Raw genomic sequence first — 57,671 nt, 5'->3', positions numbered from 1 at the left:
CAGGGCACTGCGGCACCGGGACCATGAAGACGGGCGCAGGTGTAACAATCGGGACGGTCACGGAACGAACCTTCGGAAACTCCTCCATCGACGCGGAGCTCGTCTCAGCTCCGGCGGTCGCCGGCCGAATTTTCATTGGCTCGGCGACTAGCGCGGAAAGCTTGGCCGTGAAGCAGGTGCGTCCCTTCGGCGCCGGAGACCAGGGGACGGTATGCATCAGTGGATCGGTGACCGGAGAAAAGTGCGGAGGCTCTGTTACCGCAATTACGCAGACTCGGTCCTACGGCGGGCAGGTGGTCTGCTGCATCACGGAGATAAATAACACCTTTTCAATGGCGACCGGTGGTGATAGTGGTGCCCCTTCGTATATAAAGATGTCGGGCGGAGTACCCATTGGCGGAATACACGTCGCAGCACAGACTGGGTCCAATATCAGGTACGAGATGCAAATTCAGCATATTATTTCCAAGTACCCGATGTCTGTGCAGACAGGCTGACGGTTGCAGTGTTATTCTGCAGCAATGACAGGACCATGGCGTCAAATCGGTATGTCGACTGTCGCCGTGTTGCTGGGCCTCGGTGCGATCGGTCTGACCAGCGTGAGCGGGTGCACAGGGTGCGATAGCTCAGCCCCGGCCGCCCGGCTGACGGTGCAGACTAAAGGTTCAGGCGCTACTCCCATGGCTGAAGTCAAAGCGTGTGTCGGGGATCGGTGCGGTAGTACGGCGTACACCACCGACGCAAGTGTTGTCGTACTAATCTCCGCCACGCCGGACGAGATGGACACTGCGCAATCCAAGGGCGTAGTCGTTTCCCTGGTTGACAAATCGGGACGAACGGTGAAATCAGAGAGTTTCCCAAGAATCGAGAGCCACAGATCCTCGCTCGAGGCGCCTGGAGGGTGCAAGAAGCCCGTCTGGGAGGCGTCAGTCTCGATGAGCAGTACCTAGATCCGGGTGGCCACGCTTGCTGCCTTGATCAGCGCGGCGGCAATTGCTGACCAGGGCAGGTCGTCAAGACTCGCGCGAATCGCGTCTCGGTCGGCGCGGCTGACCGATAAGCCGTAGCGGGTTTTCACCCCGACCTGATGCGCCATGTATGAGCATCGCGCCGAGAACAGGGGCGGCAGCCATCGCCTGGCATTCTGGTCTGACTTGGCCCGGTTCACCGATCCGTGGTGGCGGTGAGGTTTAGCGATCGTGGGCCAGGTAGCGGCGCTGCCGCTCTGTCAAGCGGTTCGCGCCACTGACCCAGGCGTCCCCCAGTGCCACGCGATGATCGATGGGAACCTCGCCGGCAGCCGTCGCGGGTACCCGCCTTGAACACGACCTGGGTCATCGACCAGGCAAGAATCCCGTTACGAGTTATCCGCAGCACTCGGTCCAAACGGGAGGGACGGACGCCGGTCAGGCGCTGACCGCCGAGTTCGGTGACCCGGCCTACGCCAGGGTGGACGCCCCGGCCACCAAGGAGCAGAAGGCCAAGCTGGCCAAGCTTTCTCCCGAGGACGTCACCGCAGACACCCTGGCCGGGGAGAAGATCATCGACCGGCTGGTGCGGGCGCCGGGCAACGACGCCCCGATCGGTGGGCTGAAGGTGACCACCGAGAGTTCGTGGTTCGCGGCCAGGCCGTCGGGCACCGAAGACGTCTACAAGATCTACGCCGAGTCGTTCCGTGGCCCCGAGCATCTTGCCCAGGTGCAGGACGCCGCTCGCCAGGTGGTCTCGGCGGCGCTGGAGTAACCCGGTACGGGCTTCTGTACCCGCGCAGCGACCGGGGGCGGGGTTTTATCGGCGGCCAGGTTTCGGTGGCTGTTGGCCGGTGCGACGCTGCGCGAGGGCCGCTCGGACCTGCGCGATCACCTCGTCGGGTCGCTCGATGATGTCCTGCCAGGTGAACCGCAGAATCAGCCAGCCCGCGAGCACCAGAGCGTTCTGCCGTGTCCTGTCGTGCTGGAACGCGGCCGGAGTGTCGTGGGTGCTGCGTCCGTCGATCTCCACAGCCACCCGCTCCCTGCGGAAAGCCAGATCCAGATAGAACAGGCCGATCGGGGTAAGCACCGGGTGGTTCGCTGTCCACCCGGTGATCCTGGCCCTGCGGAACAGCACGTGGGTGCGGCGCTCGGCCGCCGACCACGGCTCCGCCCGGGAATCCAGCAGTAGCCGGCGCCGCGAGTTGTTTCCCGGCCGGTTCGGGTGGGCCCGCAGCGCGGCATTCAGATCGGCGAGGCTGGCGGCCCGGGTCCGCAGCACCATGTCGATGCCGTCGCCGCCGACCTCGTCCACCAGATCCAGTGCGGTGAGCGCAGGGTGGCTGAGCCAGGCAAACCCGTTCCAGTAGCGCCAGTCTCGGTCGATCCGGCGTTCTGTGCCGCTCAGCAACGGCGTGCTCGCCGCGCCGAGGCCGGCAACGGTGAGGCCGCGGGCCGGGTAACTCGACCAGTACGACAGCGCGGCAGCCGCCGCCCCCAGCACCGTTGCGTCGACCCGGTAACGGCAGACCGCCGCGGCGAGCGTCGTCAGATCGCCAGCTGCCGCCGCCGGTACATAGATACCGGGTAGTACCCGGACGAGCTCACCCGAACGCGCCGCCCGCTGGGCCGCAGGGGCCAGGGTGGGCTGCTTGCGAACCGCGATCATGGGACAACGGCGGGTCAAGTTCCGGGTGCATGCAGGCATGCTGGCCCGACCGGGACCGCACCATCCAGGGCGAATCCGGGATTGTGGATCGAATATCGAGGTGTGGACAACCATGGTGGTCAGCTGGGTGGTGTAGGGGCTGGGTGTCGGCAATCCGGGTCGCGTGCGGTTCTCGGGCCGCAAAACAGGGTTGAACCTGCCACCCGACCCGGATTGACGACATCGTGGCCGTGCAACCGCCCCGGCTGCCGGTCCGTCCAAGCGGCATGACTACCTGGACTCGTCGCCTCGCCGCCGGCATCGCCGGCACCGCGGCCGCGTTGGCGCTACCGCTGGTGAGCACCGCGAACGTGGCGCACGCCTGCGCCTGCGGCGGCTACATCCCGGCGGAGAACGGCACCGCGACGGTCACCGAGGAGAAGGCGCTGGTGCGGTTCGCCGACGACGGCACCGAAGACATCTACCTTGCACTCACCCTCGACTCCGACGTCAGCACCGGCGCGCTGCTGTTCCCGGTGCCGGACAAGAACGCCACCGTCAGGGCCGGCCCGAAGGAGCTGTTCGCACAGCTGGAGTTGGCTTCCCGGTCCTCGAGCGGCGACACCACCGGAGCACCGCAGGCTGCCGGCGAAGGTGTTGACCACGCCGCTCCGGTCGAGGTCAACAGCCGGCAGAACATCGGACCGCTCGACGTCGCCACGCTCACCACCACCGAGTCCGGCTCGCTGCAGAAGTGGTTGACCAGCAACGGTTTTGCCACCAAGCCGGCGCTGATCGAGCAGACCCAGGTGTATCTGGACGAGGGCTGGAGCTTCATGGCGGTGCGGCTGCGCCCCGAGGCGGACACCGGAAGCGGATTGACCGGCGAACTGGATCCGCTGCACGTGCGCTTCAAGACCGATGAGCCGGTGTACCCGATGCGGTTGTCCGAACGGGCCACCCAGACCCAGCAGGTCACCCTCTACACCCTCACCACCGGCCCGACCACCCTGCGCGGACCGAGTCTGCCGCAGACATGGCAGGGCTATCTCCAAGGCTCAGCGGGTTACGCGGTGCGCGAGGTCGCGGAGGGCCCCACCACTTATCTCTCCAAGTGGAGCGGATACCTGGAGCCGTCCGCCATCACCGACGACTTCCACTTCGCCGCGGCCGAGCCGGCCCCGGCGACGACCGGCGCGAGCACAACGCCGCCGACGGATCACCTGGGGGAACGCGCCGGCGCCTCGGCCCGGTCGAACGGGCCGTGGCCGTACCTCGGCGGTGCCGGGGTGCTCGGGGTGGCGGTGCTCGTCGCGGTGGGCGTGGCGTCGGCGCGGCGCCGGCAGTCCGCCGCCAGGCGCTGACCAGCTGGGCCGGGCTCATCGAGCGGGAATGTCGGCAATCGGGGTCGGGTGTGGTTCTCGGGCCGCGAAACGGGGCCGAACCTGCCACGCGACCCGGATTCGCGACATCTGCGCGTGGCGCCAGGTGCGCGGGCAGCAACCGTGAGAGCCGTGGCTCAGCCGACCAACGCCAGGTGCGCGGGCAGCAACCGTGAGAGCCGTGGCTCAGCCGACCAACCGCTCCAGCAGCGCCGATGCGTGCGGCGCCAGCTCGGCGTCGGTGTGCGCGCGCTCCTCGACGTAGGCCAGCCGGCCGTCGGCGGTGACGCCGTACAGCCGGGTGGCACCGACCACCGGCACCGCGGTGGGGGTGCGCAGCACGCCGTCGGTGGTCAGCGCCCAGGACGCCGGCGACCGCTGCTGGCCGTAGAAGACCTCAAGCCGGCCCTCGGCGTGCGCCAGCAGCAGCTCGATCGACCCGTCCGGCTGCGGGCGCAGCCAACCCACCTCGCGCGGGCCGGGGGTGGGGCCGTCGGCACCGAGCAGCCAGATCACCGACTCGAAGCGCAGGAACGGCCGCCCGTCGTGGGTGATGGAGATCTGCTGACCGAAGTCGGGCGCGGTGTCGGGGCCGCCCGGCTCGTTGCCGAAGCTGCCCTCGCCGCGCCACACCCCGACCAGCGGGAGCAGCGGCAAACAATCGGGGTGCAGCTCTGGGCCCTGGCGCAGGTTCGCGGTGTCGGCCGGTATCGGCAGCGGCGGGACGTCCGACAGGTTCTTGCCTCTGGTGGAATCGGCCCGCACATCGGCCGCGGCGATCGCCTCGTCACCGCTGGTGCGAGCCGGGCCGGTAGCGCTGTCGCCGCCGGCGGGGCCGGCGGGCTCCGGTGCTGAGGGTGCCGGTGGGGCAGACTCCGGTGGGGAAGGCTCTGATGGTGTCGGATCTGATGGTTCGGTCACCGAGTTCGCCTTTCGCCGACGGCCAGCCGCACGGTGATCCAGCCGAGCACGATCGCGACGGCCAGCGCCGCCAGGACCAGCACGCCGGTGAAGATCACCTCCCACATGCTCGGCAAGGCTACCGGCCGGCGGAGATCAGCCTGCCGATCTGCACGTTGCGAGTCTCGGCGGTGACCACCAGCGTGCTGCCGTCGGCCCGCACCGAACCCGACGCAATGGTGACCGGCAGGTCGGTCAGCGGCACCGAGAAGTTCAGCTGCCGCACGAACTGATCGGCCAGCGACGCGTTCAACCCGCCGGGCAGCTCACCCACCAGGCGCTCTCCGGTCAGCCGCAGGGTGTTGTCGGTGACGGAGGCGCTCACCTCGGCCGTCACCGGCAACGACTGGCCGGCCGCGCTCAGCGTGGTCGACACCCGCACCGCGTTGTCGGCGCCGCTGGTCACCCGCAGCCGCGGTTGGTTGAGCCCCGTGCCGAGCGACTCGCTGGGGATCCGCGCGGTGACGTCGGCCCGGCCGGCCGTCAACTGATCGGCCCGGCCGCCCAGCGCGTCGGACAGCGGCAGGGTCACGTCGTACAGCTCGGCGGCGATGTCGATGCCGGTGAGCCCGTTGCTGCGGAGATCGTTCGCGGTCAGGGTGATGTGCCCGTACTCGCCCTGCACCGCCTGCCACAGGAACGAAAAGCCGTGGATGTCGACGCCGGGGGCCGGCGTGATCGAGGCCCGTTGGGCGATGGCCTCACCGGTCTTGGACTCGGCGATGGCCCGGCCGGCGAAGTCGGCGCCGACCAGCAGCACCGCAAGGATGAACAACGCGATCAGTAGCTTGCGCACCGCACCAGTGTGCCTGCCGCGGAAACGTCATTCGGTCAATTGCGGCAACGCCCAGCGCGGCCCTGGGCGGGCGGTGGCGCCTGCTGCCCAGCTGTGGCGTCGGCGGCCCAGCGGGCGATGCGATCGATGAGTGCGGCTGAGGTGCCGGCCTCGGCATGACGCATCCGCGGCTCCACCCACAGCTCGGCGCGGCCGCCCGCCGCGGTGGCCAGCAGCCGCCCGTCGTCCGGGGTGAAGTAGTCGTCGGCGTCGCCCTGCACCAGCAGCACCGGCACCGCGATGCTGCCGATCACCTCGAGCGGCGACGGCGGCACCTGTCGCCACGGCCCGCTCAACCGCAGCCCGATCCAGCGGGCGGCGAGCGGGCCGAGCGGGTGCTCAAGAATCCAATGCACCCGCCGCATCGCGGGTGACTGCCGGATGAACCAGCGGGACGGCGGCGACACCGCGACCACCGCGTCCGGCCGGTGCTCACCCAGCACCGCCTGGATCAACGCGACCGCTCCGCCCATCGAAAAGCCAACGAGCACAACGGGATCGGCGCTGCGGGATCGGGCCAGCGCGACGGCCGCATCGGTGTCGAGTGGCTCGTCCCGGCCGACGCTGGAGCGTCCGCCCGACCCGCCGTGGCCGCGGAAGTCGACGGCCAGCACCGAGCCGTGCCTGGCGAAGCCGTCGATCACCCTGCGGGTGGCCGGCTGCTCGATGGAGTGCGCCATGCCGTGCGAGACCACCAGCGTGAGTCCCGGCGGGCCGGGCACCCACACCCCGGCGAGGTCGACGTCGTCGCTGGTGGTGAGGTGTACCGGCGTGCCGGGCAGCAGACCGCTGTCCCGGCGCGGTGGTCGGCCCCAGCGCCCGGCCAGCGGCCGGCGCAACGCGGCGGTCAGCGTGGACAATGCGGGCACCCGGCGATTGTGCACCCGGCGATATGCGCGGTCCGGCCCAGGGCCGCCAGCCGCGGTTCGCACCCGGGGCGCGGGGGCCGGGCCGGCGTCGCGGCCGCCCGGCGATGCAGCCGTGATCGATAGGATCGTGGTCAGCCGGCCCGGCCGGTCCAGCCTGCTGGGCCGCGCGGTTCGCCGGGAAGGCAGGAGAGGTGGTGGCGCCGTGGATCTGCTGTTGCTGACCAGCGCCACCGACCCGACGGCCGTGCTCCCCGCGGTCGACCTGCTGCCCATCGCGGTGCGCACCGGCGCGTTCGAGGCCTCGGCGTTGGTGACGTCGGGCCCTTACGACCTGGTGCTGGTGGACGCCCGCAACAACCTCGCCGCTGCCCGCTCGCTGTGCCGGCTGCTCGGCGCCGACGGGTTGGCGGTGCCGGTGCTCGCGGTGGTCACCGAGGGCGGCATGGTCGCGATCGGCCCGGAGTGGGGGGTCGCCGACGTGGTGCTGGCCGACGCCGGCCCGGCCGAGGTGAACGCCCGGCTGCGGCTGTTGGCGGCGCGCAGCGCGGCCCCCGGCAACGCCGGGATGACCAGCCTCGGCGACCTCACCATCGACGAGGACACCTACACGGCCCGGCTGCGCGGGCGGGTGCTTGAGTTGACCTACAAGGAGTTCGAGCTGCTGAAGTTCCTGGCGCAGCACCCCGGCCGGGTGTTCACCCGCGAGCAGTTGGTGACCGAGGTGTGGGGCTACGACTTCTTCGGCGGTACCCGCACCGTCGACGTGCACGTGCGGCGGCTGCGCGCCAAGCTCGGCGCCGAGTACGAGTCGCTGATCGGCACCGTGCGCAACGTCGGTTACAAGATGGTGCCGCCGCCGCGCTCGCGGGAGCCGGCCGAGCGCGACCCGGCCGGGGCGCACCAGCGACCGGAGCGCATTGTCTGGCCCGAGCAGACTCCTTCCGGCGCAACGCATCCGGCATGAGCAGCAGCCCGCGAGCCGCCGCCGGACAGCCACGCTGGCACCGACCCGACACCGCAGAACAGCAGGCGATCGCCTCGCTGGTGCGGGCCGCCGCCCAGCAGGACGGGGTGCCGGCGTTCGGCGGGCACGTGCTGGAAAACCTTGCGGCCGTTGACGTTCTGACTCTCCATGACGCCGGGGACGCCGATGGTGGGACCGCCGGGGACGCCGGGGCTAGGGACGCCGATTCCGGAGACGTTGAGGCGGGGAACCGCCGCGTCGCCGGCGAAGGCGGTCGGCTGGTCGGTGCGGTGGCCGCTCCTGCCGGCGATCCGGCAGAGTTGGTGGTACACCCCGACTTTCGCCGCCGGGGCCACGGCGGCGCATTGCTGCGTGCCGGCATCGACAGGGCCGGAAAGGTCTGGGCGCACGGCGATCTGCCCGCTGCCAGGAGCTTGGCCGCCGCGCAGGGCCTGCATCCGGTGCGCACGTTGCTGCAGCTGGGCCGCGAGCTGCCGCTGCCGCCGGAGCTGGCCAGGGCGCAGTGGCCGGACGGGGTCGCGGTGCGTACCTTCCAGCCCGGCGTCGACGACGAGCATTTCCTCGCCGTGAACGGCAGGGCGTTCGCCTGGCATCCGGAACAGGGCCGGCTGGACGCGGCCGGGCTCGCCACCGAGATGGCGCAGGACTGGTTCGACCCTGCCGGCTTCTTCCTCGCCGTTGCTTCCGACACCGGCGCCGGCCCCGATGGGAAGTCCGGTCCGGACGGGAAGGCCGGCCCGAGTGGGACGGCCTGGTCGGGTGGGACGGCCGGCTCGGGCGGCAGGGTGCTCGGCTTCCACTGGACCAAGCTGCACCGCGAACCGGAGTCAGAGCCGGTCGGCGAGGTGTACGTGCTCGGCGTCGACCCGCAGTCGACGGTGCGTGGCCTCGGTACCCCGCTGACCGTCACCGGGCTGGTGCATCTGGCCAGGCGCGGCGCGCAGCGGGCGATCCTGTACGTCGAGGGCGACAACGCGCCGGCCCTGCGGCTGTACCGCAAGCTCGGTTTCGACACCGTCGGCACCGACGTGGTCTACGCCCCTGACGCCGGAGCCGCTCCCGGATTGTCCGGTTGACCGCGCTGTCCAGTTGATCGCGATGGCCGGTTGACCCGCTTCTTGTTCGAACAAATTGTTGGCGCAACGTTAGGCCGGGAGTAGAGTTCGGGCCAGGACGTTCGCTGCCACGATCGCGCATCCCCGCAGGCCCGGACCGGTGAGTGACACGTCAGGACTGTGTCGCAGCCGACAGTCGCCGGGCGGCATGGTTCACCTCTCGTTCACCTGCGTGGGTCCAACCGGCCACCCAGGGCACCTACCGTCCGACATCGGGCTGCGTGATGCGGCCCGGCCGCCGCGGGATCCGCGCGGTCATCGCAGAACCCATGGAGGAACCAGCGTGAAGATCACGCGAATGGGCGGCCTGGTGGCCGTAACCGCCGCTGCAGCTTTGGTTTTGACCGCCTGTGGCTCGGACGACAACTCGGGCTCCGGCAGCACCTCAAGTGCGACCAGCCAGACCGACTCCGGCACCACTGGTGGCGACGCAGGGGCGTCCAGCCCGGCCACCGCGGGTGGCGCCGATGCCAGCGCCAGCGATTCCGGTGCCGCCGGTGCGTCGGGTTCCGCCGACAGCTCGGCCGCCGGCGGTGCCGCCGGTTCCAGTGACGCCGGCTCGTCCGCCGCGGGTGGTGCCGGCTCGTCCGCCGCGGGTGGTGCCGACTCGTCCGGCGCCGGCTCGTCGGCCGCGCCCGGTGGCGCCGCTGCCAGCTTCGACGCCGCCGGCTTCACCTGTGAGTCCAGCGCCGCGCTGCGCTCGTCGGGCTCCACCGCGCAGGGCAAGGCCATCGGCGCCTGGATCGACGCCTACAACACCAAGTGCGGCTCCAAGATCAACCCGTACGGTGGCGGCGGCTCCGGCAAGGGCGTCAGCGACTTCATCGCCAACCAGACCGACTTCGGCGGCTCCGACTCGGCGCTGAAGGAAGACGAGATGGCCGAGGCCAAGACGAAGCGTTGCCAGGGCAACGACGCCATCGACCTGCCGATGGTGACCGGCCCGATCGCGGTGGCGTTCAACGTCGACGGCGTCGACAAGCTGACCCTCACCCCCGCGGTGCTCTCCGGCATCTTCGGCGGCGAGATCAAGAAGTGGAACGACCCGAAGATCGCCGAGGTCAACTCCGGCGTCAACCTGCCGGACGCGCTGATCAAGACGGTGCACCGCTCGGAGGACTCCGGTACCACCGACAACTTCACCAAGTACCTGGCCGCCGCCGGCAAGTGGGACTTCGAGGGGGGGCAAGGCCTGGACCGCTCCCGGCGGCCAGGGCGCCCAGGGCTCCGACGGTGTGCAGAAGGCATTGGGCTCCACTGCCAACTCCATCGGCTACGTCGAGTGGGGCTACGCCACCGCCGGCAACCTGAAGATGGCCGCCATCGACAACGGCGGCGGGCCGGTCGAGCTGACCGGTGAGTCCGCCGGCAAGGCCGTCGCCGCCGCCGATATCGTCGGCAAGGGCAAGGATCTGAGCCTGAAGCTGGACTACGCCACCAAGGAGCCGGGTGCCTACCCGATCCTGCTGGTGACCTACGAGATCGTCTGCTCCGCCGGTAACGGGGACAAGGCCGCCGCGCTGAAGAGCTTCCTCGGCTACGCCGCCACCGACGGCCAGGCCGAGTTGGAGAAGCTGGGCGCCGCCCCGCTGCCGGCCGAGATCCAGACCAAGGTGGTCGAAGTCGTCAAGGGCCTGAGCTGACACCACCGCAGTCTCAGCAACACAGCAAGACCAGCAACAACAGCAAGACAGCAACAACAAGCAACACAGCATGGCAAGCAGTAGATGCAGTACCGAGTAGCACGCATGGCCGGCCGCGGGTGGCGAGGCAATCGCCGTCCCGCGGCCGGTGCGCATCCGTCGCTGCCCCGGCGGGACCGAGACCGGTCCCGCCGGGGGTGGTGATCGTCGTCATGGGCTGGTCGAATAGGCCCGGTGACGGCAGGCGCAACATGCCGGTTCGGTCGGCCGGCGGAAAGATGGACCGATGACCTTCAGTGAGGGGACATGCCCAGTTCACCTGGCGGAAGCCCGATGACCTCCGCGTCCGCCCCCGGCGACCGCGACAACAACGACGGCGGCGACGGCACCGCGCCGCACCGACCCGATACCGGCGACCAACTGCACAAGGCCGCCTCCGAGCACGCCACCGACGCCACCGACGCGATGGCCTCGCGGCTGGCCGCGAACGCGAGGTCGGACGGTGCGCACTCCGCTCCGGACGCCGGTGCTGCCGACACCCGGACGCCCGACTCCACTGCGCCCCGCGCCGTCCCCGATGACGAAGAGATCTTCGCCGAGGCGGCGGCGGGCGGACCGATGGGACCCGTCCCTCCCCAGCCCAAGCGCTCGTCCGGCGCGTCGGGGCCGAGCGAGTCGGAGATCTCCGGCAGCGCGGTCCGGCTCGGCGACCGCATCTTCAAGGGCCTCGCAGCCGGCGCCGGCGGTCTGCTGCTGGTGGTGATGGCGGCCATCGCGGTGTTCCTGATCTGGAAGGCGTGGCCGGCGATCAAGCCGGGCGGCGAGAACGTCGGCAACCTGTTCACCACGCAAGCCTGGCGCCCGCAAAGCGATCCGCCGATGTTCGGCATCGCGGCGCTGCTGTTCGGCACCGTGGTGTCGTCGGTGATCGCCATGCTGGTCGGGGTGCCGATCGCGATCGGCATCGCGCTGTTCATCTCGCACTACGCCCCGCGCCGGGTCGCCACCGTGCTCGGCGCCATCGTCGATCTGCTGGCCGCGGTGCCGTCGCTGGTGTTCGGCATGTGGGGCCTTTACTTCCTGGTGCCGAAGACCCAGGGCTTCCAATCCTGGCTCAACCAGTACTTCGGCTGGACGTACCTGTTCGGCTATCCGGACGCCACCCAGGCCAGCGACTTCGGGCAGAGCCTGCTGATCGCCGGCATCGTGCTTGCGGTGATGATCCTGCCGGTGGTGTCGGCCGTCTGCCGCGAGGTGTTCCTGCAGACCCCGCGGGAAACCATCGACGCGGCCTGGGCGCTGGGCGCCACCAAGTGGGAGACCATTCGCACAGCGGTGCTGCCGTTCGGCCGGGCCGGGATGATCTCGGCCGCGATGCTCGGCCTCGGCCGGGCGCTCGGCGAGACCATCGCGGTGGCGCTGGTGCTCTCCTCCGGCTTCGCCATCTCCTGGCACCTACTGGAGCCGGGCGGCGACACCTTCGCCTCGACCATCGCGCTCAAGTTCGGTGAGGCGTCGTCCAGCCCGCTCGGCATCCCGGCGCTGATCGCCGCCGGTCTGTTCCTGTTCGTCATCACCTTGATCGTCAACTCGATCGCGCGGGCCGTGATCGCCAAGAAGAAGGACTTCGTGGCGTGAGCACCAACCTTCAAACCGCCCCCAAGGCCAAGCCGTCGGCGATGCGTTCGCAACTGGTCGGTGCCAGGCTGCCCAAGTTCGCGGTGCCGCTCACCGCGATCGTCGGGATCGCGCTGGCCATCGGCTTCAAGTACCTGCTGAGTTGGTCGGGCTGGTCCACGACGGTGGTGGCGGCCGCGGTGCTGTTCGTCATCGTGCTGACCGGCTGGTCGTTCTCGGTCGAAGGCCGGCGCCGGGCCAAGGACCGGCTGGCCTCGACGCTGATCTACGCCTGCTTCGTGGCGGCGGTGGTGCCACTGGTGCTGATCCTGGTGTACATCGTGCAGCGCGGCTGGCCGGCGTTGTCCGCCAACTTCTTCAGCCACTCGATGGCCGGCGTCGGGCCCGACCAGCCCGGCGGCGGCATCTACCACGCGTTGGTCGGCACCCTCGAGCAGGTGGCGCTGGCTGCGGTGATCGCCCTGCCGGTCGGCATCTTCACCGCCATCTACCTCGTCGAGTACGGCAAGGGCGCGTTCGCCAGGGCCGTCACGTTCTTCGTCGACGTGATGACGGGTGTTCCGTCCATCGTCGCCGGCCTGTTCGTCTACACCTTCCTGCTGCTCGGCACCGGCGCCCGCCCGTTCGGGTTCGCCGGTTCGCTGGCGCTGGCGATCCTGATGATTCCGGTGGCGGTGCGCAGCTCGGAGGAGATGCTCAGGCTGGTCCCGCGCGACCTGCGCGACGCCAGCCTTGCGCTCGGCGTGCCGAAGTGGCGCACCATCACCAAAATCGTGCTGCCGACGGCGATGTCGGGTCTGATCACTTCGGCGCTGCTGGCCATCGCCCGCGTCGCCGGCGAGACCGCCCCGCTGATCCTGCTGGTCGGCTACGCGGACCGGATCAACTTCAATCCGTTCTCCGGCGACCAGGGCACGCTGCCGATGATGGTGTGGGACCAGCTCGGCAAGCGCACCGGCAACTCCGGTGAGTTCACCGACGGCCGGGCCTGGGGCGCGGCGCTCACCCTTGTGCTGTTGGTGTTGCTGCTCAACGTCATCGCCCGACTGCTGGCCCGGCTGGCCCAGCCCAAGCGCGGCTGACCGGATCGGTCCGGATGGAACCGCCGGCGGCACCGCCCGCCGCAGCCGCCGGCGGAATCGCCCGCCAGGTCCCGTTGTTGCTCCCGACGAGAACTACATAGCTTTTTCAACCATACGAAGGAAACCCCAGTGGCCAAACGCATCGACGTCGACGACCTGAACGTCTACTACGGCGACTTCCTGGCGGTGGAGGGCGCGTCCATCAAGATCGCCCCGCTCACCGTCACCGCCTTCATCGGACCCAGCGGCTGCGGCAAGTCCACCTTCCTGCGCACCCTGAACCGGATGCACGAGGTGATCCCCGGCGGCCGGGTCACCGGCAAGGTGATGCTGGACGGTGAAGACCTGTACGGCCCCGGCATCGACCCGGTGAACGTGCGCCGCACCGTCGGGATGGTGTTCCAGAAGGCGAACCCGTTCCCCACCATGTCGATCTACGACAACGTGATCGCCGGCTACAAGATCGCCGGCAGCCGCAAGGGCAAGAAGGAACTCGACGACATTGTCGAGCGCTCGCTGCGCGGCGCCAACCTCTGGGAGGAGGTCAAGAACCGGCTGGGCAAGCCCGGCGCCGGGCTGTCCGGTGGTCAGCAGCAGCGGTTGTGCATCGCCAGGGCCATCGCCGTCGAGCCCGAGGTGCTGCTGATGGACGAGCCGTGCTCGGCCCTCGACCCGATCTCCACCCTGGCGATCGAAGACCTGATCAGCGAGTTGAAGACCCGCTACACCATCGTCATCGTCACCCACAACATGCAGCAGGCGGCGCGGGTCAGCGACCGCACCGCGTTCTTCAACCTCGCCGGGGTCGGCCAGCCGGGCAAGCTCATCGAGTACGACGAGACCAGCAAGATCTTCTCGAACCCGTCGCAGAAGGCCACCGAGGACTACATTTCCGGTCGGTTCGGCTGAGCCAGCTCAGCGCTGAAAAATCTGATACGTCCTGCGCGGCAACAAGACTCGGCCGCCCACTTCCTGTGTCGGGGGAGTGGGCGGCCGTAGGTTACCGGCAGCATTGGCACCTGACGCAACTGGCAACTGACGCAACTGACGTTGACGCAGCCGCCGGCGGGAGGGGCGGGAGGCTCCGGTTTACTCGGGCGGGCTGAGCAGCACCGTGGTGTCGCCGCCGACGTTCTCGCCGGTGACCAGGAAGGTGACCCGGCGGGCGACGGCGACGGCGTGGTCGGCGTAGCGCTCGTAGAAGCGGCCGAGCAGCGCAAGGTCGACGGCCGCGGGGACGCCGTGCGACCAGCTCGGGCTCATCAGCGCGGCGAACATCTGGCCGTGCAGGTCGTCCATCAGGTCGTCCTCGGCGTTCATGCCACCGGCGATGTCGAGGTCGCGGGTGCGCAGCACCTCGGCGGCCCGGCCGGAAAGGTGCAGCGCCACCGAACTCATCCGCTCGAAGATCGGCTTGATCTCCGCCGGCACAACGGTTCTCGGGTGCCGGCGCCTTGCGGCCTTGGCGACGTGGATGGCCAGGGTGCCCATCCGCTGCAGGTCGGCGACGATCCAGATGGCGGCGACCACCGCGCGCAGATCCGAAGCCACCGGAGATTGCAGCGCCAGCAGCTCAAGGGCGGAAGTCTCGGCTGAGGCTCGCATCTCGTCCAACTGCACGTCCATGCCGATCACCTGCTCGGCAAGGGTGAGGTCGGCGTTGAACAACGCGGTGGAGGCATCACGCATGGCGGTCGACGCGACATCGCACATGCGGGCGCCATGGTCGCCGAGATCGGCGAGCTGGATCTGGTAGGCCTGACGCATGGCACCAGCCTAGGCGGTCGTCACCCGTGCGGCCGAGTCGCCGGATGAACGCGCCGTGAACACCGTATGGACCGCGCGCCAAGCTTCCAGTTCAGCGCCGGTTTCGGAACCTGGTCCGGGTGGTCGACAGGTGGTGTCCGCCCGCGTGCGGCGTCGTTTGCTAAGCGCAGTCGGTGGTTTCGGCGGCGTTCACCGAGGCGATGTCCGAGCTCTTGATGGTGACGGTGCTGCTCGGCTTCGAGCTGGTGGTGGCCTTCGCTGCGCCGGTGGAGCCGGTCCCGCTGGTCGACGATTCCGCAGCCGAGGTGGCCGAGGTCGCCGCGGCGCTGCGCGGCGCCGTGGTCTGCAGCCGGGACGGCAGGGTCTGGCCGGGCCGCACCCGCTCGATGGTGCCGTCCCACCCGCTGCCCACCAGCAACCGCACCTCGTCGCCGAGGTCCTGGCGCTGTTTCAGGGTGGCCTGGGGCACGGCCGCCGCCACCGCCGCCGCCTGCGCGCGGTGCCCGGGGCCGTAGAGCACCTGCACCGACGACTGGGTGGCGTTGTCGTCCCTGACCAGCGCCGAGTCGGGCACGTCGAACCCGGACGATGCCAACTGATCGCGGACCTCGCCGGCGATCCCACCGGTGCCGGCCACGTTGTAGACCTTCAGATTGATCGACGCCAGATCGCCGACAACCGTTTGCGGCGCGGCGCTCGACGTGGTGGTGGAGGCCGCCGAGCTGCGGGACGCCGATGCCGAGCTGGACGCCGGTGCCGAGCTGGTGGCGGCCGTCGACCCGGTGCCGCCGGCCGAACCGGCGGGTGCGGTACTGCTGGGCGCTGCCGGGCCGCCGGTTTGGCCCGGCAGCGGGGTGTCGTTGCGCAGCGCCTCCCAGACCGCGCTCGCGGTCTTGTCGGCGATCCGGTATTCCTCGGGGTTGTTCGGGTCGGGACGCGTCGGCAGCGTGTAGAAGGTGATCTTGCCGGGCGTCAGGTCGCCGAGTTGCTTGCGCAGTTGCACCAGGGTGTCGATGTTGACGTTGGCGGTGTTGGTCGACTTGGCGAATGCCGTCAAGAAGTTGTTGAGCTTGCCGGGGTCGGTGAGCGTTCCGGCGCTGGTGGCCTTGCGCAGCATGGTGGACAGCACCACCTGCTGCCGCCGGATCCGACCGATGTCGCCGCTGGGGTCGCCGATCACCTTGCGGGCCCGCACCAGGCTCAGCGCCTGCTCGCCGCTGATCGGGATGTTGGGGCCGGACTCCTTGACGATCCACTGCAGTTCGCGGTCGTTGATCGGCTTGCAGATGTTGACGTTGATGCCGTCAAGGGCGTTCACCATCGTCTTGAAGCCTTCGAAATCGATGGAGATGACCCTGTCGATGTTCAGCCCGGTCAGCTTCTGCACGAAGGCGGTGGTGCAGGTCGGGCCGCCGACCGAGTAGGCGTTGGTGATCTTGCCGGTGGCGCCCTTGCTGACGCGTTCCCACTCGTCGCTGAGCTTGCCGGTGCCGGCGTCCCACAGTCGGCAATCGACCCTCTGCACCCTGAGATCGCGGGGGATGCTGACGATGGTCACCCGCTGCCGGTCGCCGGAGATGTGCGCGATCATCAGGGTGTCCGACTGTGCGGAGTCGCTGGTGCCCGAGCCGGTGTTGCCGGCGTTGCCGTTGGCGCCGGAACGGGTGTCCGACCCCATCAGCAGAATGTTCTCCGGCGGGTACATCTTGGGGGCCTCACCGGCGGCCGGAACCGGATTGTTGTTGTCGTTGCTGCCGGTTCGCGTCGGGTTGGTGGGGTTCACCGGGGCGGAGACGTCGGCGTCGTCCGGCAGCGGCACCGAGTGGTTGTCGATCTCGGCCTGGGCGCTGCGCTTGATGTTCCAGTAGACGCCGCTCACCACCAGCACCATCACCGCGACCAGCGCGACCACCGACCGCACGGTGGCGACCCAGCCGCGGTGCCCGCCGGTGCCGCCGCGCGCCGGTGGCCTGCGCGGTGGGGGTGGCGGTGATTCGGTGCCATTGGATGATGCGCTGCCGCCGGACGCTGCGGCGTCGCTGGACGCTGCGGTGCCGGCGGACGCTGCGGTGCTGTCGGACGCTGCGGTGCTGCCGGGCGCTGCCGCGTCATTGGATGCTGCGGTGCCGGCGGACGCTGCCGCCGGTGTTGCCGTTGCCCCCGCCGCGGCGGCCCCTGCCGTTGCCGTTGCTGCTGCGTTCCCGCCCAGCGCTGCGGCGGCTGCCGGACGCGGTTCCTGGTCGGAGTCAGCCCGGTCGGCGGTTCCGGCCGGTCCCGACTGCGCCCGGTCCGATTCCGGCGTGCCGGACGAGTCGGAGGTGGGCTCCGAAGTGTCGGCGGTGGACGGGGCGGCGGCACCACGTTCGGCGGCCGGCGTTGCGGCGAGCAGCGTGGTGGGCGCGTCATCGGCGCCGGGGGCGGTGGGCTCGCGGTCGGCCGCCTCGTCCCGGGGGGCCGCCGGGGTGCTGTGCGAAAACTTGGTGTCGGCCGTCGGCCAGCCCACGTCGCGGTTCAGCGACTGCAGGATGGTGGCGACGTCTTCGGTGTCGATGCGCGGCAGCTCGCGGGTGAGATCGTCGGCGCCGTCGTACGGGGCCGCGGTCACCCAGTGCGGGGCGGACGCGTCGAAGGCCGGGCCGGCCGGCGTCGCGGCGCGGGTGGCGGCGTCGCCGAGCGGGTGGCCGGCAGCCGGTGCGTCGTACCGACCGAGCTGCGGCTGCTGGTTCCGGCTGTCGGCCAGCGCGGTGGCCCAGGCGACGGCGGCGTCCTCGGTGGCGGCGGCTCGGCGGCGCTGCTCGTCCGCACTGTCACCCGAACCCGGGGTGACTCCGGACGTCGCGGTGTCGCCCGGCTCGGTGTCGCTCGGTTCCGCAGTGTCACTAGGTACCGCAGTGTCACTAGGTACCGCGGTGTCACTCGGCCCGGCGGTGTCACTCGGCCCGGCGGCAGGTTCGCCGGAGGCGGCCGGATCGTGTTCGGGCCGGTCGGCATCGCCCGACTCGGCGTTGTCCGGTGAGGCATTGCCCGCCTGCAGGGCGGCGATCAGCTCGCGGGCCGGGATGCGGGTGTCGGGCTGCGGCTCGTCGTCCTGGCGTGGCCCACCGGCGAATCCCGGAACCACCCCGACGTCCTCGCTGGGCTGTTGTTGCCCGGCGGCCTGGCCGCGGCGGCGCCGGCGGCCGGAGCCTTCGTCGTCGTTACCGAGCCTGGCCAGCAGATCGTCGACCCTGGTGGCGTCCAGCCGGCGCCGGTTCCAGCGGCCTGGCCGTTCCCACGGTGCGGAGCCCTCCGCGTCCCGGCCGGTGCCGGTCCGGTCGCGGCCGTCGCGTGCGTCGCCGGACGACTGGCTCACGCGGTCTCCTCATCGCTCACCGTGCCCGGCCTTCGGACACGGAAAAACTGCCGGCGGCCGGGAGCCCGCTGGCGACGCTCCCGATGGTACGAGGCGCCGTTGTGGACCGCGCCCGGACAATGCGGCCCGCCGACCACGGCCCCCTGGCCCACCGCCGACACCGGCAGGAGGGGTCTGCCCGTACCGGCGTTACCGCACACACAGGGCTGGCAGCCATGCCGTCATCCCCGACGCAGACGCCTCCGCTGTGACCAAGACGCGCAAGGTGGTCAGATCGTTGCTTGTGATTCGGCCACCGCGATGAACGCGGACCAACGTCGGCAGCAGGAATGCCCCCTCGGCACCGGTCGGGTCGGCCCGCAGACCCTCCCAAGCCGGCTGGAATTCTACCGTGGTGCTGGCCTGCGCACAGGACTGCTGAGTGTCCCGCTGGGCCGGATCAACTGTTTGCAGCAGTACCTTTCGCTGCTCGGCCGGGTCGCCTCCCGCGGTGGCGTTGACCTGCTCGACGGACGCCGTGATGGCCTGCGTCACCGTCGGCGGCACGGCGGCAGCGGCGCCGGACACGTGGATGGCGCCACGGCTGCCCGGCGCCGAGCCCGGAGCGGAACCCGCTGCCGGCGAGCCGGATCCCGCTGCCGGCGAGCCGGATCCCGCTGCCGACGAGCCGGAGACCACGGCCGATCGTGATTCCTGCGGTGCCGCGCCGGTGGTGCACGCCGTCAGGCCGATCAGCAGCACGGCACCGGCCAACCCGGCGCCCAACCCGCGCGCGGCGGCGGGCGCGACCATCCGAGTGGTGCGCCGGGGGTAAGGCATCTCTCAGCCCCCGCTGGTGCCGATCTCCGCGCCTTCCGGGACGGCCAACTCGTCCGGGTCGGTCAACCAGCCGTGCGGCAGCGCCACCTTCGACTGCGGCGAGCCGGCCCGGCCGCGCGGCCCTTCGGCGTCGGTGGGGTAGGGCTGGGTGAGGTCGAGCTGGTCGATCATCCGGTCAAGATCGTCCAGCGAGTCGACCATGCCGAGGTCGAGCCGAGCGGTGGACCCGACGACGAAACCCCGCAGGTACCAAGAGATGTGCTTGCGCAGATCGCGGATGCCGCGGGCCGGGCCCAACTCCTCGCAGAGCAGCTCGGCGTGCCGGCGCATGATGGCCGCGACCTCGCGCAGCGTCGGCGGGGTGGGGGAGGGCCGGCCGTCGAAGGCGGCGGCCAGTTCGGCGAACAGCCACGGCCGGCCCTGGCAGCCGCGGCCGACCACCACGCCGTCACATCCGGTGCGCGCCATCATGTTCAGCGCGTCCTGCGCGGAGAAGATGTCGCCGTTGCCGAGCACCGGCACGCTGGTGACGGTCTCCTTGAGTCGCGCGATGGCCGACCAGTCGGCGGTTCCGGAGTAGTGCTGCAGCGCGGTGCGGCCGTGCAGCGCCACTGCCGCGGCACCGCAGCCCTCGGCGATGCGGCCGGCGTCCAGGTAGGTGATGTGCTCGGGATCGATGCCGATCCGCATCTTCACGGTGACCGGGATGTTCGCCGGCGCGGCAGCGGTAACCGCTTGCGAGACAATGGATTCGAAGAGCTTGCGCTTGTAGGGCAGGGCGCTGCCGCCGCCGCGGCGGGTCACCTTCGGCACCGGGCAGCCGAAGTTCAGGTCGATGTGGTCGGCCAGATCGTCCTCGACGATCAACTCGACGCTGCGCCGCACCACGTCGGGGTCGACGCCGTACAGCTGCAGCGAGCGCGGCGACTCCTGTGGCCCGAACCGCACCATGTCCATGGTCTTCGGGTTCCGCTCCACCAGCGCCATGGTGGTGACCATCTCGCAGACGTACAGCCCGGCACCGAACTCGCGGCACAGCTTGCGGAAGCTGCGGTTGGTGATGCCGGCCATCGGCGCCAGCTCCACCGGCGGCCAGACCTGGTACCGGCCGATCGTCATCGGATCGGCGACGGCGCCGGCCGGGCGGTCGGTGCCCACCCGGACCGTGCCGCCGGCGCCGGCTGCGGCAGTACCCCCAGCGGCAGTGCCCCCGGGGGCGGCGTCACCCACGGGTGCGGCCGGCGCGGCCGGGGCAGGCAGGGTGGAGGTCATGATCTCCAGTATCCCGCCGCCGCCGGGTGCCGCGGACCACGCCGTGGCCAGGGTCGGCGGCCTGCGGCGCGGGGGATAGCGTGCATCAGGCCGGTGGCCGGACGGAACGTCGTTGGCGTGCTGCCGCCGGCCCGCAGCGGACGGAAGGTGTTCAAGGGTGAATCTCAGATGAAGGCGCTGATCAAGCGTGGGCCCGAGCCCGGGCTGGAGCTCGCCGACGTTCCGGAGCCGGCCGTTGGCGCCGGCGACGTGCTGGTTCGGGTGGCCGCCACCGGCATCTGCGGCACCGATCTGCACATCAAGGCCTGGGACGACTGGGCGGCCGGCGCGGTGCGCGCGCCGCTGGTGGTGGGGCACGAGTTCGCCGGCGAGGTGGTGCAGGTGGGCTCCGCCGTCACCGAGGTGAAGGTGGGCGACACGGTGTCCGGCGAGGGACACCTGGTGTGCGGCCGCTGCCGCAACTGCCGGGCCGGGCGCCGACACCTGTGCCAGCACACCCGCGGCATCGGCGTGCAGGTGGACGGCGCGTTCGCCGAGTACGTGGCGTTGCCGGCCAGCAACGCCTGGGTGCACAAGCAACAGCTCGATCCAGCGGTGGCGGCCATCTTCGACCCGTTCGGCAACGCCGTGCACACCGCGCTGAGCTTCCCGTGCCTCGGCGAGGACGTGCTGGTGACCGGTGCCGGACCGATCGGCATCATGGCCGCGATGGTGGCCCGGCATGCCGGCGCCAGGCACGTGGCGATCACCGACCTGTCCGAGCGGCGGCTGGAGCTGGCCCGCGGCCTCGGCGTCTCCAAGGCGGTGCGCGCCGAACCCGGTGCGGTGCGCCGGCTTTTCGACGAGCTGGAGATGACAGAGGGCTTCGACGTCGGCCTTGAGATGAGCGGCAGCGGCGCCGCCCTGCGCGAGATGCTGGACGCCATGACGCACGGCGGCCGGGTCGCCATGCTGGGTTTGCCGAGCGCCGAGATCAGCATCGACGTGGCCCAGGTTGTGCTGAAAATGCTGACCCTGAAAGGGATTTACGGCAGGGAGATGTTCGAGACCTGGTACGCGATGAGCGTGCTGCTGCGCCAGGGCCTCGACATCTCCGGGGTGATCACCGACCGGATCCCCTACACCGACTACGAGCACGCCTTTGCCGTCGCCGCGCACGGCGATTCCGGCAAGGTCGTGATGACCTGGCAATAGGAAAGGGCTGACGTGGACAGCGCATTGAACACCCGGTTGACCGCCGAACTGCAGACGCTGCGGGACGAGGGCCTGTACAAGGTGGAGGAGCCGCTGACCTCGCCGCAGGCCGGCCGCATCACCGTCGACGACCCCGACGTGCCCGCCGGCCGCGAGGTGATCAACCTGTGCGCCAACAACTATCTGGGCCTGGCCGACCATCCCGCGATGGTCGATGCTGCGTCGAAAGCGTTGCAGCGCTGGGGTTTCGGTATGGCATCGGTGCGATTCATCTGCGGCACCACCGATCTGCACACCGAGCTCGAGGGACGGCTGGCCGAGTTTCTCGGCCGGCCGGCGGCAATCCTGTACGGCTCCTGCTTCGACGCCAACGCCGGGCTGTTCGAGACCCTGCTGGGCCAGCAGGACGCGATCATCTCCGACGAGCTGAACCACGCATCGATCATCGACGGCGTCCGGCTCTGCAAGGCGCAGCGGTTGCGCTACCGCAACCGCGACATGGCCGACCTGCGCGCCCAGCTGGAGGCCGCCAAGGGCGCCCGCACCACGATGATCGCCACCGACGGCGTCTTCTCGATGGACGGCTACCTGGCCCCGCTCGACGAGATCTGCGCGCTCGCCGAGGAGTACGGCGCGCTGGTGATGGTGGACGACTCGCACGCCGTCGGCTTCGTCGGCGAGCACGGCGCCGGCACCCCGGAACTGTTCGGGGTGCGGGACCGGGTGGACATCGTCACCGGAACGCTGGGCAAGGCGCTGGGCGGGGCTTCCGGTGGCTACACCGCGGCCAGCGGTCCGATCGTCGAGATGCTGCGGCAGCGCTCGCGGCCCTACCTGTTCTCGAACTCGGTGGCACCGCCGATCGTCGCGGCGGCGGTGGCCGCGCTCGACCTGCTCGGCGAATCGGCCGAGCTGCTGGCCCGGCTGCGCGACAACACCGCGTTCTTCCGCGCTGAGATGACGGCCCGCGGCTTCGACATCCCGGAGTCCGACCACCCGATCGTCCCGGTGATGATCGGTGACGCGGCGCAGGCCGCCGCCATGGCCGACCGGCTGCTGGCGGACGGCATCTACGTGCGGGCGTTCTCGTTCCCGGTGGTGCCGCGCGGCAAGGCCCGTATCCGCACCCAGATGTCCGCGGCGCACACCAGGGACGACCTGCAGGCCGCGATCGCCGCCTTCGAGCGCGCCCGCGGCTGACGCGCCGGCCGGGCGCTGACACGGGCGGCGCTGACACCGGATGCGCGGATCGCCGCTGCGTCGCCCGGACGGAGGCGCCGGCGCTCGGCGCGATCAACGGAGCGCGCGGCAGCGCGGGCGCCGTCATCCCACAGATTGAATTTTCCGGGCGAACGGGGCAACAAGGGTCGCGGGACACCTGATGTTCACCTTGGGGTCTTGTGCTGGCCCCTGAGCCGTTTCAGACTGACTCGGCGATCAGACCTGACACATCCGTGAGATTTCCCCGTGAGAAAGCAGTGTGTCCATGCGAGTTCGGCTCCCCGGTCGGCGAACTGCCGCCGCGCTCACCACCGTGGCGTTGGCGGGTGCCACCGTCTTCGCGGTCCCCGGCACCGCGTCTGCTGTCGACGTCGGCAGTCCCGTCGTCATCAACGAGGTGTACGGCGGCGGGGGTAACTCCGGTTCGCAGCTCAAGCAGGACTTCGTCGAGCTGTACAACTCCTCGTCCGCGCCGGTCGACCTGTCCGGCTGGAGCCTGCAGTACGCGTCCACCAGCGGCACCAGCTGGCAGCGCACCAACCTCACCGGCAGCGTCCCGGCCAAGAGCTACTACCTGATCGGTGAGGCGGTGGGCGCCGGCGGCACCGTCGACCTGCCGACCCCGAACGTCACCGGCACCATCCCGATGTCCGGCAGCGGCGGCAAGGTCGCGCTGGTCAACAGCCAGAGCACGTTGTCCGGTTGCGCCGCGGCGTGCAGCAGCGCGGCCGGCGTCGTCGACTTCGTCGGCTGGGGCAGCGCGAACGACGCCGCCGGCGGCGCACCGGCGCCGGGCACCAGCAACCCGCAGTCGGTCAGCCGCAACGACCAGCACGCCAACACCGGCAACAACGCCGCCGACTTCGCGCTGCTGAACCCGCCGACGCCGATGACCGGCGCTGACGATCCCGGCACCGGCGACCCTGAGCCGGTCGCCGCCACCATCGCCGAGATCCAGGGCACCGGCGCCACGTCCCCGCTGAACGGCAAGACGGTCACCACCAAGGGCGTCGTCACCGCGGTCTACCCCAAGGGTGGATTCAACGCCTATGTGCTGCAGACTCCCGGCACCGGCGGGCCGATCGACTTCACCACCCACACTGCTTCCGACGCCATCTGGGTGTACTCGCCGGCCACCGTTGCGCGGGCCAGCATCGGCAACTACCTGCAGGTGACCGGCGCGGTGTCGGAGTACGCCGGCACCACGGAGATCACCGTCGAAGGCGTCGGCGATCTGTCCCGCGCGCCGGGCCGCGCGGCGCCCGTCAAACCCGCCACCACCACCGAGTACCCGCGCAACGAGGCCCAGCGCGAGTCGCTGGAATCGATGCTCTACCAACCGACCGGCCCCTACACCGTCACCAACACCTACGCCACCAACCAGTACGGCGAGGTCGGGCTGGCCTTCGGCGACAAGCCGCTGCTGCAGCCGACTGAGGTCGGCCGCCCCGGCAGCGTCGAGGCCAAGGAGCAGGCCGCCGAGAACGCCGCCCGCGGTGTGGTGCTGGACGACGGCGCCTCAACCAACTTCCTGTCGTCGGCGGGCAATTCCCAGACGCCGCCGTACATCTCGAACGACAAGCCGGTGCGCGTGGGTGCTCCCGTCACCTTCAGCAAGCCGGTGATCTTCGCCGTCGGCGGCAGCCCGGCCAACCCGACCTGGCGGTTCCAGCCCACCAGCCAGGTGACCCCGGCCGATCCGGCCGCTTACCCCGCCAGCTGGGCCAACACCCGCACCGCCGCGCCGGACGCTTCGCTGATCAACGCCAAAGGCGATGCGGCGCTTGAGGTTGCGTCGTTCAACGTGCAGAACTTCTTCACCCTGTTCGGCGATCAGCGCAGCGACTGCAGCGCCTACCGCGACCGCGAGGGCAACCCGATCACCGTCAACCGCTGCACCGGCCCCAACGGCCCGCGCGGCGCCTGGGACGCGGAGAACTTCAACCGCCAGCGGGACAAGATCGTCACCGCCATCAACGGCTCCGGCGCCGACGTTGTCGGCCTGATGGAGATCGAGAACTCCGCCGTCGTCGGCGAAAGCGTCGATCGCAGCCTTGCCACCCTGGTCGAGGCGCTCAACGCCAAGGCCGGCGCCGGTACCTGGGCGTTCGTGCCGTCGTCCAAGGATCTCCCGGCCACCTCGGCGATGGACGTGATCAACTCGGCGATCATCTACCGGCCGGCCGCAGCCACCCCGGTGGGCGAGGCCAGGGCGCTCGGGACCCAGTCCGGCGCCGGGCAGGCGTTCGACCAGGCCCGCGAGCCGCTCGCGCAGAAGTTCGTCCCGGCCGCCGGTGGTGACGAGTTCCTGTTCGTCGTCAACCACTTCAAGTCCAAGGGCAGCTCGGCCGGTGGGCTGGGCGACGCCGACACCGGCGACGGCCAGGGCGCGTCCAACGGCACAAGGGTGCGTGAGGCGCAGGCGCTGCTGCAGTGGGTGAACACCTTGGTGGACACCAAATCCGAGGCCGTTGTGATGGTCGGCGACTACAACTCGTACACCGCCGAAGACCCGATGCAGGTCTTCTACGACGCCGGCTACGTCGACGCCGACAGCTACTTCGGCACCGGCAAGTACTCGTACTCGTTCTCCGGCCAGTCCGGCTCACTCGACCACGCGCTGCTGAACAAGGTGGCCGCCGACCGGGCCACCGGTTCCGACACCTGGAACATCAACTCGCCTGAGTCGATCGCGCTGAACTACAGCCGCTACAACTACTCGCCGACCAACTTCTACACCCCCGACCAGTACGCGGCCTCCGACCACGACCCCGTGCTGGTCGGCCTGGCCGCGAAGAACGCCGGTGGCGGTGGCGGCGGCGAGGTGCCGAGCGAGCTGACCTTGTTGAACATCAACGACTTCCACGGTCGCATCGATGCCAACACCACCAAGTTCGCCACCACCGTCGAGCAGCTGCGCGCCGCCGGCGGCGAGGACAGGACGCTGTTCCTGTCGGCCGGCGACAACGTCTCCGCCTCACTGTTCGCCTCGGCCGTGCAGGACGACAAGCCCACCCTCGATGTGCTGAACGCCCTCGATCTGCGGGCCTCAGCGGTGGGCAACCACGAGTTCGACAAGGGCTACGCCGATCTGGTCAACCGGATCATGAAGCCGGCCTCGGAGGCCAACCCGCGCGGCGGCGCCAACTGGGATTACCTTGGCGCCAACGTGTATCGCAAGGGCACCACCGAGCCGGCGCTGCCGGAGTACTCGATCCAGCAGGTCGGCGGGCTTCGGGTCGGCGTCATCGGCGCCGTCACCGAAGAGACCTCGACGCTGGTCAGCCCTGACGGCATCGCCGACCTCGAGTTCGGTGATCCGGTGGATGCCGTCAACCGGGTCGCGGCCCAGCTCACCGACGGTGACGAGAGCAACGGCGAGGCCGATCTGCTGGTCGCCGAGTACCACGAAGGAGCCGGAGCCGGCACACCGGACGGCGCCACCCTCGAGCAGGAAGTGGCCGCCGACGGCGCGTTCGCCAAGATCGTGAACGGCACCTCGGCCAAGGTCTCGGCAATCTTCACCGGGCACACCCACAAGCAGTACGCCTGGGACGCACCGGTTCCGGGCGAGGCCGGCAAGACGCGGCCGATCCTGCAGACCGGCAACTACGGCGAGAACGTCGGCAAGGTCAAGCTGAACATCGACCCGGCCACCAAGCAGGTGACCGGCTACACCGCCGAGAACGTGGCACGGGCCGCCGCCGAAGACCTCTCACTGCCGCGGGTGGCCAAGGTCAAGGAGATCGTCGACGCCGCGCTGGCCTACGCCATCGAGATCGGCAGCCAGCCGATCGGCAAGGTCACCGCGGACATCACCACCGCCTTCTCCGGCGGCAGCTACGGCGCCGACGGCACCTGGACCGGCGGCACCCGCGACGACCGCGGCAGCGAATCGACCCTTGGCAACCTGGTGGCAAACTCGTTGGTGTCAAGCCTTTCTCCCGCCGACCGCGGCGGCGCCACCATCGGCGTCGTCAACCCCGGTGGGCTCCGCGACGAGTTGCGCTACGGCACCGACGGCACCATCACCTACGCCCAGGCCAACGGGGTGCTGCCGTTCGTCAACAACCTGTGGACGGTGACGCTGACCGGCACCCAGTTCAAGACGCTGCTCGAGCAGCAGTGGCAGACCAACGCCGACGGCACCGTGCCGTCCCGCTCGTACCTGCAACTGGGCCTGTCGAAGAACGTCAGCTACACCTTCGACGCCGCCGCGGCCCAGGGTGAGCACATCACCTCGGTCACCATCGACGGCAAACCCCTTGACCCGCAAGCGAACTACCGGATCGGCACCTTCTCGTTCCTGGCTACCGGCGGCGACAACTTCCGGGTCTTCAAAGAGGGCAGCAACGTGCGCGACTCCGGGCTGATCGACCGGGACGCGTGGATCCAGTACCTGCGCGACAACTCGCCGGTGTCGCCGGACTTCGGCAAGCACTCGGCGGCCGCGACGGTGCCGACCGAAGCGACGGCGGGGACCGAACTGCCGCTGCAGGTGGGCGCGTTGAACCTGACCAGCCTCGGCTCGCCGAAAAACACAACGGCGAAGGTCGCGCTGGTGGCCGCCGACGGCACCGCCACCGATCTCGGCGAGTATCCGGTGACCACCGAGGTGGTGGCCGGCGATCCGCGCGGCGTCAAGAACGGTCAGCTGACCGCGCAGGTGCCGATCCCGGCGACGGTGCCGGCCGGGGACTACACGCTGACCGTGACGGCCGCACCGAGCGGCACCGTCGTGCGGCGGCCGATCAGCGTCGCTGCCGGCACCCCGCAGCCGGTGCCGACCACCACCACCCTGACGGCCAGCGCCCCGAGCCAGGTGTACCGGCCGTCGACGCCGGTGCAGTTCACCGCCACCGTCACCACCGCTGACGGCTCGCCGGCCAACGGCACGGTGACGCTGAAGGCCGGTGCCGCCGAGTGGGGCAGCGCCCCGGTGCGGGACGGGAAGGCCACCATCGCCGTACCGGCCGACGCCGCCGCCGGCGTGTACCAGGTGACGGCGACGTTCACCCCGGCCGAGGACGCGAACCAGCAGGAGTCGACCTCCGAGCCGGTGAAGTTCCAGGTGGCGATGGCGCTGTCGGCCACCACCGTGACCGCCGAGGTGGTGGCGGTGGACAAGGCCACCAAGAAGGAGACCAAGCTGAAGTCGGGCTTGGTGATCACCGGCACCGTCACCATCGCCGACCCGTCGGTCGCCACTGCGGACGGGGCGCTGAACATCAACGTCAACGGCAGCAAGGTCGCCGAGCTGACGCTGGTGAACGGCACCGCCACCTCCGAGGTGATCCCGGTGCCCAAGGGCACCGCGACGGTGATCGCGACCTATGCGCCCGCCGACCCGGCCAACGTCAGCCGGTCGTCGTCGGCGCCGCTGCGGGTGCCGGTGAAGAAGTAGCCGGCGCAGCCGAGCAAGCACGGCCGGTGCCCCCGGTGCGGATCAGCTGATCCGCACCGGGGGCACCGGCCTTTCCGGGCTTTCCCGGAACGCTGGCCCGCGAACCTTGCGGGTGCGCCGTGGTGGCCGGCGACGCTGTTCGTGCCCGACTCGCCGAGCCGGCGTACCGGCAATCACCCGGAGGTGGGCGCGTCGCGCCCGCCCGGGTGATCCCGATAGGGGAGGTTCATGAGGATTGCGGGTGGGCCCTGGCACTTGGTCGGTACCGTATGGTCGAATACGCGTTAGGTCCAGCAGAGTGGCCGCCCAGCAATTCCGATTTGAGGGTGGCATATGTCTGTCTCTGCCTTCGGTGCTGCCGTCAGGCCCGAGCCGTGCTTCGGCCAGGCTCACGGCGCCGCGGCACCATTTACGGCCACCGCCAGCCCCGCCCCGGTGCATCCGGCGAGCGTGCAATCGGCCAGCGTGAACCCGGCGAGTGTGCACTCGGCAAGCGGCAAGCCGGTCGGCGGGAACTCGGCACCGCGCACCGTTGCCTTCGACCCGCAGTCACTGTTCGACCCGGCCGCGGCCACCCCGGTGGACCGCTCGTCGGTGGTGCGCGAGCTGCTCAGAGAACTGCAGGACTGCCAGCGCCCGCGCCGCCGCCGCATGCTGCGCAGCGCCGTCGCCGTCGCCTGCCTGCCGGTGGCGCACTCCATCGCCGCCCGCTACCGCGGCCGCGGCATCGACCTTGGCGACCTGCAACAGGTGGCCGCCCTCGGCCTGGTCAAGGCCGCGCTGCGGTGGAAGCCCGGCCGCAGCGACGACTTCCTCCAGTTCGCGGTGCCCACCATCACCGGGGAGATCCGCCGCTACTTCCGCGACCACTGGTGGACGGTGCGGCCGCCGCGCCGGCTGCAGGAACTGCGCGCCAACGTGATGACCACCAAGGAGGAGCTGTGCCAGCGCACCGGGCGCGAGGTCAGCGAGCCCGAGCTGGCCGACCGGCTCGGCGCCGACGTCGACGAGGTTCGGCAGGCGCTGTCGCTGAACTCCTGCGGGCAGCCGGCCTCGCTCGAGGCGTTCAGCGCGCAGGGCATCCTCGACCGGGCCGTCGCCGTCGACGACGTGGAACTGCGCAGGGTGGAGGACCGCCTCGCGGTGCGCTCGATGATGGAACTGCTCACCGACCGGGAGCGGCAGATCGTCCGGCGCCGCTTCTACGACGAGTGGTCGCAGTCGCAGATCGCCGAGGAGGTCGGCATCAGCCAGATGCACGTCTCCCGGATCCTGCGCGACGTCTGCGCCCGGCTGCGCGCCGCCTGGAGCAACTGACCCGGAGCACCTGACCCGGAGCAACTGACCGCAGCACCTGACCCGGCGCAACTGACCCGCTGCAACTGACCCGGGCGCAGTTCACCCGAGGCAAATGGCCGAAAGTGGCTTCTCGTCGCAAGTTCCACGCGTAGCTCCGCGTGGCAAACGCGACGAGAAGCCAAAAACGGCGATTAGCCGAGGTTCATCGACCCCGTCGAACCAGCACGGCGGCAAATCCGACCACGCTGCGCCAAGCCGATCCGGAAGCGCCGGGCCGGTCTGGCTGCGCCGGGCCAGTCAGGCTGCGCGGGGCCCCGGTCAGGCGTCGGCGCCGGCTGCTGGCGGGTGATCCGACGGCCGGTCCTGGCCGGGCAGGGCACCGCTGTTGACCAGCTGCTCTGCCACCCGATTCAGCTTGGTGTTGTGGTTCTGTGAATAGCGCCGCAGCACCGAGAATGCCTGCTCGGGGCTGATCTTGTAGCGCTCGATCAGCATGCCCTGGGCCAGCCCGATCAGATGCCTCGAGTCCACCGCGCGCCAGAGATCCTGCTCCACCCGCAGCCGCGCCAGCGCGACCGAAGCGTGAGCAGCCACCACCCGCGCCGCGATGATCTCGTCCTCGTCGTACTGCCGGGGTTTGCTGTCGAACAGGTTCAGCGCACCGAGCATCCGGTTGGCGGTGAACAAGTGGATGGACAGCACGCTGCGGATGCCGATCTCGTCGTGCACGTGCGCACCCCAGCGTGGCCAGCGCGGCTCGGAGGCGGTGTCGGCGATCACGTAGACGCCGCCGTTCTCCGCGGCCGTCAGGCATGGGCCCTCGTTGAGGGTGTACTGCGCGGCGTCGGCCGCCCTGGCCTCGTCCGAGGTGGCGGTCGGCGTGGTGAGCGACCCGTCGGCGTCGATCAGGGTGATGCTGGCGTAGTCGGAGACGGTGGCGTCGACGGCCAGCTCGGTGATGGCGGCCAAGGTGGCGCTGAGGTCGTCGCGGCTGGCCAGGAAGCGGACACGCTCGGCCAGCACCAGGTCGTTGGACAGGGCCAAGTCGCCGCCGGACAGCTCCGCGGCGTCCGCGCCGGCGTCCAGGCCGGCGCCGCCGTCGGGAGCCGGAGGCAGATCGGGCGTGGCGTCCGCTCGGCCGCCGGTGGAGTCGGGGCCGGTGCTGATGACGGGGACAGCGCCGGCGCTCTCCACGGATTGGCTCGTCATGATTTGTCGGGCTCTCTGTCGTCGGGGAAGGTCAGGTCGCGAGACACCCGCACCGGCATGTGCACATTGGCCGGTGCCATCGCGTTGTCGCGGCGCCCGCGGCGCCGACGATCCCGCTGGTTCTCGGTACTGTCGCGCGGCCCGACTCCGGACGCGGCAGCCTTCGGTTCATGATCATCTCTGGTCTCGTTGTCGGCACCGGCACCGGGGTCGCGGCGGTCGTGCGTCGCGCGGGTCGGGCCGGCTGATCCGTCCGGGTTCGCGCGGATCACCACCACCCGGTCGCCAGGCTGGAACACCCGCACCGAGCCGGAGTCGAAGCGGTGGCTGACGCCGTGCCGGATCACCGTCAGCACGATCTCGCCCTGTGCGGTGAGCCGGGACGGGGCCAGCCCGACGTCTTCGGGGCGGACCTCGCGCTCGGCGATCTGCAGCCCGGCCACCGGCTCGAGCAGGTCTTCCAGCAGCTCGCCGGCGTTCGGGGCGATGGTGGACAGGCCGAGCAGTCGGCCCGCGGATTCCGCGGTCGGAATCACCACGTCGGCGCCGCCCTGCCGCAGCACCCCGATGTTCTGTTCCTCGCGGGCCGCGGCAACGATGGTGGCGTGCGGGGCCAGCCGCCGGGCGGTCAGGGTGACCAGCACGTTGACGTCGTCCCGATCGGCGGCGACGATCACCCGCTCCGCCGAGCCGGTGGCGGCCTGCCGCAGCACCTCTTCCCTGCGGCCGTCACCCACCACCCCGACGCAGCCGTCGGCGGTGGCCAGCTTGACGTTGGCGCCGTTGGTGTCCACCACCACAATCGATTCCGGCGGGCAGCCCTGGTCGATGAGCGCGGCGGTGGCCGAGCGGCCCTTGGTGCCGTAGCCGATCACCACGGTGTGCTTCTTCACGCGTCTTCTCCAACGGGCGTAGCGGAACTGCTGGCGGCTGCGCTCGGTCAGCACCTCGATGGTGGTGCCGACCAGCACGATCAGGAACAGGAAACGCAGCGGGGTGATGACGATGATGTTGGTCAGCCTTGCCCCGTCCGACAAGGGCACGATGTCGCCGTAGCCGGTGGTGGACAGGGTGACCGTTGCGTAGTAGAACGCGTCGAGCCAGGTGCCGACCAGACCGTCGCCATCCTTGTAGCCGTTGCGCTCCAGGTAGACGATGGTCGCGGTGATGACGACACAGGCGAGCGCGATCGCGATGCGCACCACAATGGCCCGCAGCGGCCCGCGGGTTCGCTCGGGCAGCGCCAGGCGCACGGCAGGGGACTTGGCCACCCCCGCACCATAGTCGCGCAGGGGTCAGTCGGAGTCCTTGCCGGAGTCCTGGTCGGCGAGGAACGCCTCGAACGCGGCGCCCAGCTCGTCGGCCGACGGCAGCGGCTGATCGGTGGCCAGCAAGCTGCGCGAGAGCGAACCCTGCCCGCGCAGAAAGGTGTCGTACTGCTGCTCGAGGGCGGCGATCACCTCGCCGATCTCGGCGTTGCCCTCGATCTCCTTGGCCAGTTCCGATTCGAAGGTGCCGATGGCCGGGCCGAAATCGGCGGTCCGCAGGTCGAGCCCGGTGAGTCGTTCGGTGCTGCGCAGCAGATGCTGCGCCGTGCTCGGGTGGTCGGACCTGGCCAGGTAGTGCGGCACGTGTGCGGCCAGCCCGATGACGTCGGGGGTCGGAACGCCGGCCGAATGTCGTTGGGCGGCACGGTATTCCAGCAGCCCGCTGGCGTGCCCGGGCACCTGCACGGTGCCGAGCCAGGCATCGGACGGCTCGATCAGCCCCGGCCGGCTGGCGTGCTGGCTCATCCCGGCCGGACGGGTGTGCGGGATGGCCATCGGGATCGCCAGCAGGGTGACGATGGTGTCGACGCCCAACCGATCGGCGATCTCGAGAATGGCCTCAGTGAAGGCGTCCCAGTGCGCGTCCGGCTCTGGGCCGGTCAGCAGATAGTAGGTGCGGCCTGCGCTGCGGTCGGTGCCATCGCCGCTCTCGCCGGTGCCGCTGCCGGCGGAACCATCGGTCAGCCGGCGCACCAGCAACCGCGGATCCGCGTAATCGGTGAACGTGCCGTCGGAGTAGGTGAGCGCTGGCCGGCGCGACCGGTAGTCCACCAGCGCATCGGAGTCGAAGGCGGCCACCACCGGGTTGTCGGCTGCCGCCGGGGGCGCGTCACCGGAGCGCAGCAGGTGCTTGCTGGCCAGTGTCACGCCGTTGCCGGCGTCGACGTAGCCGTCAAGGGCGACCAGCAGGACGGTGCCGCTTGCACTCCTTGAGCGCAGCGCCGGGGCTGACTCGCCGGCCGGCTCGGCGCTACCGGTCGACCCAGCGCTACCGGTTGATCCAGCGCTACCGGTCGATGCGGCAGTGTCGGTTGTTGCAGAGGTGTCGGCCGGATCCGCGCTGCCGGCCGGGTGGGTGCTGCCGGCCGGTGCGGGGGTGCCGCCGGGTGCATCGGCAGCCGGCCGCCGCTCGACCGGTTGGTCGACCAGGTGATACAGATTGCTGGGCTTCACGATGCTCGACGCACTCCGTTCGCGGCTTGCAGGCTGCTCCGATGGCTCGGGTCTCTACCAGCATGCAACGCCGCGCCGCGGGTCGACGGATTCCCGACAGCGGGCCCGCTGCGCTGACAGCGAAAGCGCGGATGTCGGTCGCCGGGATTACCGTCGAGCCCAGCTGCCTTGGAGGTGCCAGATGGTGAGCATGCAGAAGACGGTGTCGAATACCAGGTCGGAAACCAGGTCAAACACCAGGTCGGAAACCAGGTCGAATCTCCACCCGGCGTGCGGCATTGTGCCGCCGTACCTGCTGGCCCACCTGGCTGAGCAGGGCGATTCGCCGGCCGCCCGCTGCGCCAGGGCAACGCTGGACGACCGCGAGCGCACCCATCCCAGCCGCACTGGCGGGGTCCGCCCCGGCGAGCCGCACCCACGCGAGCCGCAGCCGGGTGGGCCGGGATCGGGTGCACCGGGTTCAGGTGGTTCGGGATCGGGTGCACCGGGTTCCGGCGACGGCGGGCCCACCCCACCCGGGGCGCCCACCGTTGCGCCGTCGGCTCCGCCCGGCACCCCGCCCGCGCCGGCAGACCAGCGCGCCGACGGCGGTTCCGGCCCCAACCGCACCATCTACGACGCCAGGCAGAGCACAACACTGCCCGGCACCGTCGTCCGCCGGGAAGGCGAGCCCGCCACCGGAGACGTCGCCGTCACCGAGGCCTACGACGGGCTGGGTGCCACCTGGCAATTGTTCGAGACCGCGTACGGGCGGGACAGCCTTGACGGCGCCGGGCTGCCGCTGCTGGCCACCGTGCACTACGGGCAGGACTACGACAACGCGTTCTGGAACGGCGACCGGATGGTGTTCGGCGACGGCGACGGCGAGGTGTTCAACCGATTCACCATCGCCGTCGACGTGATCGGCCACGAGCTCAGCCACGGCGTGATCAGCTACACCGCGAACCTCACCTACTCGGGCCAGTCCGGCGCGCTGAACGAGAGCATCGCCGACGTGTTCGGGTCGCTGGTGCGCCAGCAGCAGGCCGGGCAGACCGCCGAGCAGGCCGACTGGCTGATCGGGGCCGGTCTGTTCACCCCGTCGGTGCAGGGCGTTGCGCTGCGGTCGATGAAGGCACCGGGCACCGCCTACGACGATCCGCAGCTCGGCAAAGATCCGCAGCCGGCCACCATGGACGGCTACGTCGAGACCACCGAAGACGACGGCGGCGTGCACATCAACTCCGGCATCCCCAACCACGCGTTCTACCTGGCGGCCATCGGAATCGGCGGCAACGCCTGGGAGGGAGCCGGCCAGGTCTGGTACGACGTGCTCGCCGGCTCGCGGATCACCGCCGACTGCGATTTCGCCACCTTCGCCGCGCTCACCACCGAGGCTGCCGGGCAACGGTTCGGGGCCGACTCGGCGCAGGCCGCCGCGGTCGCCGACGCCTGGAAGCAGGTGGGGCTGGACGCCGGTGCCACCCCATCAACTCCAGCGCCGGCGCCAGCACCGACCCCGGCTCCAGCTCCGACCCCGACTCCAGCTCCAGCGCCGGCTCCGACCCCGACTCCGGCGCCGGCTCCGGCACCGACCAGCCCGGCGCCGACCGGCCCGCCGCTGCCGGCCCAGGTGGCCGTCACCCGATCCGGAGGCGTCGCCGGGCTGCGCACCGAGCGCGTCGTCGAACCGGACCAGCTGCCGGCCGAGTTGGCCGATCAATGGCAGCAGGCGCTCGGATCCGGTGTGCTGCAACAGCTTCAACAACAGCAGGGCGGGCAACGCGCCGCCGGGATGCCGGACGGTTACCGCTATCACCTCGTCGCGCCGGAGGCCGACCTGGACGTCACCGTCGGCGAGCACGAGCTGCCCGAGCAGCTCAGGGCACTGCTCAGCCGCACCTTCCGCCGTTGATTCGGCGGCGGTGATCCATGGGCTCGGCAGCGGTGAGATCGCCGCACGGCCCGGTGGTTGTTCCCGTCACCAGTACGTCACCAGCAGCTGCCGGCAACTGCCGCCGGCAGCCGCGCTCATCACCCCGCCGTGATCACTTCGGCAGCTGCTCGGCGGCGTACTTCTCTTCCACCGCAAGGAGTTTGCCGACCTGCTCGACGATCACGCCCTCGATCTTGCCGCCGAGGAAGGGGATGGGGACGGTGGCCTGGCCGTCCACCGTCAGCGTCGAACCGGAACCGGCCGGGGTCAGCGTCATGGTGCCCTTCAGCGACGCCGGCGCGTTCTTGATGGTGACGTCGAAGTCGGCGCGGTAGCCGCCGGAGCCGTCCGGGGCCCACTTCTCGGTGCGGGTGATCTGCACGTCGCCCGGCAGCAGCGAGCTCACCACGCTGGGCAGCACCCCGGCCGGGATGGCCTGCTCGGTGACCAGCGTCAGCTCGTCGCCCGACCGCTCCTGGGTGACGATCTTCGGGTCGGTGCCGCCGGCCGCGGCCAATCGACCATTGAGGTAATCCGGGTCGGCGAACGCCGCGACAGCGGCGTCCGGGGCGACGGGCAGCGACTTCTCGGCTTTCAGCGGGGTCGGCATGTCGCTCAACCTACCGAGTGGGTGTGCCACCCTGTTCGGCGTGGGTGACAAGCCTGTTGACCAACCGATCCACCCGACCGAACCGAGCCGGTCGTCCGCGCCGGCCCGGCCGCCGCTGCTCAGCGAGCTGACCACCCTCGGCCTCGGCGGTCCGGCCCGCGAACTGATCAGGGTGCGCACCCGCGAGCAGGTGGCGCAGGCCGTCGGCGGCCGCGACGTGCTGGTGCTCGGCGGCGGCTCCAACCTGGTGGTCGCCGACGCCGGCGTCGACCTGCCGGTGGTCAAGATCGAGCTGGGCGGCATCACCGAGCAACCGGCGCCGGACCCGGCAGCGGGCATCGTTCTTGTCACTCTGGGCGCCGGTCTGGTCTGGGACGACGTGGTCGCCGACCTCACCGCCCGTGGCTACGCCGAGCTGGCGCCGCTGTCCGGCATCCCCGGCGCCGTCGGTGCCACGCCGGTGCAGAACGTCGGCGCCTACGGCGTGGAGATCGCCGATCTACTGGAGCGGGTGACCGTGTTCGACCGCGCGAGCGTGCAGATCCGCTCGGTGCCGGCCGCCGACCTCGGGCTCGGCTACCGCACCTCGGTGTTGCGCGGTACCGATGCCGCGGTGGTGCTCGACGTGACGTTCGCGCTCGCGTCACCCGGCAGCATCGGCACCGTCGCCCGGTACCCGGAGCTGGCCCGCAGCCTGAACGTCGAGCCGGGGGAGCGCGCCGACCCCGCGGCGGTGCGCGAGGCGGTGCTGGCGTTGCGCCGCGGCAAGGGCATGGTGCTCGACCCGGACGACCCCGACACCCGCAGCGCCGGCAGCTTCTTCACCAACCCGATCGTCCCGGCGGCCGACGCCCCCGGGGTACTGGCGGCCATCACCGCCAAACTCGGGGACGTGCCGGTGCCGCAATGGCCCGCCGCCGTTCCCGGCGCCGCGGCCGGCGACCCACCCGGCACCAAACTGTCCGCCGCCTGGCTGATCGACCGGGCCGGTTTCGGCAAGGGCTTCGCCGGTCCCGGCGGCCGGGTCGCCATCTCGTCCAAGCACACCCTCGCGCTGACCAACCGCGGCGGTGCCAGCACCGCCGACCTGGTGGCGCTGGCCCGTCAGGTGCGGGACGGCGTGCACGCCGCCTTCGGTGTCCGGCTCGAGCCGGAACCGGTGTTCGTCGGCGTCAGCCTCGATGACGCGCCGGTCCCTTCGCCGTAGCTGATCGTCCCGCAGCAGTAGGTGGCAGGAGCTGATCGCCCTCGCGCACGGGCCGGCGCTCTCATGAACCCCCGGTACCCTCAGCGCCCATGCGGAACACCCGAAAGCGGCAACCCGGGCGGCGCCGGCCGGCCATCGCGGTGGCGCTGCTGGCGCTGGTAGCCGTGCTGCTGTCGGCGTGCAGCTCGCAGGACCCGGTGGTGGTCACTGTGGTGACGACGCCGGGCCAGACCATGCCGGGCCAGCCGACGGTCACCGTAGGAACCACCGGCGACCAGGGTGCGCAGAACGTCGCAGACGGCAACGGTGACGGCGGTGCCACCAACGGCGGTGCCGGCAGCGGCAACGGGGAGGCCGGCAACGGCGCCACCACCACCGGCAAGGACGAGCCGCGCCAGCTGGCCGAGGCCATCCGGGTGGTGGCCACCCCCAAGTTCGGCAGCAAGGGCGTCGGCCCGAACACCAAGGCCACCATCGCGGTGTTCTCCGGGAAGCTCTCCAAGATGACGCTCACCGGCGACGACGGCAGCAAGGTGGCCGGCAAGATCAGCGAGGACGGCTCCACCTACACCGTTGCCGAGCGGATGGCGTTCGACACCACCTACTCGTACGCCGGTGAGGCGGTGGCGCCGGACAAGTCGGTCAAGAAGATCGCCGGCACCTTCAGCACCGTCAAGCCGAAGAACTTCACCACCGCCGTGGTGCAGCTGCCGGAGAACGCCACCGTCGGAGTGGCGGCGCCGCTGATCATCACGTTCTTCCCCGCCATCACCAACAAGGCCGAGGCGGAGAAAGCGCTGTCGGTGATGACCAGCCGCGGCAAGATCGAGGGCTCGTGGGGCTGGGTGCAGGACGAAGACTTCACCGGCAAGGGCTACAAGCAGTCGCAGGTGCACTTCCGGCCGAAGGCCTTCTGGCCGGCCAACACCAAGGTCACCATCACCGCCAAGCTCGCCGGTGTCGACATGGGCGGCGGCCAGTGGGGCAAGTCGGACTTCACCCGCAGCGTCAACATCGGCCGCGACCTGCGCATCGTCGCCGACGTGAACTCCTTCCACCTGGTGGTCTGGAAGGACGGAAAGATCTGGCGGAACTACCCGGTCTCGTACGGCCGCACCACCGAGAAGGGCACCATCACCGTTTCCGGGATGCACATCATTCAAGAGAAGTACCCGGTGTTCAAGATGTCCAACCCGCAGTTCGGCTACTACAACCTGCCGGAGAAGTGGGCGCAGCGCATCAACAACAACGGCGAGTTCATCCACTCCAACGAGGCCACCGAGAAGGCCGGCTTCCTCGGTAAGAAGAACGTCTCGCACGGCTGCGTCAACATGAGCCTGAAAGACGGCAAGGAGTTGTACGACGCCACCCTCTACGGCGACCCGGTCGACGTGACCGGCACCGAGGTGAAGATGAGCCCGAAGGATTACATCTACGACTGGGCCTACACCTACGAGGAGTGGAAAACCCTGTCGGCGCTGGGCAGTTGAGCGCCTCCGGCGGTGACCAGGCGGCGGAGCCCGGTGGCCGGGGCCGGCTGACGGCCGGCCGGCTGCGGGCCGCGCTGGACGAGCTGGAGGTGCCCTACACCGCAGAGGGTGACGGCGCCTTCCTCGTCACCCTGCCCGGCGAGCGCAGGCACCGCACCCTGGTGTGGCTGCTGGTCGGCACCCACGAGCTGCTGGTGGAGTCGTTCGTGTGCAGGCAACCGGACGAGAACGCCGAGGGCGTCTACCGGTACTTGTTGCAGCGCAACGCGTCTCTGCGCGGCGTCGGCTACGCGCTCGACTCCAGCGGCGACATCCACCTGGTCGGGCGGCTCGGGTTGGACGGGGTGACGACGGCCGAGATCGACACCCTGCTCGGCACCGTGCTGGACACCTCCGACGCCGACTTCAACCCGATCCTGGAACGTGGCTTCGCCTCGGCGATCCGCCGGGAATGGGCCTGGCGTACCCGAACCGGTCAACCGGTGAAGAACTTGGAGGCCTTCCGGCACCTGGTGCAGCCGTAGCCGCCGGCCGTCAGCCGGACTCGCCGCCCTGCCCCTGATCCGGTTGCAGCCCTTGGGCTTCCGCGCCGATGGTGGTGTCGTCACCGTGGCCGGTGTGCACCACGGTGTCGGCCGGCAGGGTGAGCAGCTGGTTGCGGATGGAGGCGACGATCAGATCGGCGTCGGAGAAGCTGCGCCCGGTCGCGCCCGGCCCGCCGGCGAAGAGGGTGTCGCCGGTGAACACCGCTCCCAGTTGCGGCGCGGCCAGGCACACCGAGCCAGGGCTGTGGCCGGGCGTGTGCAGCACCCGCAGCTCGGTGCCGCCGACGTCGATGCGTTGCCCGGCAACAAGTTCGGCGTCCGGGCGGCGATCGGGATGGGTCAGCTGCCACACCGGAAGATCAGCCGGGTGCAGCCAGATCGGAGCACCGGTGGCCGCGGCCAACTCGGGAGCGACGCGAACGTGATCGTCGTGGGCGTGGGTGCAGACGATGGCGCGCACCGTCCGGTCGCCCACCACCTGCATGATCGCCTCCACCGAGTGCGGTGCGTCGATCACCACGCACTCGGTGTCGTCGCCCACCACCCAGATGTTGTTGTCGACGTCGAAGGTCTCGCCGTCGAGCGAGAACGTGCCGGACGCGACGCCGTGGTCGATGCGGGCGCTCATCTGCCTGCCTCCGCGGTGGTCCGGTTGCTTGCCGCGTCGTTTGCCCGGTCGGCCGGTGCGCCGCCCTGCTCGCTGTCCGGCAACACCACAACGCTGCGCAACACCTCGCCGGAGCGCATCTTGTCGAACGCCGCCTCGACGTCACCGAGGCCGATGGTCTCCGAGACGAACGCGTCCAACGGCAGCCGGCCCTGCAGGTAGAGGTCGATGAGCATCGGAAAGTCCCTGGACGGCAGGCAATCTCCGTACCACGACGATTTCAGCGCACCGCCGCGCCCGAACACGTCCAGCAGCGGCAGCTCCGGCACCGTCATCTGGGGTGTCGGCACCCCAACCAGCACCGCGGTGCCGGCCAGGTCGCGGGCGTAGAAGGCCTGCTTCCAGGTCTCCGGCCGGCCGACCGCATCCACCACCACGTCGGCGCCGTTGCCGTCGGTCAACTCCTGAACCGCCTGCACCACATCGGTTTCCGAGCTGTTGACGGTGTGCGTTGCGCCGAGTTCGGTGGCCTTGTCCAGCTTCCGCGGGTCGATGTCGACCGCAATGATGGTGGTCGCACCGGCCAGCCGGGCCCCGGCGATCGCCGCCACTCCGACGCCGCCGCAGCCGATCACCGCGATGGAATCACCGCGGCCCACCCCGCCGGTGTTGATGGCCGCGCCCAGCCCGGCCATCACCCCGCAGCCGAGCAGCCCGGCCACCTCGGGCTGGGCGTCCGGGTTCACCTTGGTGCACTGCCCGGCCGCGACCAGTGTGTAATCGGTGAAAGCGCCGATGCCAAGTGCCGCAGTCAGTTCGGTACCGGCGTCCGGGTCGGGCTCCGCGATGGTCATCTTCTGTTCGGCGTTGTGGGTGTTGAAGCAGTACCAGGGCTTGCCCTTGCGGCAGGCCCGGCACTCGCCGCACACGGCCCGCCAGTTCAGGACAACGTAGTCGCCGGGCGCCACCTCGGTGACACCGTCGCCGACCTGCTCGACGATGCCGGCCGCCTCGTGACCGAGCAGGAACGGGTAGTCGTCGCCGATGCCGCCGTCGCGGTAGTGCAGGTCGGTGTGGCAGACGCCGCAGGCCTGCACCCGCACCACCGCCTCGCCAGGGCCGGGGTCGGGCACGTTGATGGTGACCGTTTCCACCGGCGCGCCCTTGCTGCGGGAGATGACGGCGGTGCTGGTACGCGGCATGGAGCGCTCCTCGGGACGGATCGTGACCGGTTCGTGACGTAGCTTCGAGCATCCCACCGCGGCCCGCACTCCGTCGAACGGCCATGACGAACCCAACAGACACCACACCGACCCCCGCAGGCCCGCCGCGGGCCGCCCGCCCGGCCCGTCGGTGGCGCGCACCGACAGCGGCGCTGGCGGCGGCGCTGCTGGCCGGCGGGGTACTGCTGTCCGGCTGCACCAACTCCAGCAGCGACACCAGCGCCGGCTTGCCGCTCACAGCGACCGAAGAGACCTACGCCGGCGGCGACTACGGCGCGGCTGCCGGCAGCGCCGCAGGGGCAGCATCAGCCGGGGCCGCAACAGACGGGGACGCAGCCGATGGAACCGCGACCGACGGGGCAGCGGGAGACAGGGCAGCGGGAGCGGCGGGGGAAACCGCACCGGCGACCGCGGGAGCGACGGCCGGGGCAGCGACGGGAGGTGCCGATCGCAACGAGGGGTCGACCGGCGCCCGGGTCGCGCCCGAGGCGGCGCAGCGGCAGATCGTCAAGACCGCGAACCTGGCGCTTGCCGTCACCGTCGAGCCCACCGCTACACCGGCGGGCGCCGACCCGGCCACCGTAACGGCGAACCGCGACAAAGACGAAAAAGCCTTGCGCGACAAGGTGAACGGCATCGCCGTCAAGGTACGCAACGTCGCCACCGCCGCCGGCGGGCAGACCGCGGACTCCGAGGCCACCGGCACCAGCTACTCGATCACCCTGCGGGTGCCGGTCGCCAAATACGACTCGGCGATGGCGCAGCTGCGCGAGCTGGGCGACGTCACCGGAACCGAATCGAGCCAGGACGTCACCGGCCAACTGGCCGACATGGACGGCCGGATCAAGACCATGCAGGACGGCATCACCAGGGTGCGGCAGCTGCTGGCCAAGGCCACCAAGATCGAAGACATCATCACCATCGAGGACGAGCTGAACGGGCGCGAGCAGGAGCTGGAATCCGTGCTGCGGCAACGGGCCTCGGTCGGTGACCAGGCCGCGATGTCCACCATCGTGTTCGCCATCACCGGCGCCGTCGGGACACCACCCGCGGCCGCTCCGGCCCCGGCCGAGCCGGAGAAGTCCGGGTTCGCCGCCGGCCTTTCCGGTGCCTGGGGATTCGTCAAGGGCATCGGCGCGGCGCTGGCCGTGCTGGCCGGCGCGCTGATCCCGCTGCTGCCGGTGTTGGCGGTGCTCGCCGCAATCGTGCTGCTGGCCGTGCGGTGGCGGCGCCAGCACCCGCAACGGGCACTGCAGACCCGCCGGCCGCTGAACTCGCAGCAGCCGCAGCACTGGCCGTCCGCCCCAGCTGCTGCCACCGACCCGTCGTCGGCGCAGCAACCGCAGCGGGGCACTATGGAGTCATGACCTCGACCACACCCACCGGAACGCTGATCCTGCTGCGCCACGGCGAAAGCACCTGGAATTCCAAGAATCTGTTCACCGGATGGGTGGACGTCCCGTTGTCGGACAAGGGTGTTGCCGAGGCCACCCATGCCGGTGAGTTGCTCGCCGAGCGCAACCTGCTGCCGGACGTGGTGCACACCTCGGTGCTGCGGCGCGCCATCTCCACTGCCAACCTGGCGCTCGACAAGGCCGACCGGCACTGGATTCCGGTGCGCCGGCACTGGCGGCTGAACGAGCGGCACTACGGCGACCTGCAGGGCAAGGACAAGAAACAGACCCTTGAGACCTACGGCGAGGAGCAGTTCATGCTCTGGCGGCGCAGCTACGACACCCCGCCGCCGCCGATCTCGGCGGACAACGAGTACTCGCAGGCCGGCGACCCGCGCTACGCCGAGCTGGGCGATGCCGCACCGCAGACCGAATGCCTCGCCGACGTGGTGGCGCGGCTGGAGCCGTACCTGAACGGCCCCATCAAGGACGACCTTGCGGCCGGCAAGACCGTCCTGGTCGCCGCGCACGGCAACTCGCTGCGCGCCGTCGTCAAGCTGCTGGACAACGTCAGCGACGAGGCCATCGCCGCGCTCAACATCCCCACCGGCATCCCGCTGGTGTACCAGGTGGACGTCGCCGGGCCGACGCTGAAGCCGCTCAACCCCGGTGGCGAGTACCTCGACCCGCAGGCGGCCGCCGAGGCGGTCAAGGCGGTGGCGAACCAGGGCCGCTGAACCCGCGGCGGATCGGCGGCGCCGACCCCGCGGATCGGCGGCACCGAGTCCGCTGCAGATCGCCGGCGGGCGCGCGATGGATCGGCGGCACCGGGCGCGCGGATCGGCGGCGATGAACGCAGCGTGAACGCGCCGAAAACACCAGGCACGTCCGGCACGTGCTGGCCGCCGCGGGCGCCGGACGCCGGTGCGCGAGCCCTACCATGAGCACGTGCCGTGGGTAGGAATCCTCGCCGCTGCCGTGGTGGGGCTGCTGCTGGGCTGGATGCTCGCCGCGATCGTCATCCGGCGCGTCGACGGCCCCCGGTCCGACAGCACCAACGCTGACGCGGCGCTGGCCGCCGAGGTGGTGCGGCAGTCCGACAGCGGCTATCTGGTGACCGACCGGCAGGCGAACGTGCTGCTCGCCAACAACCGGGCCAAGGAGCTGGGCGTCGTCCGCGCCGGGCTGGCCGACGAGAAGATCACCGACGCCATCGCCAGGGCCGCCACCTCGGGCGAGCCGGTCGCGCTGGATCTTGGCTCGCTGGACGGCGAGCAGGGTGGGGCTGCCGGATCGGCACCGACCGGCGCTTCGGTGGTGCATGCGGTGGCCCGCCCGCTGCGGTTTCCCGGTGCCGGTTACCCCGGTGCCGCCGGGGCCGGGCCGGACGACCTGCTGCTGGTGAGCGCGGTGGACGAGTCGGCGGCGCGCAGGGTCGAGGTGATCCGCCGTGACTTCGTCGCCAACGTCAGCCACGAACTCAAGACCCCGGTGGGGGCGATGGCGCTGCTGGCCGAGGCCATCATCGACGGCAGCGACGACCCGGAGGCGGTGCGGCACTTCGCCGGCAAGATGCTCGCCGAATCGACAAGGCTCGGCACCCTTGTCACCGAATTGATCGCGCTGTCCCGGCTGCAGGGTGGGCTGCCCAGCCAGGATCAGAGCGTGGTCCAGGTCGACGCGGTGGTCGACGAGGCCACCGCCCGGCTCGCCATGGTCGCCGAGACCGCGGGCATCGACGTGGTCTCCGACGACGATTCCGGGCTGCTGGTGCGCGGGGACCACACCCTGCTGGTCACCGCGCTGACCAACCTGATCGACAACGCGATCAGCTACTCGCCGGCCCACACCACCGTCTCGGTGAGCCGGGCGGTGCGCGGCGGGCAGGTGGAGATCGCCGTCACCGACCGCGGCATCGGCATCGCGCCGGAACACCAGAAGCGGGTGTTCGAAAGGTTTTTCCGGGTCGATCCGGCCCGCTCGAGGGCGACCGGCGGCACCGGGCTCGGGCTGGCGATCGTCAAGCACGTCGCCGCCAACCACGGCGGGCAGGCGCTGCTGTTCAGCCGTCCTGGCACCGGCTCCACCTTCACCCTGCGCCTGCCGCAGCTGGCCACCAGCGCCGTCGAGCGCACCGAACCGTCATCGGGACCGTCATCAGAACTGCAACCGGAAGGAGCATCGTGACCAGGGTGCTGATCGTGGAGGACGAGCCGTCGCTCGCCGAACCGCTGGCGTTCCTGCTGCGCAAGGAGGGCTTCACCACCACCATGGTGGAGACCGGACCCGAGGCCCTCGCCGAATTCGACCGCAGCGGCGCCGACATCGTGCTGCTGGATCTGATGCTCCCCGGCATGAGCGGCACCGAGGTCTGCAAGCAACTGCGCGCCAGGTCGTCGGTGCCGGTGATCATGGTGACCGCCCGCGACTCCGAGATCGACAAGGTGGTCGGGCTGGAGCTGGGTGCCGACGACTACGTCACCAAGCCGTACTCGGCGCGCGAGTTGATCGCCCGGATCCGCGCTGTGCTGCGGCGCGGTGCCGAGCCGGACGAGCTCGACGACGAGGGGGTGCTGGCGGCCGGACCGGTCCGGATGGACGTGGAGCGGCACGTGGTGAACGTCGGCGGCGAGGAGATCACCTTGCCGCTCAAGGAGTTCGACCTGCTCGAGTACCTAATGCGCAACGCCGGTCGGGTGCTCACCCGCGGGCAACTGATCGATCGGGTCTGGGGTAGCGACTACGTCGGCGACACCAAAACCCTTGACGTGCACGTGAAACGACTGCGCGCCAAGATCGAACCCGACCCGGCAACCCCGCAGCACCTGATCACCGTGCGCGGCTTGGGTTACAAGCTGGAGGCCTGACCGGAGGGCGACAGCCATGGACCTGCTGACCTTCACGTACTTCCAGCGGGTCGCCCGGCTGCAGCATCTCAGCCGGGCGGTGCAGGGGCTGCACTGATCACCGCCGGCCGCCCGCTGGACCCGAGCGCGGTGGAACTGATGGTGGCAGCGTCTGGTTGAACTTCTCCAGCAGCGTCGCCAGGGTGGCCGCTTCCCCGGCGGGCCAGCGGCCGAGCCGTTCCCGCAACCATTGCTGCCGGTGCCGCTGCCCGGCTTTCACCCGGTCGGTGGCGGATGCGGTGGCGGCCAGCAGCTGGGCCCTGGGGTCGGACGCGCATGCTGCCGCAGCCGCCGTGTCGGGTACCGCGGGGTCGCTGATGCGGCACAGTGGAGCCCATGCGCTTGGGAGTGCTCGACGTCGGTTCCAACACCGTCCATCTGCTGGTGGTTGATGCCCGCCGCGGTGGACACCCGACGCCGCAGCTGTCGGAGAAGGAACCGCTGAAGCTGGCCGGCCACCTCGACGCCGACGGTGCCATTACCGAGTACGGCGTCAGCGAGCTGGTGCGCATCGTCGGCCAGGCCGCCCTCTCAGCCGCCAGGCTGGGCTGTGACGAGCTGCTCGCGTTCGCCACCTCGGCGCTGCGGGATGCCACCAACTCCGCCGAGGTGCTGCACGAGGTGCGCGCGCTGACCGGCGTTGACCTGCAGGTGCTGTCCGGGTCGGACGAGGCCAGGGTGACGTTCCTCGCCGCTCGCCGTTGGTTCGGCTACTCGGCCGGCGACATGGTGGTGTTGGACATCGGTGGCGGGTCACTGGAGCTGGCCGGCGGCCAGGACGAGGAGCCGGCGGTGGCGCTGTCGCTGCCGCTGGGAGCCGGCCGGCTGCGCCGCGACCTGAAGCTGTCCGATCCGCCGACGCTGAAACAACTCTCGACGGCGGAGGAGTTTCTGGTCGCGCAGCTGGCCGGGCCGGCCAAGAAGATCCGTTCGGCCGGGCCGTTCAACCGAGCGGTCGGCACCTCCAAGACCTTCAGGACGCTGGCCCGGTTGGCGGGAGCGGCGCCGTCGAGCGCCGGGCCGCTGGTACCCCGCACCCTCAGTGCGCGAGCGTTGCGGCAGATCACCGCGTTCGTCACCCGGATGGCAGCATCCGACATCGGTGCGCTGGACGGGGTTTCGGCCAACCGTGCCGAGCAGACCGCGGTCGCCGCGCTGGTGGCCGAGGCGGCGGTCACCGCGCTGAAAATCACCGAGCTGCACATCTGCCCGTGGGCGCTGCGCGAGGGCCTGATCCTGCGGCGGTTGGATCAGCTGGCGTTCGCCGACTCCGATCCGGACTCCGAATCCGGCACCGATGCGGGCTCGGAGTCCGGCAGCGATGTTGGGAGCAGAGCCCGCGCTCGGAAGTCCTCCGGCGCCGGCCGGGGCAAGGCATGAGCCCGGGGCAGGGGCGACCGGACGGCTACCCGGATCACCGGCCGCCGCGTCCGCAGACCAGGGTCACCCTCTCCACGTCGTCGGCGTACCCGGAGACCGTCGGCACCGCGTTCGCCATGGCGGCCGACGCGGGCTACGACGGGATGGAGGTGATGGTGCTGGCCGATCCCGTCACCCAAGACGCGAACGCGTTGCTGCGCTTGATGAATCGACACCAGCTGCCGATCACCTCCATCCACTCGCCGTGTCTGCTGCTGACGGCGCGGGTGTGGTCAACCGACCCGCTGGTGAAGCTGGCTCGCTCGCTCGAGCTGGCGGAGCGAGTGGGTGCGCAGGTGGTGGTGGTACACCCGCCGTTCGTCTGGCAGCGAACCGCGGCCAGTGATTTCGCCGCGTCGGTGGCTGAGCTGCAGCAGCGCACCGAGGTGAAGATCGCGGTGGAGAACATGTACCCGGTGCGCCGAGGTCCTTTGCTGGTCAACGGGTATCGGCCGCACTGGAACCCGGTACCCAGCGGTCACGCCTATTACACACTGGACCTGTCGCACGCCGCGGCATCCGGGGTGGACGCGTTGCAGCTTGCCGAGCAGATGTCCGGTAACGACCGTGCTGGGTTGGCACATCTGCATCTGACCGACGGGTCGGGCGCCGCCCGCGACGAGCATCTGGTGCCCGGACGCGGTACGCAGCCGGCAGCGGAGCTGTTGAATCGCTTGCGGCGCGGGGAGTTTCATGCAGAGGCGGGCTTCACCGGCAGCGTCTGCGTCGAGATCTCCACCCGTGGCGCCGGCCGGGCGAAGCGCGAACAGGACCTCGCCGAATCGCTGGCCTTCGCCCGGCTGCACCTGAGCTGACGCCCGGCCGGGTGTGCGGTCTGCTGCGTTGCTGTCGGCGCTTCCGCCGCGGCCCGGCGCCTAGGCCGCGGCGCAACGGTGGATCAGGCGCCGTGGATTAGGCTTGGTGGATCAGGCGCCGTGGATGAGACGCAGCAGCCGCGCGGTCTCGTCGCGCATCGCGGCGCGCGCGGCGGTGGTGTACTTGCGCGGATCCACCACGGTCGGGTTGTCCGCCAGGTACTTTCGCACCGCGCCGGTGTACACCTTGTTCAGATGGGTCGACACGTTGATCTTCGTCAACCCGGCGGCCACCCCGGCGACGATCTCGGCGTCCGGCACACCGGACGAGCCGTGCAGCACCAGCGGCACGGGGACGGCGTCGGCGATCGCGGCGATCCGCTCGGTGTCCAGCGCCGCCGAGCGTTCCGTCATCGCGTGTTGCGAGCCGACCGCGACGGCCAGCGCGTCCACCCCGGTCAGCTCGACGAACTCCTTGGCCTGCAACGGATCAGTCTTGACCCCGGGCTCATGTGCCGACCGCGGCTGGTGTTCCTTGCCGCCGACCTCGCCGAGCTCGGCCTCCACCCAGACACCGGCGGCGTGTGCGCGCTGGGCCACCGCGGCGGTGCGTTCGATGTTCTCGGCGTCCGGCAGGTGCGCCCCGTCGAACATCACCGAGCCGAAACCAAGACCGAGTGCCTCGTCGATCAGCGCCTCGTCGATGGCGTGATCCAGGTGCAGCACCACCGGAACGCTCGCGGCAGCGGCGATCTCGGCAGTGGCCCTGCTGATCGGTGCCAGTCCGGGCGCGCCGGTGGCGGCGTGGTACTTCGCGGCGTTCTCCGAGACCTGCAGGATCACCGGCAGCTGCGCCGCCTCGGCCGCGGCCACCAGCGCCTCGGCGTGGTCGATGCCGATCACGTTGAAAGCCCCGACGCCGTGCCGCTCGGCCCGTGCGGTGCGCAGCAGCTCACTGCCGACCAGCGGCATCAGCGGCTGCCCTGCGCGGCGCCGTCGAGCACGATGGAGCGGGTCAGGTTGCGGGGGGTGTCCGGGTCGTACCCGCGGTGCAGGGCCAGTGCGATCGCCAGTCGTTGCGCCCTGACCAGCTCGGCCATCGGGTCGAGCGGCGAGCCGTGCTCAACGGTGGCGCCGGTGGCGTCGATCTGCGGGACCAGACCGTCGGGGGTCTCGCCCAGAATCCAGACCAGCGACTGTGCGTCCGGCACCGCGATCGGGCCGTGCCGGAAGTCGTACGCCGGATAGCTCTCCGCCCAGGCGATCGCGGCCTCGCGCATCTTGAGCCCGGCCTCGTTGGCCAGCCCCACCGTCGGGCCGTGCCCGAGATAGACGAACTGCCGCTTGTCCTGCCAACCGATCGGCAGCTGCGCCGCCAGCGCCGTTTCGGCGTCGGCGATGGCGGCGGTCAGGTCTTCGCCGAGCCCGGCGCGCAGCAGCGCGAGCGCGCTGGTGGCAAATCTGGTCTGCACCACCGACTTTTCGTCGGCGAAGTCCAGCACCACCCGGTGTTCGCTGAGGGTGGTGTCGGTCGCGGCGGGCGAGTCCGGATCGCCCACCAGCACGGTGCGCGGGGCGGCCGATCCCAACTGCTGCAGCAGCTGCAACACCTCCGTGGTGGTGCCGGAGCGGGTGATTGCCACGATCCGTGCGTACTCCCCGGCGCGGCCGGCCGGGAACTCCGAGGCGGCGAACGCGTCCGTCACGCCCTGCCCAGCTTCTTCCCGATAGGCCGCGTAGGCCTGCGCGATGAACCAGCTGGTGCCGCAGCCGACCACGGCGATCCGTTCACCGGCGCCCGGTAGCGCGCCGGCAACGGTCGGGGCCAACTCGGCCGCCTGCCGCCACATCTGCGGCTGGGAGGCGATCTCTTCGGTGACGAACTGCGCTGGTTGGGTCACGTGATTCCTTCGTGCTTGAGTGCTTGAGTGCTTGAGTGCTTGTGCTTGCCGGGTACCGCGGGAGCTACTTGACGGCGCCGGCGGTCAACCCGCCGATCAATCGTTTCTCGATGAAGCCGAACAGGATCACCACCGGAACGATGGCGACCGTCGTCACCGTGAACACGTATTGCCAGTCTTGGGTGTAGAAGCCGAAGAACTTCGGTAGCGAGACCGTCAGTGGCTGCAAGTTGTTGTCCCGCACCATCACCGAAGCGGCGGCGTACTCGTTCCACGAGTTGACGAACACGAAGACGATCGCGGTCACGATGCCGGGCCAGACCAGCGGCAGCGAGATCTTGGTGAGCACCTGGAACTTGCCGGCGCCGTCCACCACCGCCGCCTCGTCGATGTCCTTGGGCACCGATGCGAAGAACGCCTGCATGATCCAGATCGCGAAGGCCAGGTTGAACGCCCCGTTGACCAGAATCAGCGCGACCCAGCTCAGGTAGCCGTTCCAGTTGAGGAACTCCTTGAACAGACCGATGGCGAGCACCGTCGGCTGCAGCATCTGGGTGATTAGCACCAGGAACAGGAAGGCCATCCGGCCGGGAAATCGGAAGCGCGCCAGGTAGTACGCCGCAGGGGTGGCGATCAGCAGCACCAACAGGGTGGCGCCGACGGAGATCACCGCGGTGGCGATCAACCCGTTCAGGGGCTTCACCGACGACGACCAGACGTCGACGTAGTTGGAGAAGTGTGGTCCGGTCGGCAGTCCGAACGGCGGCGGCACCTTGGTGATCTCCGCCTGGGTCTTCAGCGACCCGAGCAGCATCACGATGTACGGCGCGATGAACACCACCACGATCAGCACCGCGCCGATGATGATGCCGATCGGGTTGGGGCGGCGGTTCGGTCCGATGCCGCGGGCACTGGGCTTGGCGTTGCCACCGGTGGCCTGGCTGCCGGCCGGTGCCGGCTCGGGGACCTGGTCGGTTGTTGTGGTCATGACGTGTGCCCCCTCACTGCTGCTTCGTCGGTTTCACGACGATCAGATAGATCGCGATGATCACCAGGCAGAAGCCGAAGTTGATCACCGACAGCGCCGACGAGACCCCTGGGCCGAGGTTGTTCTTGTACAGGAACACCAGCGGCGTGGTGGTGAGACCTTCGTTGTAGCCGGCGGTTTGGTTCAGGATCTGCAGGATCGGCAGCGAGTTGAACACGTTGATGATGTTCACCAGCGCGGCCACCGCAATGGCCGGCCGCAGGATCGGCAGCACGATGCGGCGGTAGATGGCGGCCGAGCCGGCGCCGTCGACGTGCGCCGCCTCCAGTACGTCGTGCGGCACCGCCTGCAGCCCGGCGAGCAGCGTGTAGGTGGTGAACGGCAGCGACACGAAGATCGCCACCACCACCGCCACCCAGAACGCCGTCATCGGCTGCTGGGTGAGCGCCGTGTCCTGGCCGAGCAGCCCGATCGACCGGAGCAATCTGGTGGCCAGACCGTAGTTGGGGTTCAGCGCGTTCAGGAAGATCGACGAGGTCATCACCACGGACGCCGCCCACGGCACGATGACGGCGAGCCGGACGAGCTTGCGGCCGCGGAACGTCTTGTTCAAAAACTGTGCGAGCGCAAGGGAAATCAGCAGGGTGCCGGCCACCACGACCACCACCCAGACCACGGTGTTGATCAGGATCCGGCCGATCGGCACGCCGGGGAAAGTCAGCGCCAGCTTGAAGTTGTCCCAGCCGGCGGCGCCCTGGTCGAAGCCGTACTTCGAGTACTTGCGGAACGCGTTGTAGATCATCAAGTACGCGGGGTACAGCACCACGCCGGCGATCAGGATCACCGCGGGCAGCAGCCAGGGGGCCGCGGCGGCCAGCCGCCGCAGCCCCCCGCCAGATCCCGAACCTCTTGCGCCGCCGCCGGTATCGCCGGATTGGTCACCGGCGGCGATCGCCGAGGGGGTAGGAGCCGCGGTCAGCTCAGCCACCCGCCTGCGCTTGAGCCTGGATCTGCTTGAGCACATCGGCAGCCGGCTGGTCGGCGATTTTGCCGGCCGTCGACTGCAGCGCCGACTGCAGCTTGCTCCAGTCCGGGTCACCGCTGGGGGTGAACCGCACGGTCTTCAGCGCCTCGTAGAACGGGGCGTTCACGGCGTCGTCCTTGGTGGCGGCGGTGATCGCGTCGGTGGTCACCGGCAGCAGGCCGGTGCCCTTGTACCAGGGGGTGTACTGGTCCTGGGTGTAGAAGAAGTCGAGGAACGCCTTGGTGGCCTGCTTACGGTTGTCGTCCTTGTTGTTGAACGCCAGGATGAAGTCGGTGACGCCGTAGCTCAGCGGCTCGCCTGACTTGGACGGGATCGGCGCAACATCGAACTTGATGTTCGGGAACTTCTCGCGGGTCACCTGGGTCAACCCGGAGTGGCCGACGTACATGCCGATCTTGCCCTGGTTGAACAGGTCGGCGACGTCCTGCCGGTTGGAGGAGCCGACGTTCGGCTGGGTGACCTTGCCGTCGATGAACTTCTTCATCTCGTCGAAACCTGCTGTCACCGCTGGGGTATCGGCGTTCAGCTTGCCGTCGGTGACCCAGTCGCCACCGGCGCCCCAGACCCAGACGGTGGATTCGGCCTGTGCCTCTTCGGTGCCGAGCGGCATGCCGTAGCCGGCGACGCCGTTGCCCAGCTTGGAGATCTTCTCGGCGGCGGCGTACATCTCGTCCCAGGTCTTCGGCGGGGTGGTGATGCCGGCCTTGGAGAACAGGTCCGTGTTGTAGATCAGCAGTCGCGAGGTGGCGATATCCGGTGCCGCCCACTGCTTTCCGTCGGCGCCCATGCCGTTCTTCAGCAGCGACGGCTCGATGGACTTGAGCGTCTCCGGGCTGGTGACCTCGTCGATCGGGTAGAGCAGACCGTCGGCCGCGACGCCATAGTTGTTGTCGTTCAGGATGTCCGGCATGTCCTGGGCCTGAATCCGCGACTGCACCACCGAGGTGAAGTTGTCCCACGGGGCGATCTGCAGCTCGACCTTGACGTTCGGCTGCACCTTGCCGAAGGCGTCGATGATCTTCTTCCAGTCGGCCTCGGACGAGTCCATGTACGACGGGGCAAGAATCTTGATGGTGGTGGCCGGCAGCTCGGGCATCGCCGCGGCGCCACCACCGCTCGCGTTGGAGCCGGCGGGTGCGGACGAGTCCCCGCCGGCAGCGGCGGACGAGTCACCACCAGCGGCGGCGGAGGAATCCCCTCCGGCGGAGGAGTCACCGCCCGCGGCGGCTCCGGTGTCGGTGGAGCCGGTGTCGGCCGGCGAGTTCGTCGTACTGGCGGTGTCGCTGTTGCCACCACAGGCAGCGAGCACCAGCCCGCCCGCCACCACTGTGGCGATCAGGGGTAGGGATTTCCGCATTGAAAGCCTCCGTTGTCCAGTTCTGACCCGGTCCATTGCTGGACGTGCCATTCGAGCACCGCCGGTCGGAAGTGCCCTGACGTGCGCAGTACTGGCCATTTCCGAGTCCAACCGCGCAACTTCTTGCATCGTCACTGGTCGGCACTGCGTCTGTCAAGACAGGGATTCTGCTGTACCCCGAATCGTGGGGCCAGCGCCGACGCCGCCGGGCACCAGTACTGCAACCGAATTGTGCTGTTCGGCTGTGATCTCGCGGGTGAGCGAGGGGTTGCTCCGGCTGGCTGGAAGTGCGCGGCTGTGCTGGTGGTGGGCGGAGGCGCTGGTGGCCGGGGCCCGCGCCGGTGGGGGACGGTGTGTTGGTGATGGACGGTGCGCTGGCGGTGGACGGCTGTGCTGGTGGTCGGGGACTGCGCTGGTGGTCGGGGACTGCGCTGGTGGGGGAGGGCTGCGCTGGTGGGGGTGGGCTGCACCGGTGGACAACCACCCTGATTCCCTGACGCCGAAAACTGAGCGGGCAACTGGTAGCGGATAACTGGTAGCGGATAACTGGTACGTCCCGAAGGTGGTGGGTCAGTACCCTTTGGCCTGTGGCTTTGCACCTGTACGACACCGCGACCCGCAGCGTCCGGCCTTTCGAGCCGATCGTGCCGGGGGAGGTGTCGCTGTATCACTGCGGCGCGACGGTGCAGGCGGCTCCACATATTGGGCATCTGCGCGGTGCCGCCATTGTCTACGACGTGCTGCGCCGCTGGCTGGAGTACTCCGGCTACCGGGTCACCCAGGTCCGCAACGTCACCGACATCGACGACAAGATCCTGGCCAAGGCCGCCGACGCCGGTGTGCCGTGGTGGGCGTGGGCGGCGCAGAACGAGCGGGCCTTCACCGCCGCTTACGAACTGTTGGGCTGCCTGGCGCCCACCGTCGAGCCGCGGGCGACCGGGCACATCCCGCAGATTCATGCGCTGATCGGCGAACTGATCGACGCGGGTAAGGCCTACGCCGCGGCCGGCGACGTGTACTTCGACGTCCGCGCCGACCCGCGGTACGGATTCCTGTCCGGGCAGAAGATCGACGAGATGAACCAGGGCGAGACCGAGGGTCAGGGCAAGAAGGACCCCGCCGACTTCACGTTGTGGAAGGCGGCCAAACCTGGTGAGCCGTCGTGGGGTTCACCGTGGGGGCCGGGGCGTCCGGGCTGGCACATCGAGTGCTCGGCGATGGCCCGCACGTACTTGGGCGACGCCTTCGATATTCACGGCGGCGGCCTTGACCTGGTGTTCCCGCACCACGAGAACGAGGCGGCGCAGAGTGAGGGCGCCGGCTTGGAGTTCGCCCGCTATTGGATGCATTCGTTCTGGGTGACCATGGGCGGCGAGAAAATGTCGAAGTCGCTCGGCAACACCCTGTCGGTGGAGGCGATCACCGAGCGGGTGCGGCCGATCGAGCTGCGCTATTACCTGGTGAGCGTGCACTACCGCTCGGTGATCGAATACTCACCCGGTGCGCTGGACGACGCCGCCAAGGCTTTTCGCCGGATCGAAGCCTTCCTCGACCGAGCCGTCGAGCTCCTGCCCGCTGCCCACCCGCGTGGTGCTCACCCGGGTAGTGCCGACCCGAGCAGTGCAGTCGCGAGCACTGCGGACCCGAGGAGTGCGGCCCCGAGCAGCGCCGGATTCAGCGGCGGCACCCCGAATGCCGAGTCCGCCGGCGCTTCCGCGGAAGCGCGCGCGGAGACTCGTGATGTCGAACCGGGCCGGCCGCAGACCCATCGGCAGGTGCCGCCCGCGTTTGCTGCGGCGATGGACGACGACCTGAGCGTGCCCCGGGCCCTCGCCGTCGTCCACGACACCGTGCGTGCCGGCAATTCAGCGCTCGACGCGGGGGACTTCGAGGCGGCTCGCGCTTCCGCGGAAGCGGTGCGCGCCATGCTCGGCGTGCTCGGGCTCGACCCGGCGGCAGCGCCTTGGCGCGCCGGCGCCGAGGGCGCCGCTGACTCCGGGCAGACCCGTGCGCTGACCGACGCCGTCGAGGCGTTGGTGACCGCCTTGCTGCAACAGCGCCAACAAGCCAGGGCGGCAAAGGATTTCGCCGCCGCGGACGCCATCCGTGACCAGCTCACCGCGGCGGGGATCGTCGTCAAGGACGGCCCGCAGGGCTCCACGTGGAGCGTCACCAGCCAGCGTGGTCCCGGCCAGCAGGATCCCAACGAGCAGCCGGCCGGCCAGCCGAACGTCGGTCAGCAGGGTGTCACCGAGCAGCGGGCCGATCAATCGACGGCCGATCGGCCGGACACCGAGCAGCGCAGCAGCCGCCGCGACTATGACACCGGTCAGCCCAACACCAGTCAGTCAGACGCGGATCATCAGGACGCCAGCCAGCAAGGAGCCAAGTAGATGCCCGGAAACTCCCAGCGTCGCGGCGCGATCCGCAAGAACCCGAAGAAGGGCTCTTCCGTCGGTTCTGGCGGTCAGGCGCGTCGAGCGCTGCGCGGCAAGGGCCCGACCCCGTCGGCGGAGGAACGCACCGGGCATCCTGCCAGTCGCCGCGCGGCGCGTACCGGAAAGAGCGGCAGCGGCTCCGGCGGCGGACCAGGCGGCCGCGGTGGCCAGGGCGCCGGCCGGTCCGGTGCCGGTGGACGTGGTTCCGGAAGCGGTGCAGCGCGGGGCATCTCGGCCCGTGGCGGCTCCGCGTCGCGTGGCTCGGCGCGTGGTGCTACCGGTCGTTCCGGAACCGGTCGCGGCGGCGCCCGAGTGTCGAGCAACCGTCCGGCCAAGCACGACAATCTGCCGGAGACCGTCGTCGGCCGGAACCCTGTGGTTGAGGCGTTGCGCGCCGGCGTGCCGGCCACCGCGATGTACCTCGCGCAGGGCGTCGCCACCGACGAGCGCATCACCGAGGCCATCCAGGAGTCAGCTGCCAGAGGCATTGCCCTGCTGGAAGTTTCCCGCAACGAAATGGACCGGTTGACCGGCGGCGCCCTGCACCAGGGCATCGCCCTGCAGGTGCCCCCGTACGACTACGCGCACCCGGACGATCTGCTGGCGCTCGCCAACGAGTCTGGGCAGCCGCCGCTGCTGGTTGCCGTGGACGGCGTCACCGACCCGCGGAACCTCGGGGCCATCGTCCGGTCGGCAGCGGCGTTCGGTGCCGACGGGGTGTTGGTGCCGCAGCGTCGGTCCGCAGGTATGACGGCATCGGCATGGCGGACCTCGGCCGGAACGGCGGCTCGGCTGCGCGTCGCTCGCGTCCCCAACCTGGTACAGGCGCTGAAGAAGTGGGCCGACGACGGCTTGATGATCGTCGGGCTCGAAGCTGACGGCACCATGAGCACGGACGACTTTGAACTCGCTACCGGCCCCTTGGTGCTGGTGGTCGGTTCGGAGGGCCGGGGACTGTCGCGGCTGACCAAAACCGTCTGTGATGCAACGGTTTCCATCCCGATGGCTGGGACCGTCGAATCGTTGAACGCCTCGGTGGCGACCGGCGTTGTACTGGCCGAGGTGGCGCGCCGGCGCCGCGAAGGCTAGGGCCCGACCTCTCGCCGGCGCGGCGGGACCTGCCCCGGTGCCGGGTGGTTCAGGCGGCGTCATCATGTGCCTCCGCGGAAGCGGCCACTCCGGCAGATCCGTCGATGGCGCCGGCTCCGGCTCCGGCCTCTGATGCCTTGCGGCGCACCGGCTTTCCGCCATCGTCGGAGGGCGGCGCGGGCTCCCGGGGGTACTGGAACAGTACCCAGACGATGTGGTCCAGATCGAAGTCTTCACCGGCCCAGCCCGGCCGGATCGGTTGCGCCGCAGGATCATCCATGCCTGCCGCGCGGAGCCGAGCCCACAGTCGCATACCGTCATCGTCAGCTCGGGGTGGCGGCTGACGACGTGGGTCGACCCAGCGGTTGTTCTTCATGCGCAACAGGAACCGCCAGCGGGTGGTGTCGGCACCGGCCGGCCCGCCGTCGACAGATTCAATTCGAGCCAGGCCCTCATGGATGGCCGCATGGTGGTAACCGCACAGCAGGACCAGATTGTCGAGATCGGTGCGGCCGCCGGCGAACCAGGGCACAACGTGGTGCGCTTGCAGCCGCCGCGTCCGGTCGCACCCAGGGAATTGACAGCAACCGTCGCGGATCGCCAGCGCGCGGCGTTGCGCCGCACTCACCAGCCGTCGTTGCCGCCCGTGGGCGAGAACGGCTCCGCGACTATCCCGCAGCACACCGACCACCGTCGCGTCGCAGGAAAGTTGTTGAGCGGCACCGGCACTGATGCCGCCGACACCGGTGATCTGGCAGAGTCCGGTGCTGGGCAGGGTGCCGGCGACGGCGGCCGCGACGGGCACGCCGAGGTCCGGGCTGATGGGGTCGGTCGAGGGCTGAACGGTGCCACGAGCGCTGGGATGTGCGGTGGCCGGCTCCACGCCCGCAAGGGTGGCGGCGTCCACGTGGACGACCATCATGGTGGTGTCAGCTCCGGAGCGGTCGATCGGCGTCGCGGCCAAGAACTGCTCGGCCACGTGCAGCAGTGCCTCCGCCGCTGGCACCACAGCCGGGCGACTCCGATGCTCCCCGTCGGCCAGCGGCTCTCCGCGACGGTGGCGTGCCCCGTCGGTGAGGGGCCAGATGCCGCCGGTGCCATCGGGTTCAGTGGGTTCAGCGGGTACGGTGGGTCCGGTGGGTCCGGCGGCGGGTATGTCGGTTCCGGACCTGCCACTGTTGGGTTCGGGCTCAGACTCGGGCGCTGTGCCGACGTCGGTAGCGACCCTCGCAGTCGCGGGCGCGCCGCCGGTGTGCACGTCCGCAGCCGGAGCGGCGGGGGCGGCGGAGGCAAGTCGAGCAACGGAAGCGGTGGAAACAGGCGGGTTGTCAGAAGGAGCGATGACAGCGGAACTGCTGGCGCGCTGCAGCTGATCTGTCGCGGCCTCCAACGCCGCGATCAGCACTGCACCCTCTTCGGACGGCAACTCGGCGGTGAGCACGACGGTGCCGTCGTCCTCCGTGCGCCAGCGCACCGACCGGCGTTGCAGCTGAGCCAACCGTTGGCCCTCGCCCTTGCGGAATCCGCGAACCGTGCGTTCCAGTGTGACGCGGTCG

47 protein-coding genes and 3 pseudogenes (2 of these 50 only partly in view) are annotated in these 57,671 nt (G+C 70.1%); 28 read left to right on the top strand and 22 right to left on the bottom strand.

Going from position 1 to position 57,671, the window contains the following annotated elements; all coding sequences use genetic code 11:
- Window positions 1-497 carry the final stretch of a chymotrypsin family serine protease gene (locus HKD39_RS07370; protein WP_171199205.1) on the top strand. 640 nt of this gene lie to the left of the window's left edge, so 497 of the gene's 1,137 nt are visible here — the last part of the coding sequence; its start codon lies beyond the left edge, outside the window; it ends in the stop codon at window positions 495-497.
- 449 nt (window positions 498-946) lie between these two features.
- On the opposite strand, the gene HKD39_RS07365 is transcribed toward HKD39_RS07370, so the two are convergent.
- Window positions 947-1,168 carry a hypothetical protein gene (locus HKD39_RS07365; protein WP_171199204.1) on the bottom strand — a complete coding sequence of 74 codons (222 nt, stop codon included), beginning with the start codon at window positions 1,166-1,168 and terminating at the stop codon, window positions 947-949.
- A gap of 156 nt (window positions 1,169-1,324) precedes the next feature.
- On the opposite strand from HKD39_RS07365, the pseudogene HKD39_RS07360 reads away from it, so the two are divergent.
- Window positions 1,325-1,743, top strand: a pseudogene (locus HKD39_RS07360) (phosphoglucomutase, alpha-D-glucose phosphate-specific); the annotation flags it as partial.
- Between the two features lie 45 nt (window positions 1,744-1,788).
- Here the strand turns inward: HKD39_RS07360 and HKD39_RS07355 are convergent.
- Window positions 1,789-2,640 (bottom strand): endonuclease domain-containing protein, encoded by an 852-nt coding sequence (locus HKD39_RS07355; protein WP_171199203.1) that lies wholly within the window; start codon window positions 2,638-2,640, stop codon window positions 1,789-1,791.
- Window positions 2,641-2,906: 266 nt separating this feature from the next.
- Between HKD39_RS07355 and HKD39_RS07350 the strand changes: the two genes are divergently transcribed.
- On the top strand, window positions 2,907-3,983 hold the full coding sequence (locus HKD39_RS07350) for a DUF2330 domain-containing protein (protein ID WP_171199202.1): 1,077 nt from the start codon (window positions 2,907-2,909) through the stop codon (window positions 3,981-3,983).
- Window positions 3,984-4,187: 204 nt separating this feature from the next.
- On the opposite strand, the gene HKD39_RS19425 is transcribed toward HKD39_RS07350, so the two are convergent.
- The 3 genes from HKD39_RS19425 to HKD39_RS07335 form a co-directional block, all read right to left on the bottom strand.
- Window positions 4,188-4,922 (bottom strand): heme-binding beta-barrel domain-containing protein, encoded by a 735-nt coding sequence (locus HKD39_RS19425; RefSeq protein ID WP_171199201.1) that lies wholly within the window; start codon window positions 4,920-4,922, stop codon window positions 4,188-4,190.
- 118 nt (window positions 4,923-5,040) lie between these two features.
- Window positions 5,041-5,757, bottom strand: a complete 717-nt coding sequence (locus HKD39_RS07340; RefSeq protein WP_171199200.1) for an LmeA family phospholipid-binding protein — start codon at window positions 5,755-5,757, stop codon at window positions 5,041-5,043.
- 35 nt (window positions 5,758-5,792) lie between these two features.
- Window positions 5,793-6,665 (bottom strand): alpha/beta hydrolase, encoded by an 873-nt coding sequence (locus HKD39_RS07335; RefSeq protein WP_343074632.1) that lies wholly within the window; start codon window positions 6,663-6,665, stop codon window positions 5,793-5,795.
- Window positions 6,666-6,867: 202 nt separating this feature from the next.
- On the opposite strand from HKD39_RS07335, the gene HKD39_RS07330 reads away from it, so the two are divergent.
- The 7 genes from HKD39_RS07330 (at window position 6,868) to pstB (ending at window position 14,037) form a co-directional block, all read left to right on the top strand.
- Window positions 6,868-7,629, top strand: coding sequence for a winged helix-turn-helix domain-containing protein (locus tag HKD39_RS07330; protein ID WP_171199198.1), 762 nt, complete (start codon window positions 6,868-6,870; stop codon window positions 7,627-7,629).
- Entirely contained in the window at window positions 7,626-8,726 is a 1,101-nt protein-coding gene (locus HKD39_RS07325; protein ID WP_171199197.1) for a GNAT family N-acetyltransferase, read from the top strand. Before HKD39_RS07330 ends, HKD39_RS07325 begins: the two co-directional genes overlap by 4 nt.
- Window positions 8,727-9,048: 322 nt before the next feature.
- Window positions 9,049-10,125, top strand: coding sequence for a substrate-binding domain-containing protein (locus tag HKD39_RS07320; protein ID WP_212754173.1), 1,077 nt, complete (start codon window positions 9,049-9,051; stop codon window positions 10,123-10,125).
- Complete coding sequence (locus tag HKD39_RS18695; RefSeq protein ID WP_246232179.1) at window positions 10,013-10,408, top strand: substrate-binding domain-containing protein; 396 nt, start codon at window positions 10,013-10,015, stop codon at window positions 10,406-10,408. Before HKD39_RS07320 ends, HKD39_RS18695 begins: the two co-directional genes overlap by 113 nt.
- A 618-nt stretch (window positions 10,409-11,026) precedes the next feature.
- Window positions 11,027-12,046, top strand: coding sequence for a phosphate ABC transporter permease subunit PstC (gene pstC / locus HKD39_RS07315; protein WP_343074647.1), 1,020 nt, complete (start codon window positions 11,027-11,029; stop codon window positions 12,044-12,046).
- 41 nt (window positions 12,047-12,087) lie between these two features.
- Window positions 12,088-13,128: a phosphate ABC transporter permease PstA gene (gene pstA, locus HKD39_RS07310; RefSeq protein WP_171199437.1), complete on the top strand. Its 1,041-nt coding sequence runs from the start codon at window positions 12,088-12,090 to the stop codon at window positions 13,126-13,128.
- 129 nt (window positions 13,129-13,257) lie between these two features.
- Complete coding sequence (gene pstB, locus HKD39_RS07305) at window positions 13,258-14,037, top strand: phosphate ABC transporter ATP-binding protein PstB (RefSeq protein ID WP_171199196.1); 780 nt, start codon at window positions 13,258-13,260, stop codon at window positions 14,035-14,037.
- A gap of 180 nt (window positions 14,038-14,217) precedes the next feature.
- On the opposite strand, the gene phoU is transcribed toward pstB, so the two are convergent.
- From phoU to dusB, 4 genes are all read right to left on the bottom strand, one after another.
- Window positions 14,218-14,895 (bottom strand): phosphate signaling complex protein PhoU, encoded by a 678-nt coding sequence (phoU, locus tag HKD39_RS07300; RefSeq protein WP_171199195.1) that lies wholly within the window; start codon window positions 14,893-14,895, stop codon window positions 14,218-14,220.
- Between the two features lie 160 nt (window positions 14,896-15,055).
- Window positions 15,056-18,247: an LCP family glycopolymer transferase gene (locus HKD39_RS20400; RefSeq protein ID WP_171199194.1), complete on the bottom strand. Its 3,192-nt coding sequence runs from the start codon at window positions 18,245-18,247 to the stop codon at window positions 15,056-15,058.
- A 189-nt stretch (window positions 18,248-18,436) separates the two neighbouring features.
- Window positions 18,437-19,066 (bottom strand): hypothetical protein, encoded by a 630-nt coding sequence (locus HKD39_RS07290; protein WP_171199193.1) that lies wholly within the window; start codon window positions 19,064-19,066, stop codon window positions 18,437-18,439.
- Window positions 19,067-19,069: 3 nt separating this feature from the next.
- Window positions 19,070-20,185 (bottom strand): tRNA dihydrouridine synthase DusB, encoded by a 1,116-nt coding sequence (gene dusB / locus HKD39_RS07285; RefSeq protein ID WP_212754258.1) that lies wholly within the window; start codon window positions 20,183-20,185, stop codon window positions 19,070-19,072.
- Window positions 20,186-20,506: 321 nt separating this feature from the next.
- Between dusB and tdh the strand changes: the two genes are divergently transcribed.
- The 4 genes from tdh to HKD39_RS07265 all read left to right on the top strand — a co-directional run bounded on the left by tdh (window position 20,507) and on the right by HKD39_RS07265 (window position 29,474).
- Entirely contained in the window at window positions 20,507-21,532 is a 1,026-nt protein-coding gene (gene tdh / locus HKD39_RS07280) for an L-threonine 3-dehydrogenase (protein ID WP_171199191.1), read from the top strand.
- 24 nt (window positions 21,533-21,556) lie between these two features.
- Entirely contained in the window at window positions 21,557-22,732 is a 1,176-nt protein-coding gene (locus HKD39_RS07275) for a glycine C-acetyltransferase (protein WP_171199436.1), read from the top strand.
- Window positions 22,733-23,018: 286 nt separating this feature from the next.
- Window positions 23,019-28,157, top strand: a complete 5,139-nt coding sequence (locus HKD39_RS07270) for an ExeM/NucH family extracellular endonuclease (protein ID WP_171199190.1) — start codon at window positions 23,019-23,021, stop codon at window positions 28,155-28,157.
- A 333-nt stretch (window positions 28,158-28,490) separates the two neighbouring features.
- Window positions 28,491-29,474: a sigma-70 family RNA polymerase sigma factor gene (locus tag HKD39_RS07265; protein WP_171199189.1), complete on the top strand. Its 984-nt coding sequence runs from the start codon at window positions 28,491-28,493 to the stop codon at window positions 29,472-29,474.
- 300 nt (window positions 29,475-29,774) lie between these two features.
- Here HKD39_RS07265 and HKD39_RS07260 read toward each other — a convergent pair whose 3' ends face one another.
- Genes HKD39_RS07260 through HKD39_RS07250 form a run of 3 tightly spaced genes read right to left on the bottom strand, consistent with a single transcriptional unit; the run spans window position 29,775 to window position 33,166 of the window.
- Window positions 29,775-30,665 carry a GAF and ANTAR domain-containing protein gene (locus tag HKD39_RS07260; protein WP_171199188.1) on the bottom strand — a complete coding sequence of 297 codons (891 nt, stop codon included), beginning with the start codon at window positions 30,663-30,665 and terminating at the stop codon, window positions 29,775-29,777.
- Entirely contained in the window at window positions 30,662-31,936 is a 1,275-nt protein-coding gene (locus HKD39_RS07255) for an NAD-binding protein (protein ID WP_171199187.1), read from the bottom strand. Before HKD39_RS07255 ends, HKD39_RS07260 begins: the two co-directional genes overlap by 4 nt.
- Before the next feature lie 24 nt (window positions 31,937-31,960).
- On the bottom strand, window positions 31,961-33,166 hold the full coding sequence (locus HKD39_RS07250; protein WP_171199186.1) for a PAC2 family protein: 1,206 nt from the start codon (window positions 33,164-33,166) through the stop codon (window positions 31,961-31,963).
- A gap of 277 nt (window positions 33,167-33,443) precedes the next feature.
- Between HKD39_RS07250 and HKD39_RS07245 the strand changes: the two are divergent.
- Window positions 33,444-34,622 (top strand): annotated as a pseudogene (locus HKD39_RS07245) (M4 family metallopeptidase); the annotation flags it as partial.
- Window positions 34,608-35,060, top strand: a complete 453-nt coding sequence (locus HKD39_RS20395) for a protealysin inhibitor emfourin (protein ID WP_343074646.1) — start codon at window positions 34,608-34,610, stop codon at window positions 35,058-35,060. The pseudogene HKD39_RS07245 and the gene HKD39_RS20395, both read left to right, overlap by 15 nt.
- A gap of 133 nt (window positions 35,061-35,193) precedes the next feature.
- Here HKD39_RS20395 and HKD39_RS07240 read toward each other — a convergent pair whose 3' ends face one another.
- Window positions 35,194-35,691, bottom strand: a complete 498-nt coding sequence (locus HKD39_RS07240) for a DUF2505 domain-containing protein (RefSeq protein WP_171199185.1) — start codon at window positions 35,689-35,691, stop codon at window positions 35,194-35,196.
- A gap of 67 nt (window positions 35,692-35,758) precedes the next feature.
- Between HKD39_RS07240 and HKD39_RS07235 the strand changes: the two genes are divergently transcribed.
- From HKD39_RS07235 to HKD39_RS07225, 3 genes are all read left to right on the top strand, one after another.
- Complete coding sequence (locus tag HKD39_RS07235) at window positions 35,759-36,898, top strand: UDP-N-acetylmuramate dehydrogenase (RefSeq protein WP_425488430.1); 1,140 nt, start codon at window positions 35,759-35,761, stop codon at window positions 36,896-36,898.
- Between the two features lie 89 nt (window positions 36,899-36,987).
- Window positions 36,988-38,388, top strand: a complete 1,401-nt coding sequence (locus HKD39_RS07230) for a L,D-transpeptidase (RefSeq protein WP_171199183.1) — start codon at window positions 36,988-36,990, stop codon at window positions 38,386-38,388.
- The gene (locus HKD39_RS07225) at window positions 38,385-38,912 is read left to right on the top strand and encodes a type III secretion system chaperone family protein (protein WP_246232175.1); all 528 of its coding nucleotides are present in this window, start codon (window positions 38,385-38,387) and stop codon (window positions 38,910-38,912) included. The genes HKD39_RS07230 and HKD39_RS07225 overlap by 4 nt, the downstream gene beginning before the upstream one ends.
- A gap of 10 nt (window positions 38,913-38,922) precedes the next feature.
- Here the strand turns inward: HKD39_RS07225 and HKD39_RS07220 are convergent, their stop codons facing one another.
- Window positions 38,923-39,561: an MBL fold metallo-hydrolase gene (locus tag HKD39_RS07220; RefSeq protein WP_171199182.1), complete on the bottom strand. Its 639-nt coding sequence runs from the start codon at window positions 39,559-39,561 to the stop codon at window positions 38,923-38,925.
- A complete protein-coding gene (locus HKD39_RS07215) occupies window positions 39,558-40,742 on the bottom strand; it encodes an S-(hydroxymethyl)mycothiol dehydrogenase (RefSeq protein ID WP_171199181.1) in 1,185 nt (394 codons plus the stop codon). Before HKD39_RS07215 ends, HKD39_RS07220 begins: the two co-directional genes overlap by 4 nt.
- An 83-nt stretch (window positions 40,743-40,825) precedes the next feature.
- On the opposite strand from HKD39_RS07215, the gene HKD39_RS07210 reads away from it, so the two are divergent.
- The 6 genes from HKD39_RS07210 (at window position 40,826) to HKD39_RS07185 (ending at window position 47,297) form a co-directional block, all read left to right on the top strand.
- Window positions 40,826-42,130 (top strand): DUF4349 domain-containing protein, encoded by a 1,305-nt coding sequence (locus HKD39_RS07210; protein WP_171199180.1) that lies wholly within the window; start codon window positions 40,826-40,828, stop codon window positions 42,128-42,130.
- A complete protein-coding gene (locus HKD39_RS07205; protein ID WP_171199179.1) occupies window positions 42,127-42,894 on the top strand; it encodes a phosphoglyceromutase in 768 nt (255 codons plus the stop codon). Before HKD39_RS07210 ends, HKD39_RS07205 begins: the two co-directional genes overlap by 4 nt.
- Window positions 42,895-43,159: 265 nt before the next feature.
- Window positions 43,160-44,344 carry a sensor histidine kinase gene (locus HKD39_RS07200; protein WP_171199433.1) on the top strand — a complete coding sequence of 395 codons (1,185 nt, stop codon included), beginning with the start codon at window positions 43,160-43,162 and terminating at the stop codon, window positions 44,342-44,344.
- Window positions 44,341-45,024 carry a winged helix-turn-helix domain-containing protein gene (locus HKD39_RS07195; protein ID WP_171199178.1) on the top strand — a complete coding sequence of 228 codons (684 nt, stop codon included), beginning with the start codon at window positions 44,341-44,343 and terminating at the stop codon, window positions 45,022-45,024. The genes HKD39_RS07200 and HKD39_RS07195 overlap by 4 nt, the downstream gene beginning before the upstream one ends.
- Window positions 45,025-45,399: 375 nt before the next feature.
- A complete protein-coding gene (locus HKD39_RS07190; protein ID WP_171199177.1) occupies window positions 45,400-46,443 on the top strand; it encodes a Ppx/GppA family phosphatase in 1,044 nt (347 codons plus the stop codon).
- A complete protein-coding gene (locus HKD39_RS07185) occupies window positions 46,440-47,297 on the top strand; it encodes a sugar phosphate isomerase/epimerase family protein (protein WP_171199176.1) in 858 nt (285 codons plus the stop codon). Before HKD39_RS07190 ends, HKD39_RS07185 begins: the two co-directional genes overlap by 4 nt.
- A gap of 111 nt (window positions 47,298-47,408) precedes the next feature.
- Here HKD39_RS07185 and HKD39_RS07180 read toward each other — a convergent pair whose 3' ends face one another.
- The 5 genes from HKD39_RS07180 to HKD39_RS07160 all read right to left on the bottom strand — a co-directional run bounded on the left by HKD39_RS07180 (window position 47,409) and on the right by HKD39_RS07160 (window position 52,588).
- On the bottom strand, window positions 47,409-48,269 hold the full coding sequence (locus tag HKD39_RS07180) for a class II fructose-bisphosphate aldolase (protein ID WP_171199175.1): 861 nt from the start codon (window positions 48,267-48,269) through the stop codon (window positions 47,409-47,411).
- Window positions 48,269-49,147: an SIS domain-containing protein gene (locus tag HKD39_RS07175; protein ID WP_171199432.1), complete on the bottom strand. Its 879-nt coding sequence runs from the start codon at window positions 49,145-49,147 to the stop codon at window positions 48,269-48,271. Before HKD39_RS07175 ends, HKD39_RS07180 begins: the two co-directional genes overlap by 1 nt.
- 115 nt (window positions 49,148-49,262) lie before the next feature.
- Entirely contained in the window at window positions 49,263-50,186 is a 924-nt protein-coding gene (locus tag HKD39_RS07170; protein ID WP_171199174.1) for a carbohydrate ABC transporter permease, read from the bottom strand.
- 13 nt (window positions 50,187-50,199) lie between these two features.
- A complete protein-coding gene (locus HKD39_RS07165; protein WP_212754167.1) occupies window positions 50,200-51,174 on the bottom strand; it encodes a carbohydrate ABC transporter permease in 975 nt (324 codons plus the stop codon).
- On the bottom strand, window positions 51,167-52,588 hold the full coding sequence (locus HKD39_RS07160) for an extracellular solute-binding protein (protein WP_171199172.1): 1,422 nt from the start codon (window positions 52,586-52,588) through the stop codon (window positions 51,167-51,169). The genes HKD39_RS07165 and HKD39_RS07160 overlap by 8 nt, the downstream gene beginning before the upstream one ends.
- Window positions 52,589-53,175: 587 nt before the next feature.
- Here HKD39_RS07160 and cysS point away from each other — a divergent pair.
- The 3 genes and pseudogenes from cysS to rlmB all read left to right on the top strand — a co-directional run.
- Window positions 53,176-54,540, top strand: a pseudogene (cysS, locus tag HKD39_RS07155) (cysteine--tRNA ligase); the annotation flags it as partial.
- Window positions 54,514-54,981, top strand: a complete 468-nt coding sequence (locus HKD39_RS20770; RefSeq protein WP_425488429.1) for a CysS/YqeB C-terminal domain-containing protein — start codon at window positions 54,514-54,516, stop codon at window positions 54,979-54,981. The pseudogene cysS and the gene HKD39_RS20770, both read left to right, overlap by 27 nt.
- On the top strand, window positions 54,982-56,115 hold the full coding sequence (rlmB, locus tag HKD39_RS07150; RefSeq protein ID WP_171199170.1) for a 23S rRNA (guanosine(2251)-2'-O)-methyltransferase RlmB: 1,134 nt from the start codon (window positions 54,982-54,984) through the stop codon (window positions 56,113-56,115).
- Between the two features lie 49 nt (window positions 56,116-56,164).
- Here the strand turns inward: rlmB and HKD39_RS19415 are convergent, their stop codons facing one another.
- Together HKD39_RS19415 and HKD39_RS07140 are read right to left on the bottom strand one after the other, a co-directional pair.
- On the bottom strand, window positions 56,165-57,121 hold the full coding sequence (locus HKD39_RS19415) for an HNH endonuclease signature motif containing protein (RefSeq protein WP_343074629.1): 957 nt from the start codon (window positions 57,119-57,121) through the stop codon (window positions 56,165-56,167).
- Between the two features lie 392 nt (window positions 57,122-57,513).
- Window positions 57,514-57,671 carry the 3' portion of a DUF222 domain-containing protein gene (locus HKD39_RS07140; RefSeq protein ID WP_171199168.1) on the bottom strand. The gene runs 442 nt beyond the window's last position, so the window shows 158 of its 600 coding nt (coding positions 443-600); its start codon lies beyond the right edge, outside the window; its stop codon occupies window positions 57,514-57,516.

The organism is Nakamurella aerolata (assembly GCF_013002705.1).
In the GTDB taxonomy this organism is placed as follows: domain Bacteria; phylum Actinomycetota; class Actinomycetes; order Mycobacteriales; family Nakamurellaceae; genus Nakamurella; species Nakamurella aerolata.
The sequence above is the reverse complement of the archived record's forward strand: the minus strand, read 5'-3'. Positions and strand labels throughout refer to the sequence as shown.

Bases quoted from the DNA above. Each gene is read 5' to 3' on its own strand.
- HKD39_RS07230 (WP_171199183.1), top strand. From the start codon at position 36,988: ATGCGGAACACCCGAAAGCGGCAACCCGGGCGGCGCCGGCCGGCCATC.
- dusB (WP_212754258.1), bottom strand. From the start codon at position 20,185: ATGACGATCGGCCGGTACCAGGTCTGGCCGCCGGTGGAGCTGGCGCCG.
- HKD39_RS07325 (WP_171199197.1), top strand. From the start codon at position 7,626: ATGAGCAGCAGCCCGCGAGCCGCCGCCGGACAGCCACGCTGGCACCGA.
- HKD39_RS07185 (WP_171199176.1), top strand. From the start codon at position 46,440: ATGAGCCCGGGGCAGGGGCGACCGGACGGCTACCCGGATCACCGGCCG.
- HKD39_RS07175 (WP_171199432.1), bottom strand. From the start codon at position 49,147: ATGTGGCGGCAGGCGGCCGAGTTGGCCCCGACCGTTGCCGGCGCGCTA.
- HKD39_RS07180 (WP_171199175.1), bottom strand. From the start codon at position 48,269: ATGCCGCTGGTCGGCAGTGAGCTGCTGCGCACCGCACGGGCCGAGCGG.
- HKD39_RS07205 (WP_171199179.1), top strand. From the start codon at position 42,127: ATGACCTCGACCACACCCACCGGAACGCTGATCCTGCTGCGCCACGGC.
- rlmB (WP_171199170.1), top strand. From the start codon at position 54,982: ATGCCCGGAAACTCCCAGCGTCGCGGCGCGATCCGCAAGAACCCGAAG.
- HKD39_RS20770 (WP_425488429.1), top strand. From the start codon at position 54,514: ATGCTCGGCGTGCTCGGGCTCGACCCGGCGGCAGCGCCTTGGCGCGCC.
- HKD39_RS07265 (WP_171199189.1), top strand. From the start codon at position 28,491: ATGTCTGTCTCTGCCTTCGGTGCTGCCGTCAGGCCCGAGCCGTGCTTC.
- HKD39_RS07290 (WP_171199193.1), bottom strand. From the start codon at position 19,066: ATGCCTTACCCCCGGCGCACCACTCGGATGGTCGCGCCCGCCGCCGCG.
- HKD39_RS07260 (WP_171199188.1), bottom strand. From the start codon at position 30,665: ATGACGAGCCAATCCGTGGAGAGCGCCGGCGCTGTCCCCGTCATCAGC.
- HKD39_RS07210 (WP_171199180.1), top strand. From the start codon at position 40,826: ATGACGAACCCAACAGACACCACACCGACCCCCGCAGGCCCGCCGCGG.
- HKD39_RS07160 (WP_171199172.1), bottom strand. From the start codon at position 52,588: ATGCGGAAATCCCTACCCCTGATCGCCACAGTGGTGGCGGGCGGGCTG.
- tdh (WP_171199191.1), top strand. From the start codon at position 20,507: ATGAAGGCGCTGATCAAGCGTGGGCCCGAGCCCGGGCTGGAGCTCGCC.
- HKD39_RS07200 (WP_171199433.1), top strand. From the start codon at position 43,160: ATGCTCGCCGCGATCGTCATCCGGCGCGTCGACGGCCCCCGGTCCGAC.
- HKD39_RS07350 (WP_171199202.1), top strand. From the start codon at position 2,907: ATGACTACCTGGACTCGTCGCCTCGCCGCCGGCATCGCCGGCACCGCG.
- pstC (WP_343074647.1), top strand. From the start codon at position 11,027: ATGGGACCCGTCCCTCCCCAGCCCAAGCGCTCGTCCGGCGCGTCGGGG.
- HKD39_RS07270 (WP_171199190.1), top strand. From the start codon at position 23,019: ATGCGAGTTCGGCTCCCCGGTCGGCGAACTGCCGCCGCGCTCACCACC.
- HKD39_RS07240 (WP_171199185.1), bottom strand. From the start codon at position 35,691: ATGCCGACCCCGCTGAAAGCCGAGAAGTCGCTGCCCGTCGCCCCGGAC.
- pstA (WP_171199437.1), top strand. From the start codon at position 12,088: ATGCGTTCGCAACTGGTCGGTGCCAGGCTGCCCAAGTTCGCGGTGCCG.
- HKD39_RS07190 (WP_171199177.1), top strand. From the start codon at position 45,400: ATGCGCTTGGGAGTGCTCGACGTCGGTTCCAACACCGTCCATCTGCTG.
- HKD39_RS07215 (WP_171199181.1), bottom strand. From the start codon at position 40,742: ATGCCGCGTACCAGCACCGCCGTCATCTCCCGCAGCAAGGGCGCGCCG.
- HKD39_RS07220 (WP_171199182.1), bottom strand. From the start codon at position 39,561: ATGAGCGCCCGCATCGACCACGGCGTCGCGTCCGGCACGTTCTCGCTC.
- HKD39_RS07355 (WP_171199203.1), bottom strand. From the start codon at position 2,640: ATGATCGCGGTTCGCAAGCAGCCCACCCTGGCCCCTGCGGCCCAGCGG.
- phoU (WP_171199195.1), bottom strand. From the start codon at position 14,895: ATGCGTCAGGCCTACCAGATCCAGCTCGCCGATCTCGGCGACCATGGC.
- HKD39_RS07170 (WP_171199174.1), bottom strand. From the start codon at position 50,186: ATGACCACAACAACCGACCAGGTCCCCGAGCCGGCACCGGCCGGCAGC.